Origin of the sequence: Pseudomonas chlororaphis, from assembly GCF_001921865.1 — a bacterium.
Taxonomy (GTDB): domain Bacteria; phylum Pseudomonadota; class Gammaproteobacteria; order Pseudomonadales; family Pseudomonadaceae; genus Aquipseudomonas; species Aquipseudomonas chlororaphis_D.
In genome coordinates, this window is record NZ_MSCT01000019.1 from 451,605 (window position 1) to 508,925 (window position 57,321).

The following is a 57,321-nucleotide window of genomic DNA, read 5'->3' on the forward strand; positions in this document are numbered from 1 at the left end:
TCCACCACCAGTTTGTCCATGATGTCGGTCAGCGACAGCTGCACCGCGCTCATGGTGCCGTAGGGCACGACAAAGGCCCCCGGCTTGATCCACTCGGTGCGCAGCAACGGCTCGGGCTGGTTCAGCCGCGACGCCTCGACCACGATGTCGGCGCCGCGCACCGCGCTCTCCCAGTCGTGGGTGACGACCACCGGCTTGCCGAGGTCGCGGCGCAGGCGCTCGGCGAAGGCCTCGCGGCTGTCCTCGCGGCGCGAGTGCACGCGGATTTCCTCGAAGTCGAACAGATGGTCCAAGAGCCGCACGTTCCAGTACGCCGTGCCGCGGGCGCCGATATGGGCCAGCACCTTGCTGTCGGGGCGGGCCAGGTACTTGGCGCCGAGGGCGGTGATCGCGCCGGTGCGCATGTCGGTGATCGCCGAAGCATCGAGGATCGCCTGGGGTACCCCGGTGGCCGGGTCCAGCAGGTTGAGGATCGCCAATTCCGACGGCAGGCCCAGTCGGTAGTTGTCGACGAAATCGCCCACCACCTTGACCCCGGCGCGGCCGATATCGCCGCCCAGCACGCCGCGCAGCACGTTGAAATGGCCGTTGATGGCGCCGCCGGGAATCAGGTGGGTGCGCGGTTCGATCACCGCCTCGCCCTGGCCCTGGATCGCCAGGCTGGCTTCGATGGCGGCGAGGATCTCGTCATTGTCCAGGGCCAGCTCGGCGATGTCCGGGCCGTTGAGAAAATCGATGTAGATCGGGCGCATGGCAGTCACTCGCTCTTGAACACGGCCTGGTCGATCCGCACCGCCTTGGGGATCAGCCGGTTGGCCAGGAACAGGTCGGCGGTGCGTTGCTGGCTGGCGACGACCCGGGCGTCGATGCCTTGCAGCGGCGCCTGGGAACGATGGCTGAAGTAGCGCTCCACCACCGGCCGTTGCAGACCGAGAATCCGCGTCATGCTGTCGATGCTGGCGTCGCGCTGGTCGAAGGACAGCTGCTGGGCCGCGCCGAACGCCTTGAGGATCGGCGCCACAGCGGCGCCGTGCTGGCGCACGAAAGCGCCGCTGGCGATATAGAAACTGCCGCCGGAATCCAGGCCCTGGCCGTCGCTGAGCAGGCGCGCGCTACCGTCGAGCAGGGCCGCCGAGTAGTACGGGTCCCAGATCACCCAGGCATCCAGCTTGCCTTGCTCGAACGCTGCGCGGGCGTCGGCCGGCGACAGGTACACCAGGTTCACGTCGGCGAGTTTCAGGCCGGCTCGCGCCAGGCTCTTGAGGAAGAAATTGTGCGCGCTGGAGCCCTTGAGCAGCGCCACCCGCTTGCCCTTGAGGTCGGCCAGCCCCTGCGCCTGGCTGGCGCCGGGCACCAGGATGGCCTCGGTCTTGCCATCGCTGGGCTCGACGCCGATGTATTGCAGGTCAATGCCCGCGGCCTGGGCGAAGATCGGCGGGATGTCGCCGATATTGCCCACGTCCACGCTGCCGCCGTTCAGCGCCTCGATCAACTGCGGGCCGCCGGGGAACTCGATCCATTGCACCTGGGTGCCGGGCAAGGCCTGCTCCAGCAACTGGTGCTCGCGGGCCAGGACCATGCTCACCGAGCTTTTCTGGTAGCCGATGCGCAACGTCCCGGGCTCCCCGGCCTGGGCCAGAGACGCGGCGAGCGTGAACAACAAAACAACAAGACCCTTGAACATCGATGACTCCCAAACGAATTGAAAACACACGGCCTCTGTAGGAGCGAGGCTTGCCCGCGATAGCGATTTGCCTGGCGCACTGCGTCGCCTGCATCGCCGGCAAGCCTGGCTCCTACCAAAGCCGAGCCACGCCGGTTGTGGAAGCCGGCCTGGCTGCTGGTTACAGGGCGGCGCTGACGCGGCTGGCGATATCGGCCGGCAGCCAGCCCTGCCACACCTGCGGCTGTTCGCGCAGGAACGCTTCGGCGACCTGGCGCGGCGGCTGGCGGGTTTCGCTCATCTGGCCCAGGGTGCGGTTCAGCAGGTCGATTGGCAGGTCGACTTTTTCAAAGAAACTCACCAGTTCCGGGTACTGCGCCTTGAACGGCGCGGACACGCCGATGGCCAAGTGCGCCGGCATCGAGCGAGTGCCTCGCGGCTGGGGGTTGCCGGCGTCGGCCAGGGTCTTCCAGGCCTCGGCATCGAAGGCCGGCTCTTCCAGCTTCACCAGCTTGAACTTGCCCAGCAGCGGGGTCGGCGACCAGTAGTAGAACAGCACCGGTTTGCCGCGGCGGATCGACGAGCTGACCTCGGCGTCCAGGGCCGCGCCGGAACCGGTGCGAAAGTTCACGAAGCTGTCGCTCAAGCCATACGCCTTGAGCTTCTGGCTGTTGACGATCTCCGAGGTCCAGCCGGTGGGGCTGTTGAGAAAACGCCCGCGGCCCGGGTCTTCCGGGTCGCGGAACACCTCCTTGTAGCGCGCCAGGTCGGCCACCGACTTCAGCTCGGGGGCCAGTGCCTTGATGCCGCGCTCGGGGTCGCCCTTGATCACGTACTCCGGCACCCACCAGCCCTCGGTGGCGCCCTTGACCGTGTCGCCCAGGCCGAACACCTTGCCCTCGGCTTCGGCCTTGACCCAGGCCGGACTGCGCCCGGCCCACTCTTCGCCGATCACCTGGATATCGTTCTTGGCCAGCGCCGCTTCCAGGCTCACGGTGCTGCCGGGCAAGGTCTCGGTCGGGTAGCCGTAACCTTTCTCGACGATCAGCCGCAGCACCTCGGTGATCAGGCTGCCGCTTTCCCAGGTGATGTCGCCGAACTGGATCGGCGCCGGTTTGTCTGCCGCCGGCGCCTGTTGGGCCAACAGGCTGAAGGTCAGCAACGAGGTGCCGAGCAGGTGTTTGATGATGTTCATGGTGAACCTCTTGCGGGTCGTTCAGGGGCGGCTGGCGCCGCTGCGCTCAAGGCAGCGGCGCCAGGGTCAGAAGTCGTAGGTGAGCTTGGTGTAGTAGAAGGCCCCCTCCGGTGCCGCCGGCGACAGGTAGCTGTACTGCTGGCCCGGGGTCTGGCGCAGGCGGCTGTTGAAATCGTCGGGCTTGCTGTCGAACAGGTTGTTGGCGCCCACCGACAGCCGCAGCTGGCGGTTGAAGGCGTAGTTGACGTCCAGGTCGGTGATCCACTGCGCGGCGAAGGTCTGGTCGTACTGCGCGTTGGCCGCCGAGGCCGCGTATTTGCGGTACTCGCCGTAGCGGGTCTCGGACAGCGCGACGGTCCAGGGCCCGTAGCGATGGATCGCCCCCAGCACCAGCTTGTCTTCGGGGTAGCCGTGTTCGAGGAAGCCCTGGGCCTCGCGGGTCAGCACGTCGAAGCCGAACGGGTTGGAATGGATCTTCTCGATGGTGGTGCGCGCCTTGGTGTAGCCGGCCGACAGGCTCAGGGCGCCAAAGCGCTGCAGGTCGAGGTTGTACTTGCCGACCACGTCGACGCCGCGGGTGCGGGTGTCGGCGGCGTTGGTCATGAACTGCGCCCAGGTGTACTGGCCGAACCCGGCCTCGCTGAGAATCCGCTCGGCGTCCGGCCCGGAAATGCCGCCGCTGTAGAGCAGCCGGTCGCGGATCGAGATCTGGTAGGCGTCGATGGTCAGCGACGCCTGCTCGCTCGGCCGCAGCACCAGGCCCAGGGAATAGTTGGTGGACTTCTCCGGTTTCAGCGGCTGCGCGCCCAGGGCCCGGGCCGCCGGGTGGTCGGCGGGGAGCATGCGGGTCAGCACCGGGTTGCCGTTGATATCGACGTTGGTGGTGGTGGTCCAGGAAGTGCCGATCTGCCCCAGGGTCGGCGCGCGGTAGGCGTTGTTGACCGTGGCCCGCAGGCCCACCTGCGGGGTGAAGTCGTAGCGCGCCGAGAGCTTGCCGGTGGTGGCCGAGCCGAAGTCGGAATAGTGCTCGGTGCGCCCGGCGAGGCCGAGCTGGAATTTGTCGGTGACCTGGTTTTCCAGGCCGAAATACAGCCCGCCGACATGCCGCTTGTAGGTCCCGGCGTCGTCCGGGGTCAGGCCGGACGCCTGCACCGCCCCCACTTGCACGCCGTCGATGCCGCCGAAGGAATAGGAGGCGTAGTCGCCCTCTTCCAGCCGGTACTGCTCGTCGCGGTAGGCCACCCCCGCCGAGACGGTGAGCGGGTGCGTCGACCAGGCGACGTCCAGGTCCTTGGCGTAATCCAGGGTCAGGTTGGTCTGTTCGTTGACCAGCGTGGCCACGTCGAACTTGGTCGGGCTGTTGGCGCCGTAGCTCGGGTTGACCGTGTTGAAAGCCAGCTCGTCGTGCTTATCGCGCCCGTAAGTGGCGCTGAGGTCGAAGCGCCCGATGCTCTCGTCCTCGTAGCGGCTGCCCACGGTCAGCGCGCCGTCCTCGTAGCGGTAGCGGTACTTGGGAATGGTGCCGTTGGGGTAGATCGCGGCGACGTTGTTGGGGTTGCTGGCCAGCAGCGGCGGCGTGTTGTTGACCGACTTGTCCTGGCCGAAGGTGGCGAAGCTGTAGAGCCGCCATTGATCGCTGAGGCCGACTTCGGCGTTGGCCGCCAGGTTGTATTTGTCGCGCCCGGCGCCGCCCCAGCGCGGGTCCTGCCACTGGCCGCCGGCTTCGTATTTATCGCCGATGTCCGTGGGTTTGTTGTTCAGGCCATTGAAGCTCAGGGTCAGGAAGCCGTCCCCCGGCAGGCCCAGGCCGTACCAGCCGTCGGCGCTCTTGCTGAAGCCGTCGCCCTGGGCGTACTGGCCCAGTTGGGTGTTGAGCTGGCCGCCGCTGTCGCGCTCCTTGAGCACGATATTCACCACCCCCGCCACCGCGTCGGAGCCGTACTGCGCCGAGGCGCCGTCGCGCAGCACTTCGACATGGTCGATGGCGCTGATGGGGATCATGTCCAGGTCCACCGGCTGCGCGCCAATGAACGGCACGCCGCCGGAGATGTTGACCACCGCCGAGGCATGCCGGCGCTTGCCGTTGATCAGCACCAGGGTCTGGTCCGGCGACAGGCCGCGCAGGGACGCGCCCTTGGGGTTCTGCCCGCGGGTGGCGCTCTGGTTCTGCGGAAAGTTGAACGACGGCAGCAACTGGAACAGCGCCTGGTTGAGGCTGGTGGCGCCGGTCTGCACCAGCTCCTGGCTGTTGATCACGTCCACCGGCGCGCTGCTGGTCAGGGCCGTGGCGTCGTTGCGCCGGGTGCCGATGGCCACCACCCGGTCGAGGGTCGGGACCGCGGCGTCGCTGAGCTGGGCCTTGGCCTTGCTGCCGGTCGCGCTCGACGCCGGCGGGCCTTCCTTGATGATGAAGGCGCCGTCCGGGCTGACCTGCACTTGCAGGCCAGTGCCGCGCAAGGCCGCCGTCACCGCCTGCTCGGCGGACAGCGAACCGTCGACCGTGGCCGACGAATAACGGCCCAGTTGCGGGGTAAAGGAAATCACCTGGCCGCTCTGGCGGCTGATGTTCAACAGCACCTCGTCCAGCGGGCCGGGCGCCAGATGGTACTGCTGGCGGGCTTCTTCGACCCCCTGGGCAACGCTGAAAAACACGGCGGCCAAGGGGCCGACGGCCAGGGCCAGGCGCGAACGCCGCTGCACGGTTGTGGATGTACGCAAAATGACTTCCCCCAGAGAAATCCAACGACGCTGCTCCCCGCAGCGTTTACGGGAGTGATGTGCAACGGCCGGGGGAAAACTTGCAGATCGTTTGGTTATGGTCTTAGAACCCACGAACACGCTCGCGATGGCGCCTTGCCGGATGCACCGCGGCGCCTGGATCGCCAGCAAGCTGGCTCCTGCAGGGGTTGTGTGGGGTCGCATGGTTCTCATGCGGCACTCAGGGTCACCCACAGCTCGGTGTGGCGGGTGATGCGGATCGGCAGGGTACGGGCCAGGCTGTCGAGGATCTGCTGCGGGTTGTCCAGGCGAAACAGGCCGCTGACCCGCAGCCCGGCGATGGCCGGGTCCAGGCGCAAAACCCCGCGCCGATACGGGCGCAACGCCTCGACCACCTCCGACAACGGCGTGTCGCGCAGTTCCAGCAAGCCCTCGACCCAGGCCGTGGCGCTGCTGCGGCTCGGACGCACCGGGCCGAAACGGAAAGCGTCGTAGGCCACCTCGTGGCCGCCGGGCAATTGCAGGCGCTCGCCGCCGCGCCGGACGATGTCCAACGGGCCGTCGAGCGCCACGGCCTGCCCCTGGCCGTCACGTTCGCGCAGCAGCAGGCGTTTGCCGCCAACCTGGATTCGCGCCTGTGCGGTGTGGATGAAAAACGGCCGGGACGGATCGCTGGCCAGGCTCAACAACAGCTCGCCATCCAGCAGTTGCAGGACCCGGCGCTGCCGATCGAAATCGATGTTCGCCGCGCTCTGGGCGTTCAGGCGCAGTTCGCTGCCGTCCGGCAGGGTCAGCGACTGGCGCTGGCCCGTGGTGGTGCGCAGGTCCGCGGTCAACTCGGCCAGAGGCACGCCGCGCTGGCTGACCAGCGCGCCGGCCCCCAACGCCACCCCGGCGCCGAGCAAGGCGCGCTGCAGCACTTTGCGTCGGCTGCTCGGCGCGTTCAGCGCCCGCTGCAAGAGTTCGCCGCCAACGCCCTGGGCAATCGGCACCTGGAACACCCCGAGGCGGGTTTCCAACTGCCGACACAGTTGTTCGTGCCGCGGGTCTTCGCCGCGCCAACGCTGGTAAGCCCGGCGCTCGGCCTCGCTGGCCTGCCCCGAATTCATCAGGACCCACCAGCCAGTGGCGGCGTCGATCAGGTGCTCCTGACTCGGTTCGCGGTTCATCTCAGTCCAGGCTCAGGCGCAGGCAACGTTGGGCGGCGCGGGTCATGTAGTCGCTGACCGAACGTTGCGAGATGCCCAGTTGTTCGGCGATCTGCGGGTAGGTCAGGCCGTTGACCTGGGACAGCAGGAAGGTGGCCTTGACCTTGGCCGGCAGGCCGTCGAGCAGGCGGTCGATGGCTTCCAGCGCCTCGAGCATCTGCGCCAGGTCCTGGGGCGACGGCAGCACGGCGTCGGCCTCGTGCTGCACGGCATCGAGGTAGGCCCGCTCCAGGTCGCGGCGGCGCCACAGCTGGTATGTCAGGCGTTGCGAAATGGTGGTCAGCAGCGCCCGCGGCTGGCGGATCGGCAACACCTGCGGCCGGCTCAGCAACTGGACGAAGGTATCGGCGGCAATGTCTTCGGCGCTGGCGCCAGCATCCGAGGAGTAATGCAGGTGGTAGCGAAGGCGGTTGCACAGCCAGTCGTAATGACTGCGGAACAGGCCGCCCACATAGTCGCTGTGAGTCGTGTCGGCGCCGGACATAGTGGCTCCAATGAAGAAGGTTGCGCGGTATGTCCGGTGTTCCGGTGCGGCGATCCTAGCAAGGAAGGCTTATTTCTTAATAATATTTAAAATTCATTTTTATAGAATTTTTAAGAATAAATGATCGGCAGCGCCGGATACATTTTTCGCGAGCAAGCCCGCTCCTACAAGGTATGGGCAGACCTGCAGGAGCGAGCGTGCTCGCGATGATCAACGCAGGCGGGCGTACCCCAGTTCCTCGGCCTCGCGCCGATAGTCGAGCAGAACCTGGTAGTCCGCTTCGGCCGCCGGCAACACCTCGCGCAGGCCCAGGGTCTGGGCCACCGCGGGCAAGGCCGCCAGCGCCTCGTTCATCGCCGCACGAATCCGTTCGCCCTGCTCATCGCCCAGGCCGGCCACGCCGATATAGGGCAGGGTCGGGCTAAAGGCGCTGCGGGCGACGATGCGCAAACCGGCCACCTCCTCTTCGGCGTAGCGGGCCAGGTAGGCGAAGGTCACGCTGTCGATGGCCGCGAGGTCGGCCTGCCCTTGTCGTAACCAGCGCAGGCTTTCCCGGTGGCTGCCGCTGATGCCGAGGCTGGCGAAAAACCGCCCGTCGCGCTGCAACGGCGCCAGGCGCTGGCGCAGCAGGTTCATGCCGCTGTTGGAGTCCTCGCCGTTGATCACCCCGCGGCTGCCTTGCAACGCCTGCAAGGTGCGGCGCGGGTCGTCGGCGCGGCTCAGGAGCAGACTGCAATGATTGCCCGCACTGCTGTCCGGCAATTCATAACGCGGCCGACCGATGACCCTAACTTTGCCGCGCAAGGCGGTCATCAGCGGGTAACCGCAGGTCTGGGTCAACAGCAGGCGCGGCGATAACCACAGCGCGGTCAGGTCCAGCGCCCGGGCGTCGAGCCGGGTCTGGCCGAGGCGTTGCAGGATTGCCGCCAGCCACTGCTCGTTGGCCTGGCGCACCGGCTCGGGGGCGACGTACATCAAGAGTTCGGCGTAACAAGCGGTCATGGTTCGGTGCTCTTCGGGCGCGGTTACAAGGCAAAGGGGTGCTCGGGGCTGTCGATCGGCTTGAGGCCGTGGCGTCGCAGCAACTCGCCGTAGCCCTGCACCACGAAACCGCCGCTGCGCGCCTGCCATTGTTCGCGGCGCTGGCGATAGGCCCGCGGCAGGTAATACCACGGTAACCCCGGCAAGTCATGGTGCACCAGGTGCAGATTGAGGTGCAGGAACAGCCAGCTCCAGGGCCACGCCGCTTCGTTGAGCACCGTACGTTGCTCCGCCCGGGCATGGGGACGGTGCTCGTAATAGGAACGCAGCATCGCCACCGACAGCGCCGGCACGCTCACCAGCAACAGGTAATGCCAGACCGGTAGCACGCTGTAGCGGGCAACGAACAGCAGCATCAGCAAGGTCAGCGCGCCGTGGGTCAACCACATCAACCACGCCTGGCGTTGCCCCTGGCGCAAGCGCAAGGCTTCTTCCCGTGCCAACGCCAGCAGGGCCAGGGGCGCGCCGAGCAACAGGCGCCCCAGCACGGTCTTGTTCAGCCAGTGCAGGCCCCGCGCGAACACCGAGCGGCTGCGCCATTGCCCCTGGCCCAGGTAACGGCTCTCCGGGTCGCGCCCGGGCAGGGTCAGATCTTCGTCGCGGTGATGCTGCAAATGGCTGTCGCGATACAGGGTGTAGGGGTACCAGACGGCGAACGGCGCATAGCCCAGCAACTTGTTCAGCCACAACCAGCGCGTGGGGTGGCCATGCAGCAACTCGTGTTGCACCGACAGCCACAGCACCAGGATCGGTATCAGCAGCAAGGTACTCGGCCACAGCCCCAGCAGCGGGCTGGCCAGCATCACGGCGAACCAGCCGGCGCTGGTGCCGACCAGCAACAGCCAGGTAGGCCATTCGGTGCGGGCGGTCAGGGTCTGGTGCAGGGTGGCGATTTCCTCGCGGTGCAGCGGGTCGAAATAATAGGCCATGGCGCGACTCGGAACAGGGGGCGGGCCGAGGGCGAACCCCGGCGTCTTGCTGTTCTGTGCAACGAGGCGCGGCAATCTTGCAGATCGATGGGTTATGAGGTTAGAAGCAAAAACAAGGAAGCCCGCGGGGCGGGCTTCGTGACAGGGTCAATGACCGAAAATATTGTGTTCGGCCTTCTTCGCGCGCTTCTCCGCACGCTTCTCGACAGCGGTTCGCGTCGGTTTCTTCTTCGCGGCTTTCTTCGACTCCACGCCTTTCATGATGCACGCTCCACACACAGGGGACGGTTCATCAGGTATACACCTATCCCGCGCCCTGCGTGCCTTTATCATTCACCGCCTTGAGCCTGGCCGCCAACCCCATGCCCGATACCGAATACCTGCTGCTTGCCGACAGCCTGCGACCGCTGCTGAACAAGTTCTACCGCGCTCACCATTCGCCGATGCGCGCCTCCGGCGAGGGGCATTCGTGGGTGGCCAGGCGCGGCGCGATCGTCGCCGGCCTGAGCCTCACCCCCGTAGCCCACGGGCATTGGCTGACCGGCCTGTTCGTCGACCCGACGCAGCGCGGCCAGGGGATTGCCGCCGGGCTGGTCGAACAGGCGCGGGGCCCCTTGACCGGGCCGGTGTGGCTGTTCTGTCACCCGGATTTGCAAGCCCTGTACGAACGCATGGGGTTCGCCGCGACCACCGCCCTGCCCCAGGCCCTGACGGATCGCCTGGCCCGCTACCGTCGCAGCAAGCGCCTGATCGCCATGGGCATAGATCCATTGGTTAGGTCGACCTTCGATAATGTGTGATCGCGGCCCCGGGGCTGCGTGCTAGGGTCGCACCCACACCGCCTCCCTTCAGGACGATCCATGAAACCGACCCTTCTGGCTTTACTCTTGGGCGCCCTGTCGCTGCCCGCCCTGGCCCCGGCCGCCGACGCGACGATTTCCCCCCGGCAATACGCCAAGGTCCTGACCGGCGACTGGCGAGCGCCGCAGAACAGCGCCCGCGACCGCTATCGCCATCCGCAGCAGACCTTGCAGTTCTTCGGCCTCAAGGCCGACCAGAAGCTGATCGAAATCACCCCCGGCGGCGGCTGGTACAGCGAGGTCCTGGCGCCGTTGCTCAAGGACCGCGGGCAGTACGTCGCCGCCCTCCAGGCCCCGGCCAGCGGCGAGTATTTCCAGAAATCGGCGGACAGCCTGAAACAGAAATTCAGCGCCGACCCGACCCGCTACGCCAAGGCCGGCTTCGTCGAGTTCGACCCCAAGACGCCGGTGCTCGGCCCGGCCGGTTCGGCGGACGCCGTGCTGACGTTTCGCAACGTGCACAACTGGGTGCTGGCCGACACCGCGCCCGCCATGTTCGAGGCGTTCTTCAAGGTGCTCAAACCGGGCGGCGTGCTGGGCGTGGTGGACCATCGCGCCAGGGACGGCGCGTCCCTGGAAGACATCAAGCACAGCGGCTACCTGACCACTGCCTATGTGGTGCAACTGGCGACCGACGCCGGGTTCGTGCTGGACGGGCAGAGCGAGATCAACGCCAACCCGAAAGACACCAAGGACTATGCGCAAGGCGTCTGGACCTTGCCGCCGGCGCTCAAGCTGGGCGAGCAGGACAAGGCGAAATACCTGGCGATCGGCGAGTCGGACCGGATGACGCTGCGCTTCGTCAAACCGGCGAAATGAATGCGCAGTGCCGTAGCCCGTACCCGGGCTGCGGCCCTTTTTCCATCAGTCGTCGGCGTTGGGATCGAGGTCGGGGAACATCACCTCGGTGAACCCGAACTTGCTGAAGTCGCTGATCCGCGACGGGTACAGGCGACCGATCAGGTGGTCGCATTCGTGCTGCACCACCCGCGCATGGAAGCCCGAGGCCACCCGCACGAGCGGCTCGCCCCTGGGGTCGACGCCTTCGTAGCGGATGTGCTGGTAACGCTCCACCGCGCCGCGCAAGCCCGGCACCGACAGGCAGCCTTCCCAGCCCTCTTCCAGCACCGGGCTCAAGGGGGTGATCAGCGGGTTGATCAGGATCGTCTGCGGCACGGCCTCGGCTTGCGGGTAACGCTCGCTGTGCTCGAAACCGAAAATCACCAGTTGCAGGTCGACGCCGATCTGCGGCGCGGCCAGGCCGACCCCGCCGACGCTTTCCATGGTCTGGAACATGTCGTCGATCAATTGCCACAGCTCGGGGCTGTCGAGCATGTCGGCCGGTACCGGCGGGGCGATGCGCAGCAGGCGCGGGTCGCCCATCTTGAGGATTTCACGGATCATCTTCAGGCTTCGTCAGTGGTCGGCTTGAGCGAGTGGTCCCGGCCCAGTCCCGACACGTGTTGTTTGGACTCGTCGTGCTCGCCGGCGACCCGCTCCCCCGGGTTCTTGCCTTCGCTCGACATGTGCTCGATCACCGCATTCATTTCCGCCCCCAGCAACAGCACCGCCGAGGAAATATAGAAGTACAGCAACAGGACGATGATCGCGCCGATACTGCCATACATGGCGTTGTAGTTGGCAAAGGTCTTCACATAGAAAGCGAAGCCCAGCGAGGCGACGATCCACACCACCACCGCTAGCACCGAACCCGGGGTGATGAAGCGGAACTCCTGTTTCACGTCGGGCATCACGTAGTAGATCAGGGCCACGGCGACCATCATCAAAATCACGATCACCGGCCAGCGCAGGATGGTCCAGACGGTGACGATGAAATCCTCCAGGCCGACCTGCGCCGCGATCCAGCCCATCACCTGCGGCCCGAGCACCATCAGCGCGGCCGCCGCCAGCAGCATGCCGGCGATGCCGATGGTGTAGAAAATCGACAGCGGGAAACGCTTCCACAGCGGGCGTTTTTCCACCACGTCGTAGGCGGCGTTCATTGCGCTCATCATCAGCCGCACGCCGGCCGAAGCGGTGTACAGCGCAATCACGATACCCACCGACAGCAGGCCGCCCTTGGACTGCTGCAACTGGTCGATCACCGGGTTGACCTGTTCCAGGGCCTGGGGCGGCAGCACCAGTTCCGATTGCAGGCGCAGCCAGGAGAAGAAGTCCGGCAGGTGCAGGAAACCGATCAGGGCGATCAGGAACAGGATGAAGGGGAACAGCGAGAACAGCATCTGATAGGCCAGCGCCGAGGCGTAGGTCGACATCTCGTCGTCGATGAATTCGGTGACGGTGCGCACCAGCACACGGTGCAGGGGCTGGCCTTTCAAATCGGGAAAAATCATAGCGTCTCCTTTCGCCGCAATGTTCGTAGTCGGTGGCGACTCAGGGGCCGTTTTCTACAACAAACTAGCCTAGTTTGGCGACTTTGAACCTTTTCGTCTCGTTTGGTGCCCTGACCGACATGAAAACGGCCATCCGCGGATGGCCGTCGTGCTGCGTTGCGAGCGAACGAATCAAGCCTTGTCGATGGTGTTCTTCACCGCGTCCTTGACCTTGCCGACGGCTTGCTGCGCTTCGCCTTTCTTTTCCTGGATCTTGCCTTCGGTTTCCAGGCGGGTGTTGTCGGTGGCCTTGCCGATCCCCTGCTTGATGTTGCCGATGGCCTCGTTGGCCAGGCCTTTTGCCTTGTCCGCTGTGCTGCCCATGGTATTTCTCCGTAGAACATTCGAGGGTTTGGGGTCTTACCCAGAAGTGGACCCAAGGCCCGCGCGCGGAGTTTCAATTATTTGCCGGGGGGCATTTCATCGCCTTATTTGCCCGGCGCACGCAGGTTGCGCTTTATGTTTGCCCGCCAACCCCTGAGAATACGCAACGTATTCAGGCCCCGCGCTGAAGATCCACACCCGTAGGAATGTTATGAAACTCGATAAAAAGCAGGCCATCGCCCGCCGCAACCAGGAACTGGGCGGCGCGGTGCTGGGCGTCAACAACTGCCACTTCGCAGAGCTGAGCCGCAGCCGGAATATCTGGTGGTTCGATCTGCCGGTCACCCGCCTGGCCATCGGTCAGTACGAATGGATCCACCTGCTGCTGCACACCCCGAGCACCGACCAGTTGCTGCACCTGAAGGTACCGACGGTGTTCCTGCGGGAAAAACTCGAAGGCCTGGTGGTACGCAACGAAGGCAAGCGCAAGGCCGCCCTGAGCCTGGAACTGAGCGCCGACAAGGACTCGTTCCTCAAGGACGTGCGCCCCGCCGGCACCGGCGTGAACTTCGCGCAGTTCCAGCAGTAAGCCGCCACCTGTATGTAGGAGCGAGCTTGCTCGCGATCGCGGTATAACCGTCAACGACCGGGCCGAATCCGGAAACGTATCGCGAGCGAGCTCGCTCCTACAGGGCAGCACACAGCCAGGATTGCAGTGCGAACACCCAATAAAAAGCCCCGCATGTGCGGGGCTTTTTGTTTGCCTGGCGTGTTACTTCTTCACGCCCAGCTTCTTCAGCTCTTCGTCGCGCAACTCGCGACGCAGGATCTTGCCGACGTTGGTGGTCGGCAGCGCATCGCGGAACTCGACGGCCTTGGGCACCTTGTAGCCGGTGACATTGGCGCGCATATGCTCCATCACCTGCTCCTTGGTCAGGGTCACCCCTGGCTTGGCGACGATGAAGATCTTGATCGACTCGCCCGACTTCTCGTCCGGCACGCCGATGGCCGCGCACTGCAATACGCCCGGCAGGGCCGCCAGCACGTCTTCCAGCTCGTTCGGGTACACGTTGAAACCGGAGACCAGGATCATGTCCTTCTTGCGGTCGACGATACGGATGTAGCCGTTGGGCTGGATCAGCGCGATATCGCCGGTCTTCAACCAGCCGTCGCTCATCACTTCGTCGGTGGCGTCCTGGCGCTGCCAGTAGCCCTTCATGACCTGAGGACCCTTGACGCACAGCTCGCCGATCTCGCCCAGCGGCAGCTCGACGCCCGCATCGTCGACGATCCGGCACAGGGTCGACGGCACCGGAATGCCGATAGTGCCGATCTGGATGTTCTGGATCGGGTTGACGGTGGCCACCGGGCTGGTTTCGGTCATGCCGTAACCTTCGCAGATCGGGCAACCGGTCACCTCTTTCCAGCGTTCGGCGGCCGCCAGTTGCAGCGCCATGCCGCCGGACAAGGTGACTTTCAGCGCCGAGAAATCCAGCTTGCGGAACGCTTCGTTGTTGCACAGGGCGACGAACAGGGTGTTGAGGCCGACGAAACCGCTGAACTTCCACTTCGACAGTTCCTTGACCATCGCCGGCAGGTCGCGCGGGTTGCTGATCAGGATGTTGTGGTTGCCGATCAGCATCATCGCCATGCAATGAAAGGTGAAGGCATAGATGTGGTACAGCGGCAGCGGCGTGATCAGGATCTCGCAACCTTCATTGAGGTTGGAGCCCATCAGCGCCTTGCACTGCAGCATGTTCGAGACCAGGTTGCGATGGGTCAGCATCGCGCCCTTGGCCACGCCGGTGGTGCCGCCGGTGTATTGCAGCACGGCCACGTCGCTGCCGGCCGGGCTCGCGTCCTTGACCGGCTGGCCGTGGCCCTTGCTCAGTACGTCGTTGAACTTGACGGCCTTGGGCAGGTGATAGGCCGGCACCATCTTCTTCACGTACTTGATGACGCTGTTGATCAGCAGGCGCTTGAGCGGCGGCAGCAGGTCCGCCACTTCGGTGACGATCACGTGCTTGACGCCGGTCTTGGGCACCACGGCTTCGGCCAGGTGCGCCATGTTGGCCAGGCAGACCAGCGCCTTGGCGCCGGAGTCGTTGAATTGGTGTTCCATCTCCCGCGCGGTGTACAGCGGGTTGGTGTTGACCACGATCAGCCCGGCGCGGATGGCGCCGAATACCGCGACCGGGTATTGCAGGACGTTGGGCAGTTGCACGGCGATTCGATCGCCGGGCTGCAAATCGGTATGCTGTTGCAGATACGCGGCGAAAGCACCGGACAATTCGTACAGCTCACCGTAGGTGAGTGTCTTGCCGAGGTTGCTAAAGGCCGGTTTGTTGGCAAAGCGTTGGCAGGACTGCTTCAACACCGCCTGAATGTTCGGATACTCGTCTGGATTGATGTCGGCAGCAATCCCAGCTGGGTACTTATCCTTCCAAAAGTCTTCGATCATGGAAGCCCACTCCTCAGCAACGCGAATTCGTCAGCGCATTTGATGCGATTATTATTGGTGTGTGTTTTTGTGGTGAGTCTGGCTGTTTAGATCGGCCGAGAAGTCACAAAGCGCGCCGAGAGTAGCAGCTTTGCAAAAGGCCGCCTAGGGCCAAAATCGGCCCAAACAGTCACTTCCGTGACTCAAGAATATTCAATGGTCATTTTTAGAGCAAAAATTCTATAACCTGGAATTACGCTCTGGAATAGGCCTTTCAAACCTTCCAAACGCATCGCGAGCAAGCTCGCTCCTACAGGGATGGTGCATTACCTGTAGGAGCGAGCTTGCTCGCGATAACCGCGCCACGGCGCGTCGTTGTTACAAACAGTGATACATCAGGCGATGTCGCGCAGCTCCCGACGCAGGATCTTGCCTACCGGTGTCATCGGCAACGACTCACGCAACACGATGTGTTTCGGCACCTTGTAGCCGGTAAAGTTTTCCTTGCAGTAGGCCTTCAGCTCTTCAAGGCTGACCCCCGACTCGCGAGCCACCACGAACAACTTCACCGCCTCCCCGGAACGCTCGTCCGGCACGCCGATCACCGCGCAGTTGGCGACCTTCGGATGAGCCATCACCACGTCCTCGATCTCGTTGGGGTACACGTTGAAACCCGAGACGATGATCATGTCTTTCTTGCGGTCGACGATCCGCACGAAACCGTCCGGGTCGATCACCGCGATATCGCCGGACTTGAACCAGCCCTCGGAGTCCAGCACCTCGTCGGTGGCCTCAGGCTTCTGCCAGTAGCCCTTCATGATCTGCGGGCCCTTGATGCACAGCTCGCCGCGCTCGCCCAACGGTTGCTCGACGCCCGCGTCATCGATGACCTTGAGGGTGGTGCCCGGCACCGGCAGCCCGACCGAGCCCAGCCGCGACTGATCGCCGTAGGGGTTGGTACAGGCCACGGGCGAGGTTTCGGTCAGGCCGTAGCCTTCAGTAATGCGGCAACCGGTCAGTTGCGTCCAGCGCTCGGCGGTGGCCTTGACCAGCGCCGTGCCCCCCGAGTTGGTGAGCTTGAGGTTGGAGAAATCCAGGGTCTTGAACTCGGCATGGTCCATCAGCGCGACGAACAGCGTGTTCAGCCCCAGCAGCGCCGAGAAGCGCCACTTCTTCAACTCCTTGATGAAACCGCCGATGTCCCGCGGGTTGGTGATCAGCACGTTGTGGTTGCCGGTGACCATCATGCACATGCAGTTCGCGGTGAAGGCATAGATGTGGTACAGCGGCAGCGGCGCGATCATCACTTCCTGGCCTTCGCGCAGCAGCGGATGGCCGTCCGGGCCCAACTGGCCGAGGCAGGCGCGGGCCTGCTGCATGTTGGCCACCAGATTACCGTGGGTCAGCATCGCGCCCTTGGCCAGCCCCGTGGTGCCGCCGGTGTATTGCAGCACGGCGATATCGCCCAGGCTGGCGTTCAGCGGCTTGATCGGCTGGCCGCGGCCCAGGCGCAGCACGCTCTTGAAGGAAATGGCCTGGGGCAGGCGATAGGCCGGCACCATCTTCTTGACCTTGTCGACCAGGGTGTTGACCAACCAACCCTTGGCGGACGGCATCAGGTCGCCCATCTTCGCCTCGATCAGGTACTGGATCCCGGTGTCGGGCAGCACTTCCTCGACCTTCTGCCCGAACAGGTTCATGTACACCAGGGCCCGCGCGCCGGAGTCCTTGAACTGGTGGCGCATTTCCCGGACGGTGTACAGCGGGTTGGTATTGACCACGATCAGCCCGGCGCGCAGGGCGCCGAATACGGCAATCGGGTAATGCAGGACGTTGGGCATCTGCACGGCAATGCGGTCGCCCGGCACCAGGTCGGTGCTGCTTTGCAGATAACCGGCGAAGGCGGCGCTGTAGCGCTCAAGTTCGGCATAGGTCATGGTCACGCCCATGTTGCTGAACGCCGGGCGGTCGGCGAATTTCTTGCAGGAACGCTCGAACACCTCGATCACCGATTTATAGGCGCTCAGGTCGATATCGACGGGCACTCCGGCCGGGCGTTTGTCATTCCAGAAATCAGGCTGCATTGTTCTTGTCCTCTTTACCTGAGCTGTCCGGGCCGCTTCTATGACGTTGCGAAAGCGGGGCTTTGCGGACGTTAGCAGCTATGGCGAATTGGGCAAATACGGGCGAGCGCGTCATTGATAGTGTGAATCTTGCCGCCATGGCGCGCACGGATCGGACGGGGCCGCGGTGATGAGCTATACAATGCAACGACCCCGTGCAAAGGAATCGCCATGATCCACCATTCTTTCTGGCTGACCGCGAGCGACCACAGCCAGCTCTACGTCAACCGGTGGCTCCCGGATACCACGCTCAAGGCGGTGGTCCTGCTGGCCCATGGCATGGCCGAGCACAGCGGCCGCTACGCCAGGCTGGCGACGGCGCTATGCGAAGACGGCTACGGCGTCTACGCGCTGGACCAGCGCGGTCACGGCAAGACCGCCGAGCGCGGCGTGCTCGGGCATTTCGCCGACGACGACGGCTGGTGCAAGGTGGTCGGCGACCTGGCCAGCCTCAACCAGCACATCGGCCAGCAGCACCCGGCAACGCCGATCGTGCTGCTGGGCCACAGCATGGGCAGCTACATCGCCCAGGCCTACCTGCTGCACCACAGCGCCAGCCTCGACGGGGCGATTCTCAGCGGCTCGAATTTCCAGCCGGTGGCGCTGTACCGCGCCGCTCGCCAGATCGCCCGTTTCGAACGCTGGCGCCAGGGCGCCCGGGGGCGCAGCGCGTTGATCGAATGGCTGTCCTTCGGCTCGTTCAACAAAGCCTTCAAGCCCACCCGCACGGCATTCGACTGGCTCAGCCGCGACCCCGAGGAAGTCGACAAGTACGTTCGCGACCCGCTCTGCGGCTTTCGCTGCAGCAACCAGCTGTGGATCGACCTGCTGGGCGGCCTGCAGCAAATCAGCAAAACCGCCAACCTGGCGCAGATCGATCCGGGCCTGCCGTTGCTGGTGATGGGCGGAGAATGTGATCCGGTGAGCCAGGGCGTGCGTCTCAAGGATCTGGCCGGCGCTCTGCGCGAGGCCGGCAGCCGCTGCCTGCAACTGACGATCTACCCGCAGGCGCGGCACGAATTGTTCAACGAAAGCAACCGCGACCAGGTGACGGCCGATGTACTGGCCTGGCTCGACCAGGCCTTGCAGCATCGCCGGCCGCCGAAAACCGAATGACCCTGCTCCCGCAGTATGTGCATCCACTTTCAGCTCAGGACTCAAGCGACATGACCCAGGTTACCAACACCCCGTACGAAGCCCTCGAAGTCGGTCAGACCGCCAGCTACAGCAAGCACGTGGAAGAGCGCGACATCCAGCTGTTCGCCGCCATGTCCGGCGACCACAACCCGGTGCACCTGGACGCCGAGTTCGCCGCCGCCAGCATGTTCAAGGAGCGCATCGCCCACGGCATGTTCAGCGGCGCGCTGATCAGCGCCGCGGTGGCCTGCGAACTGCCTGGCCCGGGCACCATCTACATCGGCCAGCAGATGAGCTTCCAGAAGCCGGTGAAGATCGGCGACACCCTGACCGTGCGCCTGGAAATCCTCGAGAAACTGCCGAAGTTCCGCGTGCGTATCGCCACCCGCGTGTTCAACCAGCGCGACGAACTGGTGGTGGACGGCGAAGCGGAAATCCTCGCCCCGCGCAAACAACAGACCGTGACCCTGCCGACCTTGCCGGCCATCAGCATCGGCTGAGGTTCTCTGTAATCCTGTAGCCGCTGCCGAGCTCTAGCGAGGCTGCGATAGGACCGCAGGTCCTCCTGCGGCCTCAAGACCCTGCGCCCCCTTCGGGGTCGATCGCAGCCTCGCAAGCTCGGCAGCGGCTACAGACGCCATCACTGGCTCCCCTCCTCCACCTGCACGCTCGCCGTCATCCCGGCGCTCAGGTTGACCCCTTCAGGCACCTTGTCGAGCTGGATCCGCACCGGAATCCGCTGCGCCAGGCGCACCCAGTTGAACGTCGGCTCGACCTCGGCCAGCAATTGCCCGTCCGGCGTGGCGTTGCGATCGGTGATGCCGCGGCTGATGCTTTGCACATGCCCCTGCAAGGCTTCGCCGGCGCTCATCAGCCAGACCTTGACCGGGTCGCCGACCTTGATCCGCGGCAGTTTGGTTTCTTCGAAATAGGCCTGCACGTAGAAGGTCGAATCGTCGATCAGCGCCATCACCGATTGCCCGGCATTCACGTAGTTGCCCTCGGCCAGGCGCAAGTTGGTGATGTGCCCGCTGCGCGGCGCAAGGACCTGGCTGCGCGCCAGGTTGAGTTCGGCGACCTTGGCGTCGGCCTGGGCCTGGCGCAGCTCGCCGCGGGCGACCCCGGCGTTGATCTGGGCATTCTCCCGCAGCTCGGCGCTGATCGCCTGCGGGCCGAGGCTGGCCCGGCGGCTGGCTTCGCGCTCCTTCAAGTTGAGTTGCTGCTGGCGGGTCTGCACCACCGCCTGGGCCTTTTCCAGGGCTGCCTCGAAACGGTCGCGGTCGATGCTCAGCAGCAGATCGCCGGCCTTCACCGCCTGGTTGTCCTGGGCCTTGAGCTCGCGCACCCAGCCCGACACATCGGGGGCGACTATCACCACGTCGGCGCGAATCCGCGCATCCCGGGTCCAGGGCGTGAGCATGTAGTACTGCCACAGATGAAAACCGGCGAACAATGCCGCAGCCACCAGGCACAGGGTAAAAGCGATACGTACGAAGGCACGCATGAACGACTCCTTATAAAGGTCCGAGTACGACAGTGACCAACGTCAGCACGCAGACGTACAAGGCCACATCGAACAGTGCTTCGTGCCAGATCCAGCGTCCCAGCGGCGTTGCCCGCAACAGCATGCGCAACGCCCCGGTCAACACCAGCGCCAGCACCACATAAATCAGAAACGGGCTGAGCAACACTCCGCCCAGCGACCACTCACGCAGCCCCATGGTTTTCCTCCTGCTGCCGGCACCAGGCGCGCCAGCTCTTGTGCAACTGCACCACCGCGCCGCGGGCCAGTTTCAAGGCGTCGCTGGGCGGATGGTGTTCCAGACTCTGGAGAAAGGCCGTGCTGGATTCGGCCAGCGCATCGTCGCGCCCCGCGCCCGGCCCGCGCTGCAACACCTTCTCCAACTGCTCCAGATAACGCCGCTGCGCGGCATCCGCCGGTATCTGCGCCACCGCCAGGCTCAGGCGCAGGTGCATCAGCTCGTCGCCGATATCCAGGCCCAGCAGGCCGTCGTCCCAGCGGCTGCGCGCCTGCTCCGGCAATTCCGGGTAATGCCGCGCCAGTTGCAGCAGGCGGTCGGCCATGCGCCCGCCGAACCAGCTTTCCGCGCCGCGCAGGTTGCGCCGGGTCAGGCGCACCAGATCCTGCAGGGTCGCCGCCAGCAGGCGCCGTCCGTGCCAGGCCGGGTCGCGCAGGATCAGCAGGTGGAACGCCAGCACCGCGGCGCCCACGCCCAGCACCATCGCCTGGGCGCTGTTGAAGAAGTTCGCCACGTCGAACGTCATCTGGTTCTGCGGCGAAATCAGCACCACGAAGTGCAGGCAGAACGAGGTAGCCGTGGCGCCGATCTGCGGCTTGGCCATGCCCAGCGCGCCAAAAAACAGCGGCACGCCCATGGCCATCGCCAGCAGGGCGAAGCTGCTCCACTGCGGCAACAGGATCTGCCCGACCACGAAGGCCACCGGGACCGCGAGAAAAATCCCGCGCAGGAAACTCATGCCGATCTGCGCACCGTTTTCCCGGCTGGCGAACAGGCCGCACACCACGCAGGTCAGCAGCATCGCCCCCGAAGCCGCCGGCCATGCCGTGGCCAACCAGAAACAGGCCACGGTGAGGAACGCCAGGGCACTGCGCGCGCCGAACAGCAGCGCCAGCGACAAGTCGCGATGGGGAGCCAGGGTCGCCGGTTGCTCGACCGACGCCTTGCCCTCCTCCACCGCCTGCAACGCCGCGGCGGCGGCCAGGGCGGTGTCCAGCAACAGGGCGAAACGGGCCAGGCAATAGCTTTGCGCGGAGCTGAAGGCCGGGTCGTGGGACGCCTCCAGCAATTGCGGCCGCAACGCCTGCAAGGTCGGCGTGTCCTGGGCCGCCAGCGCCTGCTGGACCTGCTCCATCCAGGGCGACAGTTGTTGCGCTTCCTCCGGGTCCAACTGCTTCCACTGCCGGCGTACCGAGCGGGAAACGCGCAGCAGCATCAGCAACTTCTGGCTCAGGCCGCTGATTGCCCGCGCCCGCTGCCGCCCCAGCGGCCCCTCGAACCAGGCATGTTCGCGCTGGGAGTCCACGGCGACGATGCGCCCGAGGATTTCCAGCAGGCCCTTGCGCGCCAGGGCATCGCCGGCCAGGGTCGCGCGCGCCGCCTGCATCCCGCTTTGCCAGGCGCTGCGGGCCTGCGCGGTCAACTGCCGCTCGACCCGCATCGGCCAGAGCAAGGCGCTGCTGGCGGTGGCGCAGATGATGCCGAGGGAAATCTCCGTACAGCGCGCCACGGCCTGGTCGAAGATCGACAACGGGTGGCTGATGGCCGGCAAGGCGATGATCGCCACGGTGTAGCCGGCCAGCACGAACGAATAGGACCAGGCGCTGCGCAACAGGGTCGAACTGGCGGTACACAGCCCCAGCCACGCCGCCAGGGCCAGCAGGAACAGCCACGGGGTCTGAGCGAACAGCCCCATGAACAGCACCGACATGCAGGTGCCCACCAGCGTCCCCACGAGGCGCGCCAGGCCCTTTTGCAGGACCATCCCGGACAACGGCTGGGCGACGATGATCGCCGTCATCAGCGCCCAGGCCGGCTGCTCCAACCCCCAGCGCATGGCCAGCCACAACGCCAGCCCGGCACCGAGCACGGTCTTGGTCGCGAACTGCACGGCGGCAAGATTGGGGGCGAACAGCGCCTGGAAGGTGATACGCACGGAAGGCAACCCTGGGAAGACAAAATAACGATAGATGCAATAGTGCAAGATTAGATCGGCAAATTATTAGCTAGCTAACTATCATTCGTCCAGCATTAAATTGCAGGCACAAAAAAACGCCAGGCAAGCTGGCGTCTTTTTTTAGCGGTCCGAGCCGTTACGAACGGGCACGAGCCTGGTTGCGCAGGGCTTTGACCTGATCGTGGTTGCGCTGCACGCCATGGTACTGGCGCTCCACCAGATCGCGGATGCCCACCAGGTTGTGCTTGCTGATTTTTTCCAGCGCGTCCCGGTAGGCCTTCAGCGCATGGTCTTCGCCGCGCTCGGCTTCGTTGAGCACCGCCTCTTCATCCTTGCCGGTCACCAACGACTTGAGGTCGACCCAACGGCGGTGCAGGTCGCCGCTGACACTGGTGGAGGTTTGCGGATCGCCACCCATTGAACGCACGCTGGCCTGCAATTCGGCCGCGGCCGTGGCGCAATCGGTGGAACGCTTGACGAACAACGCCTTGAGCTCCGGCTGCTGGATGTCTTGCGCGCAGGTCTTGAACCCCTCCTGACCGTCCTTGCTGGTTTCGATCAGGTCGTTGAGGACCGAAATGGCTTCTTTGTTGATGTCAGTCATTTTTCAATTCCTTCCAGGTTGAGGGAGTCGCTATAGGTGTTGCACCCCGCATGCCAGACCCGGATTGAAATTTTCATATTGATTTTCAACAAGTTAGCTTTTTGGCACGTTTCTGTATCCGCGTTATTTGCATGATCTGTCATTTGGCCTGCATGCAGAATGCCTGTATTTTCCAGGCTGTTCGTCCCCCTGGTAGACACCCCATGAATCCTGAAAAGCTCGAATTGCTGGTCACCCGCCAAATGCCTTACGGCAAGTACAAAGGGCGCATTCTCGCCGACCTGCCCGGGCCCTACCTGAACTGGTTCGCCCGCGAAGGTTTCCCCCATGGCGAGCTGGGCGGCCTGTTGGCGCTGATGCAAGAGATCGATCACAACGGCCTTGCCGACCTGCTCGACCCACTGCGCGCCAAGCACGGCAAACCCAAACCTCGTCATTGATCGATGTGGCGCTCGCCTCGTCATCGCCATCCCAAAAAATCGAACTGAGACGCCCCCATGCCACGGATTGCCCAACTCGCCCGCGACGAAGATTACTGGCGCGAAATTGCCCGACGCTATGACGTCGAACCCGGGCCGATCAACCTGGAAAACGGCTATTTCGGACGCATGAGCCGCGCAGTGGTCGATGAGTACCAGCGGCAGATCGCCTTCGTGAACCGCAGCAACTCGGTGCATGTGCGCCAGCATTTCGATCGCTCCGGCAGCTTGCAGATTCGCCAGCAATTGGCCGAGCTGCTCGGTGTCGACAGCCAGGCGCTCGCCCTCACCCGCAGCGCCGCGGAAGCCCTGCAATCGCTGATCCGTAACTACAACCGCCTCGAACCAGGCGACCAGGTGCTGTTCAGCGACCTGGATTACAGCAGCGTCCAGGGCGCCATGCGCTGGCTGGCTCGTTACCGCGGGGTCGAGGTGATAGAGATCGAGCATGCCCACCCGGCCAGCTTCGACAGCCTGCTGGCCAGCTATCGCCAGGCCTTCGCGCGCTACCCTCGCCTGAAGCTGATGGCCCTGACCCACGTCACCCATCGCACCGGGCTGGTGCTGCCGGTCCAGGCCATCGCCCGCGAGGCCCGCGAGCGCGGTATCGATGTCGTCCTCGACGGCGCCCACGCCCTGGCCCAGGTGGATTTCGACCTCAAGGAACTGGGCGTGGCGTTCGCCGGCTACAACCTGCAGAAATGGATGGGCGCGCCATTGAGCCTGGGGTTTGCCTACATCGACCCGCAACGCCTGGCCGATATCGACCCGGACATGGGCGAAGACCATTACCCCGCGGACGATATCCGCTCGCGGGCGCCCTACGGCACGCCGAATATCCCGGCCTGGCTGACCCTGCCCCGGGTGTTCGAGGAGCACCGTGAGATGGGGGGCGCGGCTCTCAAGGGCGCACGCCTGAATTACCTGCGCGACCTGTGGGTGAGCCAGGTGCGCGACCTGCCCGGCATCGAAGTGCTGACCCCGGACGATCCGCGGCTGTACTGCGGCATCACCTCGTTTCGCTTCACCCGCCACGCCGACCAGCAGACCATGGTCGAGCGGCTGCTCAGGGAGTACGACCTGTTCACCGTGGTGCGCAGCGGTTCGAGTTGCGGGCCCTGCATCCGCGTCACGCCGGGCTTCACCACCCCGGCCACGGATATCCAGCGGCTGGTCGAGGCGCTGAAACAGTTGAGCCGCTGAGAGCTTCCAACAGACCCTCCCATCGCGTCACCCGACCTGACGTCATCGCGAGCAAGCTCGCTCCTACAAAGGACCGCGCTGATCCTGTAGGAACGAGCGTGCTCGCGATAAGCCCTCCCAGAGCCCGTCCATTTTTCTCCAGGCAAAAAAAACGGTGCGCCGACCAAGCGCACCGTAAAGCCGTAGAACACACCAACGAATTTGCTAAAGAATCAGTCCAGCAGCGCCAGGGCCTCGGCCGTGCACTCCTGGATGCGCGCCCAGTCGCCGTTCTTCACCCACTCGGGGTCGAGCATCCAGCTGCCGCCCACGCACATCACGTTCTTCAACGCCATGTAGCTCTTGATATTGGCCGGGCCGACACCGCCGGTCGGGCAGAATTTAACTTCGCCGAACGGGCCGCCCAATGCCTTGATCGCGGCCACGCCACCGCTGACTTCCGCCGGGAACAGCTTGAAGCGGCGATAACCCAGGCTATAACCCTCCATGATCCCGGAGGCGTTGCTGATCCCCGGCAACAGCGGGATCGGGCTCTCGACGCTGGCTTCCAGCAAGTCGCGGGTAATCCCCGGGGTGACGATGAACTGCGAACCGGCGGCTTCGGCGGCGGCCAGCATCTGCCGGTCGAGCACGGTACCGGCGCCGGTCAGCAGCTCCGGGCGCTGCTCGCGCAGGATCTGGATGGCCTTGAGGCCGAACTGCGAGCGCAAGGTCACTTCAAGAGCGGTCAGGCCACCGGCGGCCAGGGCGTCCGCCAGGGGCAGCACATCCTGTTCGCGAGCGATGGTGATCACCGGCAGGATCCGCGCCTTGGCGCAGAGGCTGTCGATCAGGGCAACTTTATCCGCCATGGAAACGGTCGGTTGTGGGTTTGTCATAGCGGCTGATCCTTGGCTCATGGGCACCAGTAAATCTCTAACGGAGGTTGCAGGAAGGCACGAATCGGCATCGCGGCGACATCGTCACCGGCCAGTGCGGCACTTAGGGTGGTCAACTTGGATTGACCGGAAATCGACAGCACGCTGAACGCGGCCGAAGCCAGCAGCGCGCGGCTCATGCTCAGGCGCTGATGCGGTACGCTCGGCGCCAGCATCGGCCAGCAACGACGCTGGCCATCGGCTTGCAGGGCCTCGCTCAGGTTCGGGCTGTTGGGGAACAGCGACGCGGTATGCCCGTCGTCGCCCATGCCGAGGATCAGCACGTCGATGCCCGACAGCTCGGCCAACAGGCGGTCGGCCTGAAGCGCCGCCTCTTCGAGGTTCGCCGCGGCGCTGTAGAGGCTGAGGAACGTGGCCTTGGCCGCCGGGCCTTGCAGCAGGTAGCGCTTGAGCAGGCCAGCGTTGCTGTCAGCGTGTTCGACCGGCACCCAGCGCTCGTCCGCCAGGGTCACCAGGACCTTGGACCAGTCCAGTGGCTGCTTGGCCAGGTGCTGGAAAAACGCCACCGGGCTACGCCCGCCGGACACCACCAGGGTGGCCTCGCCGCGCGCCTGGAGCGCCTGGCTCAGTTGCCCCGCCACCTTCAGCGCCAGGCCTTCGGCCAGCAACGTCGGGCTGCGGAATTCGTGGGCGTGCACGCCCTCGGGCAGTTTCAATTCAGATATCGCCATACCATGACCTCCCGTCCCGCGTGATCAGTGCGATCGAACTCATCGGCCCCCACGACCCGGCCGCGTACGGCTTGGGCGCGTCGCCGGATTTCTTCCAGCCGGCAATCAGCTGGTCGCACCACTTCCACGCGGCTTCGATTTCATCTTTGCGGACAAACAGGTTCTGATTGCCGCGCATCACTTCCAGCAACAACCGCTCGTAGGCGTCGGGAATCCGCGCGCTGCGATAGGTATCGGAAAAATTCAGCTGCAACGGACCGCTGCGCAGTTGCATGCCCTTGTCCAGGCCCTGTTCCTTGGTCATCACGCGCAGGGAAATACCTTCGTCCGGTTGCAGGCGGATGATCAGCTTGTTGCTGATCTGCAAGCGCTGCTCGGGGGCGAAGATGTAGTGCGACGGTTCCTTGAAGTGGATGACGATCTGCGACAGCTTCTCCGGCATGCGCTTGCCGGTGCGCAGGTAGAACGGCACCCCGGCCCAGCGCCAGTTGCGGATGTCGGCACGCAGCGCGACGAAGGTCTCGGTGTCGCTCTGGGTGTTGGAATTCTCTTCCTCCAGGTACCCCGGCACCGCCTTGCCTTCGCTGTGCCCGGCGATGTACTGGCCGCGCACCACCTGGGTGGTCAGGCCTTCCGGGCTGATCGGCGCGAGGGCCTTGAGCACCTTGACCTTCTCGTCGCGGATGCTGTCGGCCGAAAGATCGGCCGGCGGGTCCATGGCGATCAGGCAGAGCAGTTGCAGCAGGTGGTTCTGGATCATGTCCCGCAGTTGGCCGGCCTTGTCGAAATAGCCCCAGCGACCTTCGATGCCGACCTTCTCGGCCACGGTGATTTCCACGTGGGAAATGTAGTTCTGGTTCCACTGGGTCTCGAACAGGCTGTTGGCGAAACGCAGGGCGATCAGGTTCTGCACCGTCTCCTTGCCCAGGTAGTGGTCGATGCGATAGATGCGGTTTTCCGGGAAGAACTGCGCCACCGCGTCGTTGACCTTGCGCGACGACTCCAGGTCCGAGCCGATGGGCTTTTCCAGGACCACACGGGTGTTGTCGGTCATGCCGGCCTTCGACAGGTTCTCGCAGATGGCGCCGTACACCGCCGCCGGCGTGGCGAAATAGGCGATCAGCCGTTGCTCGCGCCCGGCCAGTTCGGCCAGGGCCAGGTAATCGTCGGCCTTGAGGAAATCCACGTGCAGATAGAGCAGGCGCGCCAGGAAGCGCTCCAGCACCGCGGCATCGATGTCCTTGGCCCCTACATATTTGCGCAATTCGGCTTCAATGAACGCCAGGTGCTGCTGTTCGCTGCCCGGTTCGCGGGCCAGGGCGAGGATGCGCGTGTCGTCGTGCAGCAGGCCGGCGCCATCGAGTTGGTACAAGGCAGGGAACAATTTGCGAAGCGCCAGATCGCCCAGCGCGCCAAACAAGGCAAAGGTGCAGGGTTCAACCGTTATCGAAGGCATGATGTTTGTTCTTTTATCAAGTTAAGCTACAAATACCTTTTTTCAAGGCATCACTCAAGGGAAAATGTAGTAATAACTACAACATTTTTGCAAAATACAGATTCGAAGTGGTGGTCCGTCGGAGCCATCAGTAGGATAGGCCACCGCCAAAGACCGGTTAAGACCGGCTTCCTTTGCATTGTCGACCCAGGAAAACCTTAATGGACCGCGTGCGAAATCTTCTGGAACAGATCCAGAATCGCCTTGAAGAATTGAACAAGGCCGAACGTAAAGTCGCCGAAGTCATCCTGCTCAACCCGCAGCAGGCGACCCGCTTCAGCATCGCCGCGCTTGCCCAGGCCGCCTCGGTCAGCGAGCCGACGGTCAACCGTTTCTGCCGCTCGTTCGGCGTCAGCGGCTACCCGGAACTCAAACTGCAACTGGCCCAGAGCCTGGCCAGCGGCGCGGCCTACGTCAGCCGCGCGGTGGAAGCCGACGATAACCCCGAAGCCTACACCCAGAAGATCTTCGGCAGCGCCATCGCGTCCCTCGACAGCGCCTGCCAGGCGCTGGACCCGAACCTGATCAGCCGCGCCGTCGACCTGTTGATCCAGGCCCGGCAGATCCACTTCTTCGGCCTTGGCGCCTCGGCCCCGGTGGCCCTCGACGCCCAGCACAAGTTCTTCCGCTTCAACCTGGCGGTCACCGCCCACGCCGATGTGCTGATGCAACGGATGATCGCCTCGGTGGCCCATACCGGCGAGCTGTTCGTGATCATTTCCTATACCGGGCGCACCCGCGAGCTGGTGGAAGTGGCGCGCATCGCCCGGGAAAACGGTGCCTCGGTGCTCGGCCTGACCGCCGCCGGTTCGCCACTGGCCAAGGCCAGCACCCTGAGCCTGAACATCCCGCTGCCGGAAGACACCGACATCTACATGCCGATGACCTCGCGGATCATCCAGCTCACCGTGCTCGACGTCCTCGCCACCGGCATGACCCTGCGCCGCGGCGTGGACTTCCAGCCGCACCTGCGCAAGATCAAGGAAAGCCTCAACGCCAGCCGCTACCCGGTGGGCGACGAGTTCAACTGAATCGCGAGCAAGCTCGCTCCTACAGTCCCCCATTGAACCTGTAGGAGCGCGCTTGCTCGCGATGGGCCCTCAAGCCCGAACGCCGACCTCGTTCCCCGCCCGCGCCTGCAAGCTCAAGTGCGCCCGCTCCCCCGGCGCCAGGCACAGGCTGTCGGTACCGCCCGCCGCCGCCTCGACGCAGACGAACCCGCACACCTCGCTCCAGCTCACCCCCAGCAACGGCCGGCTGCCCGGATGCCAGACCACGGTGTCGGCGGTGTCGCCGGTATCGATGCGCAACTCGCGCTGCCAGGCGTGGTCCTTGAGCTGCAATTCGCCCTCGTGCTGGAACACCCGCTGGCAGCCGCCATCGACCCGCAACTCGCCTGTCTGCCGGCACGCCTGGCGGTTCAACTGGTCGTAACCCTCGGCGCCGTCGAGCCCAGACAGCGCTACCTCACCAACGTCGCCAATACGCCAGTAAGCGTGCAAAGCCTGGCTCAGCTGGCACGGCAGGCTGTCCTGATGTTCGGTGCTCAGGCGCAGGTCCATGTGTTCGCCAAGGTGCGCATGCAGGTCGACCTGCCAGTCGCACAACTGCAATTGCCAGTGCAGGTAGACACCGTCGTCGTCGCTGCGGCTGTCGAGCAGCTTCCAGTCGATCAGCCGCGCCCAGCCATGAGACGGCCAGGCGTTTTCGCTCGGGTGACGGCCATACCAGGGCCAGCACACCGGTACCCCGCCACGGATCGCCCCGACTTGCGGCCACTTCGCCGCGCACCACAGCCAGGGCTTCTGCCCGGTCGGCTGGAAATGCAGCAACTGCGCGCCCTGGCGACTGAACACCGCCTGGCACAGCGGGTGGTCGATCACCAACACATCGCGCATCTGATACCGCTCCCAGGCGAAGGTCGGGCGCTCGCGCAAGGATCTGAAAAAGCGTTGCAGCGGCTGCTCATGCATGGGCCACGGTCCTGAAAATCATTGCTGTCTCGATATTCGTCATGCGGCCACAAGGAACGAATTCGCCCCCTGCAAAAAAAAGCGGATAGCCAGGGCCATCCGCGAAAATGCGCACACAGAAGGAGGAGCTTATAGCAACAGCGTTAGAACACCGACTGAATTTTCAGGCCGGCCACCAGGGCGTTGTCGACTTCATCCACACCGCCTGGATGGGTGATGTATTGCAGGTTGGGGCGCACGGTCAGCCAGTTGGTGACATGGAAGCCGTAGTTGATTTCGTAGTTGTACTCGGTCTCGCGGATCGGCGAGAAACTCACATCGTCGTAGTTGCTGACGCCGTTGGCCTGGTTGAGCAACTCGGCGTTTTTCTTCACGTCGTCGTTGACATGGATACGGGCGAAACCGATGCCCACGTCGTCCTTGGGACGGGCGTCGAACGGCCCCTTGTACACCAGCATCAGCGACTGATAGTTGTCGATGAAGTTGGTGTCCTTGTCGTGGAACGTGGCGTTGGCCGCAATATTCAGGCCGCGCGAGGCATCGCCGTTGTGAGTGGTCAACTGCTGCTGCGCGACGAACCAGTAGCCGTGCTTGCTGCTGTGCTCGCGGTAGGCGTCGCCGGTGAGGGCGGCGTCCTGGCCATTGACGTCTTCGCGCACGTCGCTGGCATCGGCGGTGCTCTTGTAGTAACCGACGCGGTATTCGCCCGGCAGGTTGTTGACCTTCGGCGACCAGACCAGTTCGACCGGCAACACGGTGCCCTTGGTGCCGCTGCCGCTGAGCTTGAAGCCGTTGCCCATCTCGGTTTGCGACGGGTTCTGGTTGTAGGCGCCGATCTGCGCGTACAACTCAGGCGTGATGTGGTACTTCACCCGCAACGCGGCCTGGCTGACGGGCCAGTTGTACCAGATGTTGGTCGCCCAGTTGCCCACCTGGGAGCCGCAGAACGCCAGGTTCTGGAAGTCGCAGGGGAAGGTGTTGAAGTCTTCGCCTTCGCCGAAGTAACCGGCCTTGACGTCCAGCTTGCCGTCGAGGAACTGGTGCTGGATCCACAGTTGGGTCAGACGCACCATGTGGCCACGGCCGTAGACTTCCTGGGACGAACTCAGGGTGCCTGCACGCGGGTCGCCGATGCGGTCGTTGGAGATGTTTTCGCCGTTACGGTTGGTCAGCTGGATCTTGGCCTGGGTGTTGTCCCAGCCCCAGAGTTTTTCCAGGTCCAGCGCCACGCCCAGGCCGAACTGGTCGCTGTAGCGTCCGGTCTTGTCGTCGTTGTAGCCGCCGTGCAGGTTGGCGCCCATCTCGCCGACGTAGTCGGCCTTGATGTCGATACCCTGCTCGATCAGCTTGGTCCGCTCGCCACCCCAGTCGCCGGTCATCCATTTCGAGTCGGCGCCGAATGCCTCGTCGGCGTGCGCGCTACCGGCCAGGGTCATTGCCGCAATCGCAGACAACTGGCAGATCAAGCGTGCGTTGGTGCTGTTCTTTTTCATCCCTACATCCTCGTCTTTATTGTTATTAACTGTTTTTCTCTAACGCGGTTTACACCCTTTGCGACGGATGACAGGCCATCCGCCACGCACTCAGTGATTCAACGCCCCTTGAACTGCGCCACGTTGTCGGCGCGGGCCTCGGCTTGCGCAGGGGCCGCAACACCCAGGCGCTCGCCACTCTTGGCATCGAACAGCAAGACCTTGGCCGGATCGAATTGCAGGGTCAGGGTTTCGCCGCCCTGCGGCGCCACATCCGGCGCCAGGCGGCAGCAGACCTTGGTGCCATTGAGTTCGACGAACACCAAGGTGTCGGGACCGGTCGGCTCGGTGACCTGGACCTCGGCGCGCAGGGTCGGCAGGCCGTTGCTTTCGCCGGTCGCCAGGGCAATCTGTTCCGGACGGATGCCGAGGATCACTTCGCGGTCCTCAAGGCCCGCTTCCTGGGTGCCCAGGGGCAGCTCGCAACGCGCCTGGCCGCTGTCCAGCAGGGCCAGCAAACGGCCGTCCTTGCGCTGCAGACGCAGGGGGATGAAGTTCATCGGCGGCGAACCGATGAAGCTCGCCACGAACAGGTTGGCCGGGTCGTTGTAGATCTGCTTCGGGGTGCCGAACTGCTGGATGATGCCGTCCTTCATCACCGCCACCTTGTCGCCCAGGGTCATGGCTTCGATCTGGTCGTGGGTGACGTAGACCGTGGTGGTCTTCAGGCGCTGGTGCATCAGTTTCATTTCGGTGCGCATCTCGACCCGCAGCTTGGCGTCGAGGTTCGACAACGGCTCGTCGAACAGGTAGATCTTCGGCCGCCGCGCCAGGGCCCGGCCCATGGCCACGCGCTGTTGCTGGCCGCCGGAGAGCTGGCCGGGCTTGCGGCCGAGCAAATGCTCGATCTGCAGCAGCTTGGCGACGCGCGCCACTTCCTCGTCGATCTCGGCGGCCGGCATCTTGCGGATCTTCAGGCCGAAGGCGATGTTGTCGCGCACGCTCATGGTCGGGTACAGCGCGTAGGACTGGAACACCATGGCGATGTCACGATCCTTGGGGCTCATGCCGCTGATGTCGGCGTCGTCCACCAGGATCGCCCCGCCGCTGATGTTCTCAAGGCCCGCGATGCAGTTCATCAGGGTGGATTTGCCGCAGCCCGAGGGCCCCACGAGAATCAGGAACTCGCCGTCGTCGATCTTCAGCTCGATGTTCTTCAGGGTGTCCGGCAAGCCGCTGCCGTAGGTCTTGTTGACGTTGCGTAATTCGAGAGTTGCCATCTGTTACCCCTTGACCGCGCCGGACGTCAGCCCACGCAGGAAATACTTGCCAGCGAATATGTAGACCAGCAGTGTCGGCAGCCCGGCGATCATCGCCGCCGCCATATCAACGTTGTATTCCTTGGCCCCGGTGCTGGTGTTGACCAGGTTGTTCAGGGCCACGGTGATCGGCTGCGCGTCGCCGCTGGCGAACACCACGCCGAACAGGAAATCGTTCCAGATCTGGGTGAACTGCCAGATCAGGCAGACCATGATGATCGGCACCGACATCGGCAGCAGGATCTTGCCGAAGATGGTGAAGAAGCCCGCGCCGTCCAGGCGCGCGGCCTTGACCAGGGCGTCCGGGATGCTCACGTAGTAGTTGCGGAAGAACAGCGTGGTGAACGCCAGGCCGTAGACCACGTGCACCAGCACCAGGCCGCTGGTGGTGTTGGCCAGGCCGAACTTGCCGAGGGTGAAGGACGCCGGCAGCAGTACGGTCTGGAACGGCAGGAAGCAGCCGAACAGCAACAGGCCGAAGAACAGCTGCGAGCCGCGAAAGCGCCACATCGACAACACGTAGCCGTTCATGGCGCCGACGAAGGTCGAGATGATCACCGCCGGCACGGTGATCTTCACCGAGTTCCAGAAGTAGCCGCCCACGGTGTCCCAGGCCTTGATCCAGCCGATGCCGTCGATCACGGTCGGCCAGCTCAGCAGGTTGCCGGTACGGATGTCTTCCGGGGTCTTGAAGCTGGTCAGCAGCATCACCACCAGCGGTACCAGGTACACCGCCGCGGCCAGCAGTAGGGTGGCGTAGATGGCGATACGGCTGAAGTTCAGCGCCGGTTTTCCGAGCGGGTTAGTCATGGCGCTTGCCTCGCAGTTCCGAGTACAGGTACGGCACCAGGATGGTCAATACCGCCCCCAGCATCAGCATGGCGCTGGCCGAGCCGATGCCCATCTGCCCGCGGCTGAAGGTGAAGGAATACATGAACATCGCCGGCAGGTCGGAGGAGTAGCCTGGGCCACCGGCGGTCATCGCCGCCACCAGGTCGAAGCTCTTGATGGCGATGTGCGCGAGGATCATGAAGGCGCTGAAGAACACCGGGCGCAGGCTCGGCAGGACGATCTTCAGGTAGATGGTCGGCAGGCTCGCGCCGTCGACCTGGGCGGCGCGGATGATCGACTGGTCGACGCCGCGCAAGCCCGCGAGGAACATCGCCATGACAAAGCCCGAGGCCTGCCACACGGCGGCGATCACCAGGCAGTACACCACCCGGTCCTGATCCACCAGCCAGTCCAGGCGAAAGCCTTCCCAGCCCCAGTCGCGGAGCATCTTGTCCAGGCCCAGGCCGGGGTTGAGCAGCCATTTCCAGGCGGTGCCGGTGACGATCATCGACAGCGCCATGGGGTACAGGTACACGGTGCGGATAAAGCCTTCCTTGCGGATGCGCTGGTCCAGCAGTACCGCGAGGAACACCCCGAGCACCAGGCTGATGCCGATGAACATGCCGCCGAACAGCGCCAGGTTCTTGCTCGCCACCCACCAGCGATCGTTGTCCATCAGGCGCAGGTATTGCTGCAGGCCGACCCACTTGTAGCTCGGCATGAAGCTGGAATTGGTGAAGGACAGAATGAACGTCCAGATGATGTAACCGTAAAAACCGACCAGGACGATCAGCATGCTTGGCGCCAGGACCAACTTGGGGAGCCAGCGCTGCAGCGCGTCGAACGGTGAGGCTTTGCTGAAAACCGCCACAGAGCTCATCGGGATAATCCAATTCGAAGAAATGAGTAACTGTAGGAGCGAGGCTTGCCCGCGATTGCGGACTGACATTCAACACTCATGTCGACTGGTGCACCGCCTTCGCGGGCAAGCCTCGCTCCTACAGGGGAGATCGGGAACGGCCGCGGGCAAGCCCGCGGCGTTCTGACTTACTGGGCAGCCTTGACGGCCGATGCCAGCTGCGCACTGGCCTTGGCCGGGTCCGCGTCCTTGTCGTTCATGAAGTTGGTCACCACATCGAAGATCGCGCCCTGCACGGCCAGGGACGTGGCCATGTTGTGCGCCATGCTCGGTTGCAGGCCGCCGGTCTTGTCGTCAGCCAGGAAGTCCTTGGCCGCCGCCTGGGCGCAGGAATCGAAGCCTTGCGCGGCCATGTCGTTGAGCATGTCGGTACGCACCGGGATCGAACCCTTGTTGATGCTGAAGACCTTCTGGAAGTCCTTGCCCAGGGCGACCTTGGCCAGGTCCTGCTGCGCGGCGATATCGCCTTTGCGATCGGCCTTGAGCTTGAACACCGCCAGGGAGTCGATGTTGTAGGTGAAGGCCTTGTCGGTGCCCGGGAAAGCCACGCACTGGTAGTCCTGGCCGGCGACTTTCTTCGCCGCGGTCCACTCGCTCTTGGCCCAGTCGCCCATCATCTGCATCCCGGCCTTGCCGTTGATGACGTCGGCGGCGGCGATGTTCCAGTCGCGCCCGGCGCGGTTCGGGTCCATGTAGCCGGTGATCTTCTTCAGCTCGGTGAAGGCCTTGGTCATCTCCGGGCCGGCGAGGGTTTTCTGGTCCAGGTCGACCAGGGCTTTCTTGTAGCCGTCGGCGCCCATGACCGAGAGCACCACGTCTTCGAACACGGTGCTGTCCTGCCATGGCTGGCCGCCGTGGGCCAGGGCGATGAAACCGGCGGCCTTGAGCTTGTCGCCGGCGGCATAGAACTCTTCGAGGGTGGTCGGGGCCTTGTCGATCCCGGCTTTCTTGAACACTTGCGGGTTGATCCACAGCCAGTTGACGCGGTGGATGTTCACCGGCACGGCGACATAGTCGCCTTCATACTTCACGGTGTCGGAGACTTTCTTGGACAGCAGGCCGTCCCAGTTTTCCGCCTTGGCCACGTCTTTCAGGGTATCGGTGCTGAGCAGGCCGGTGCTGCCCCACTCCTGGATGTCCGGGCCCTTGATCTGCGCAACGCCCGGCGGGTTGCCGGACACCGCGCGGCTTTTCAGCACGGTCATGGCCGTGGCACCGCCACCGCCGGCGACGGCGCCGTCTTTCCAGGTGAAACCGTCTTTTTCGACTTGGGCCTTGAGCACATCGACCGCAGCCTTTTCGCCGCCGGAAGTCCACCAGTGGACGACTTCCACGGAGCCCTTGGCGTCGGCGGCAACGGAAACGAGAGGGAATGCACTGAGGGGGAACAACGAGGCAACGGAAATGACAGCAGCGAGACGAGAAATCGCATTCATCGAAGATGTACCTTTCTTGTTGTTATGCATGCAAGTCTGGAGCTTGCGCTGCATAGGATTTTAAACAGAGGCTCTACCCGCGCAGGTAACGAACAGCCGCGCGAATGTCACCGCATGGTTACATAACCTGCAGTCTAGAGGGCCTGCTGACCTTTGGTGACGGCCGCCACCAAAGGTCAACAGACCCTCGACACCTGCGCCAAGGCCGAAGCCATGCTCGGCGCCAGCGGCAAGCGCGGAATCAGCACGGCCTGCCAGGCGTGATACAGGTCCGGCTTGCCGGCCCAGATCTCGGCGCCGGGTTTGTTGGCGCTGTCCAGTTCGTGGTGCCAGCTGCCGTGCACGGGGTCGATGAAGTGCTCGGCGATGAACTCCCAGAAGCGTCGATACCAGGTTTCGTATTGCTCATCGCCAGTGCGTTGCAGCAGGGCGCTGGCCGTCGCGCTGGCTTCAGCGTGGGTCCAGTGCAGGCGCTGGCGCACCACGGGGCGCTGCTGCCAGTCCAGGGTGTAGACGATGCCCGGCGCGCCATCGACGTCCCAGGCATCGCGGCAGGCGTTGTCGAAGAGTTTCTGCGCGTCCGTCAGCAGCCAGCCGGGCGTGAGCATGCCGGCCTGGCAGCGCGCGGCTTCCAGGTGCAACAACAGCCGCGCCCACTCGAAGGCGTGCCCGGGGGTGGTGCCGTAGGGGCGGAAACCGTCGGCCGGGTGCTCGCGGTTGTAGTCCGGCAGCGGCTGCCACTGACGGTCGAAATGCTCGACCACCCGGTACTCGCCAGCGGCGGCCTGCTGATGGATGACCCGCTCGACGATATGCAGGGCGCGGCTGAGCCAGCGCGGGTCCTGGGTGACGTCGGCCAGGGCGAGGAAGGCCTCGGTGGCGTGCATGTTGCTGTTGGCGCCGCGATAGGCCTCTTCCTCGCTCCAGTCGCGGTTGAAGGACTCACGCATGGCGCCCTCCTCCTCGCTCCAGAAATACGTGTCGATGACCCGGATCGCCTCCGCCAGCAACGCCTCGGCGCCGGGGCGCTGCGCCACCACCGCGGAACTCGCCGCCAGGGCAACGAAGGCATGCAGGTAGGCCGCCTTGCCGCTGTTGCCGTCGCCATGCTCGGGGGCGGCGAACCAGCCGCCGTACTCGGCATCGCGCAGCGCGCCGTTGAGCGCGGCAATGCCGTGGTCCACCAGCGCGGCGTAACCGGGCAAACCCTGGATATGGGCCATGGCGAAACTGTGGGTCATGCGCGCGGTGTTCATGGTGCCGGCCCGGGCGTCGGCCGGCAGGCGTCCGCGCTCGTCGAGGTCGCCGAAGCCCTCGGGCAGCTTCGATGCGCGGGCGAAGGCCAGCAGGCGCTGGCCTTCGCTGGCCAGCCATTGCTGATGGGCAGGCGCATTCAGCCAACTGCTGAACGTCAGGGGAATAAGGTTCATGGCGGACCTGTTGTTGTTTTTATCAAGGGCTTGAGTCTAAACAACGGGTTCGCCCGGGCAGGTAACGAAACTCACAGGAAATGTCACCAACCCGTGACAAAACACCGGGCTTCTGTAGGAGCGAAGCTTGCTCGCGAAAAACGTCAACGATGACACGGTGTGGTTGAACGAGCGCCGCTGCGCGGCTATCGCGGGCAAGCCTCGCTCCTACAGGAGATCTGTTCAATCCATGGAACGCGGCAGGTACAGGGTCACGCGCAGGCCGCCTTCGCGCAGGTTTTGCAGGCTGACTTCGCCGCCGTGGCTGTGGGCGATGTTGCGCGCGATGCCCAGGCCCAGGCCGTAGCCCTGCTGCTGGCCGGACAAGCGAAAGTGCGGCTCGAACACCTGTTCCAGGCGTTGCTCCGGCACGCCCGGGCCTTCGTCGTCGACGTGCAGGATGAAGGCGCTGGCGTCGTCCTCGATATGCAGGTGGGCGTTCTGCCCGTACTTCAGCGCGTTGTCGATCAGGTTGCCCATGCAGCGCTTGAGCGCCAGGGGCTTGCCCGGATACGGCGCCAGCGCCCGCCCCTGCTGGGTCACCCGGCCGTTGCCGTTGGGCGCCACATAAGGCTCCACCAGGCAGTCGAGCACCTGGTTGAGGTCCACCGGTTCGATGTTCTCGTGAATGTCGGTGTCCTTGACGCATTGCAGCGCGCCCTTGACCAGCAACTCCAGCTCGTCGAGGTCGCGGCCGAACTTGGCCTGCAATTGCTCGTCTTCCAGCAGCTCGACCCGCAACCGCAAGCGGGTGATCGGCGTGCGCAGGTCGTGGGAAATGGCGCTGAACAACTGGCTGCGTTCGGTCAGGTAACGGCTGATGCGCTCGCGCATGGCGTTGAAGGCGCGACCGACTTCCACCACCTCGCTGCCGCCGCCCTCGGCCACCGGCTGCACGTCGGCGCCCAGGGACATGTCCCGCGCGGCCCGCGCCAGGCGCTTGAGCGGCCGGCTCTGCCAATGCACCAGCAGGCCGATGAACAACAGCAGGAAGCTACTGGTGAGCACGATGAACCACACCTGCTGCGCCGGCAGCCCCTGCTCTTCGAGGCTGGTGTAGGGCTCGGGCAACAGCGAGGCGATGTACAGCCACTCGCCCGGCGCCATCTGGATCTGCGTGACCAGCACCGGCGGGTTCACCGGTTCCAGGGTCAGCGCGTAGTGCGCCCAGGAACGCGGCAGTTCGTCGAGCTTCAGGCCGCCGTTGAAGATCCGCAGGTCGCCGGGGCTGACGAACGTCACCGAGATGTAGGCGTCGTTACCCAGGGATTGGCGCAACACTTCCTCCACCGCCTTGAGCACCGCCTGCTTGCGCGGGGTGATGGGCAGCACTTCCATGCCCAGCGGCTTGTCGTTGAGGGTCACCACAAAACGCGTGCCGCCCATGCTGCGCAACTGGTCGAGCACCAGCGGCCGGTAAGCCACCGGCAGCGAACGAAAGTAACTGACGCTGGCGGTCATCGAATGGGCCAGGCTGCGGGCGCTGGTGACCAGGCCTTCGAGCTGGGTGGCGCGCAATTGCGAAACCCAGATCACGCTGGACAGGGCCTGGGCGAACAACACCGCCAGCAGCGTCAGCAGCAGCATCCGCCCCAGCAGCGAACGCGGCACCGGTACCCGCGCCAGCCACGGTCGCAGGAACTCAGAGCGCATTGCCGGCAACCACGTTGGCCGCCAACTGGTAACCGCTGCCGCGTACGGTGCGGATCAACCGCGGCGGCTTGTCGGTGTCGCGCAGACGCTGGCGCAGGCGGCTGACCGCCATGTCGACGATGCGGTCCAGGGGCATCAGGTCGCGCCCGCGGGTGGCATTGCCGATGGTGTCGCGGTCGAGGATTTCCTGGGGATGATCGAGGAACAGCTTGAGCAGGGCGAAGTCGGCGCCGGAGAGGATCACTTCCTCGCCGTCGTTGTGGAACAGCCGGTGGCTGACCATGTCCAGGCGCCACTCGTCGAAGCACAGCACCTCGCCGCCGGCACGCTCCTGGCCGAATTGCGCGCGGCGCAACAGGGCCTTGATCCGCGCCTGCAATTCGCGGGGGCTGAAGGGTTTGCCCAGGTAGTCGTCGGCGCCGAGTTCAAGGCCGATGACCCGGTCGGCTTCGTCGGAACTGGCGGTGAGCATGATGATCGGCACCTGGCCCACCCGCGGGTGCTGGCGAATCCAGCGGCACAGGCTGAAGCCGTCTTCGTCCGGCAGCATCACGTCGAGGATCACCAGGTCGCTGGGCGCCTCGTTCAGCGCCTGGCGAAAGCCGGCGCCGTCGGGCGTGCTGCGCACCTGGAAGCCGGCCCGGCTGAGGTAGGTCTCCAGCAGCTCGCGTATTTCCTGATCGTCATCCACCAACAAGATCGACTTACTGACTGAACTCACGCGGGCCGTCCTTTGTTGTTATGAATGGGGCCGGAATTATGCCTTACGGATCAGCAAAACGTGGTGTTCCACAGGCCCACGCAATCAGGCAAGCGCCTGCTCCAGCGCCACCCCGGCGCCGGTCAGGCCCGAATACGGCGCGGTCACCAGCCACACCGGAATGCCCTTGAAGTAATCGCTCATGCAGCCCTTGTCGGCAAAACAACGGGCGAAACCGCTCTCGACGAAAAAGTCGGCGAACCGCGGAATCACGCCGCCGACGATGTACACGCCGCCGCGCCCGCCGGTGGTCAGCACGTTGTTGCCTGCCACCCGGCCCAGCCAGCAGCAGAACTGCTCCAGCACTTCCAGGGCGATGGGGTCGCCGGCCAGCCCGGCGGCGGTGATCGCTTCCGGGGTATCGAGCAGCGGCGCATGCCCGTCCACCGCGCAGATCGCCCGGTACAGGCGCGGCAGGCCGCCGCCGCTGAGGGCCGTCTCGGCGCTGACATGGCCGATCTCGCTGTAGAGGTGTTGCCACAGCTGGGTTTCCCGCGGGCTGCTCAGCGGCAGGTCGACATGCCCGCCCTCGCCCGGCAGCGCGGCCCAGCGGCCTTCGCCCAGATCCAGCAAGGTGCCGACACCCAGGCCCGTGCCCGGGCCGATCACCACCGCCGGGCGCAACGGCTCGGCGGCGCCTTCGCAGACCACCCGGAACTCGCCCGGCTGCAACCGGGTCATGCCCAGGGCCATGGCCGAGAAATCGTTGACCAGCAGCAGCTCGTCGACCTGCAAGGTCTTGCAGAACGCCGCGCGGCTCAGGCGCCAGTGATTATTGGTAAAACGGAATTCGTCGCCGCCGACCGGGCCGGCCACCGACAGGCACACCGCGCCGATCGCCCCCGGCGCCAGGCCCAGCCCGCCCAGGTAGACGCCGATGGCTTCTTCCGGGCTGGCGTGGTCCGCCGTCGCCAGCACCTGGATCGACTCCAGGCGCTGGTCTTTCCACAACGCAAAACGCGCATTGGTTCCACCAATGTCACCGACCAGCGCTAACTTCACTTAAGGTTCTCCAGGGCAGAGGTAAAGGCGCTGGCGCCCTGCTCCGCCGAGCTGAAAGCCATACGCATGAAACCGAACAATTCGCGGCCGCTGCCGACATTGTTGCCCAACAGGCCCTGGGCCGGTTCGCGGGCGGCGAATTCGTCGGCGTCTACCTTAAGCTCCAGCACGCCCTTTACGCCATCCACTCGAATGATGTCGCCGTCGCGCACCCGCGCCAGCGCGCCGCCGACCTGGGCTTCGGGGCTGACGTGGATCGCCGCCGGGATCTTGCCCGAGGCCCCGGACATGCGCCCGTCGGTGACCAGCGCGACCTTGAAGCCGCGATCCTGCAACACGCCGAGGAACGGCGTCATCTTGTGCAGCTCCGGCATGCCGTTGGAACGCGGGCCCTGGAAGCGCATCACCGCGACGAAATCCTTCTCCAGCTCGCCGGCCTTGAACGCGTCGGCCAGGTCTTGCTGGTCCTGGAACACCACGGCCGGCGCTTCGACGATCTGATGCTGCAAGGCCACGGCCGAGACTTTCATCACCCCGCGCCCGAGGTTGCCTTCCATCACCCGCAAGCCGCCTTCCGGCGAGAAGGCCCGGGCCACCGGGCGCAGGATGTTTTCGTCGAGGCTTTCGATCGGGCCGTCGCGCCACACCAGCTTGCCGTTGTCCAGGAAAGGTTCCTGGGTGTAGCGGCTCAGGCCGCGGCCGGCCACGGTGTTGACGTCTTCGTGGAGCAGGCCGGCCTCGAGCAGTTCGCGGATCAGGAACGCCATGCCGCCGGCGGCCTGGAAGTGGTTGATGTCGGCCTTGCCGTTCGGATAGACGTGGGACAGGGTCGGCACCACCTCGGAGAGGTCGGCCATGTCCTGCCAGGTCAACTGGATGCCCGCGGCCTGGGCGATCGCCGGCATGTGCAGGGTGTGGTTGGTCGAGCCGCCGGTGGCGTGCAGGGCAACGATGGAGTTGACCAGCGAACGTTCGTCGACGATCTCGCCGATCGGCGTGAAGTTGCCGCTCTGCTTGGTCAGGCGGGTGACCTGCTGCGCCGCCTCATGGGTCAGCGCGTCGCGCAACGGCGTGTAGGGGTTGACGAAGGAAGCGCCCGGCAAGTGCAGGCCCATGACTTCCATCAGCAACTGGTTGGTGTTGGCGGTGCCGTAGAAGGTACAGGTGCCGGGGCTGTGGTAGGACTTCATCTCCGACTCCAGCAGCTCTTCGCGGCTCGCCTTGCCTTCGGCGTAACGCTGGCGCACGTCGGCCTTTTCCTTGTTGGAAATGCCCGACGGCATCGGCCCGCCCGGGACGAAGATGGTCGGCAGGTGGCCGAAGCGCAGCGCGCCCATCATCAGGCCCGGGACGATCTTGTCGCAGATGCCGAGCATCAGCGCGGCGTCGAACATGTTGTGGGACAACGCCACCGCGGTGGACAGCGCGATCACCTCGCGGCTCGGCAGGCTCAGCTCCATGCCGGCTTCGCCTTGGGTCACGCCGTCGCACATGGCGGGCGTGCCGCCGGCGAACTGGCCGACCGAGCCCATTTCGCGCAGGGCCTTCTTGATCTGTTCCGGAAAGTGCTCGTACGGCTGGTGCGCCGACAGCATGTCGTTATATGACGAAACAATTGCCACGTTGGCGGCGTTCATCATGCGCAGGCTGTGCTTGTCTTCGGAACCGCAGCCGGCGACGCCGTGGGCGAAGTTCGCGCATTGCAGCTTGCCCCGCTGCGGGCCGTCGCTGGCCGCGCCGCGGATCAGGGCGAGATAAGCCTCGCGAGTGGCGCGGCTGCGCACGACAAGCCGTTCGGTGACCTCAAGAACGCGGGGATGCATGGGTAGAACTCCAGGCTAACGGATGTGGCGACCTGTTTGTCTATGCTGATCAAAACGCCCGCCGCACAGGGGATGGCAGTGGGTTTCTTGACCATGTGGACCAGTTGATTCAGGTCACTCGTTGTAGATAAAACAAAATATTGCCACCAAAAAGTCTTGTTTTCTATTTTTTTGCGAATAATCTTGTAATTCCAACAACAAAACTACGGCAGGCGCTTTTCTAATGACTCTACGAATCGCAATCAATGGTTTTGGCCGCATCGGCCGCAACGTCCTGCGCGCACTTTATACCCAAGGCTATCGTCAGGATCTGCAGATCGTCGCCATCAACGATCTGGGTGACAGCTCGATCAATGCCCACCTGCTCAAATACGACACCGTCCACGGCACCTTCGACGCCGACGTCCAGCACGACCAGGAAAGCCTGACCGTCAACGGCGACCGGATCGCCGTCAGCGCCATCCGCAACCCGGCCGAACTGCCCTGGGCCGCCGAGAAGATCGACGTGGTGTTCGAATGCACCGGCCTGTTCACCGACCGCGCCAAGGCCGCCGCCCATCTCAGCGCCGGCGCGCGCAAGGTGATTATCTCCGCCCCGGCCAAGGGCGCCGACGCCACCGTGGTGTACGGCGTCAACCACGACATCCTGCGCCAGTCGCACCAGATCATTTCCAACGCCTCGTGCACCACCAACTGCCTGGCGCCGGTGGCCCAGGTGCTGAACCGCGAGCTGGGCATCGAAAGCGGGCTGATGACCACCATCCACGCCTACACCAACGACCAGAACCTGACCGACGTCTATCACAGCGACCCGTACCGCGCGCGCTCGGCCACCCAGAACATGATCCCGAGCAAGACCGGCGCGGCCGAAGCCGTGGGCCTGGTGCTGCCGGAACTGGCGGGCAAGCTGACCGGCATGGCGGTACGGGTGCCGGTGATCAACGTCTCGCTGGTGGACCTGACCGTGCAGCTCAAGCGCGACACCACCAGCGAAGAGGTCAACGCCCTGCTCAAGAGCGCCAGCCAGCACTCGAAGATCCTCGGCTACAACACCCTGCCGCTGGTCTCCAGCGACTTCAACCACAACCCGTTGTCGTCGATCTTCGACGCCAACCACACCAAGGTCAGCGGCGGCAAGCTGCTCAAGGTCCTGGCCTGGTACGACAACGAGTGGGGCTTCTCCAACCGCATGCTGGATAACTGCCTGGCCTTGTGCAACGCCGAATAAGAAGGCGACCGGCGACGCAGGAGCGGCCGCAGGCTGCGATCTTTTGAACTTCAACCTGGAGCTTCAAGCGCACAAAGATCGCAGCCTCGGCTGCTCCTGCTGGTTCTATCGGTGCAGGAGCGGCAACCCATGATCGGTATCAGCTTCACCCAGGCCACCATGCCCGCGCGCAAGCGCATCGCCCTGGTGGCCCACGACCACTGCAAAAGCTTCTTGCTCGACTGGGCCGAACGGCAACAGGAGCGGCTCGCCCGGCACGAACTGCTGGCCACCGGCACCACCGGCCTGCTGCTGCACAAGCGCCTGGGCCTGCCGGTGGAAAGCATGATCAGCGGCCCGCTGGGCGGCGACCAGCAGCTCGGCGCGCGGATCGCCGAGCAGCGGGTGGACATGCTGGTGTTCTTCTGGGACCCCTTCGAGCCCCAGCCCCACGATCCCGATATCAAGGCCCTGCTGCGGGTCGCGGCGGTGTGGAATATCCCGGTGGCCTGCAACGAATGCAGCGCCGACTACCTGCTTGCCAGCCCGCTGATGGACCAGGCGCACACCTACCGGATCCCGGACTACCCGGCCTACCTCGGCGCGCGGCAATAATTCACGAAGGACTTGACCAAGCACGTAGATGATAAGCATTATCATCTGCTGAAAAAATCAGCCAGGTCCCGCTGTGAGCCAATCGCACTTCAATCATGTCTTTCTCGCCCAGCGGGTTTCGCTGCTGCGTACCCTGGAGCGGATGGTCAACAACCACAGCACCGCCGAGGACCTGTTGCAGGAAACCTACCTGCGGGTGACCCGCGCGCTGAGCGAACGGGCCATCGACCACCTTGAACCCTTCGTGTTCCAGACCGCCCGCAACCTGGCGCTCGACCACCTGCGCTCACGGCGCATCCAGGCCCGCACCGTGCTCGAGGACGTGCCCCTGGACGTGGTCGAAAGCGTTGCCGCGCCCCTGAGCAGCGCCGAGGATGCCGCCCATGCCGAACAGTTGCTGGAACGCCTGAACATGAGCCTTGCCCAACTCAGCCCGCGCCAACAGCAGATCTTCATCCTCAGCCGCCTGCACGGCCACAGCTACCTGGAGATCGCCGAGAAACTCGACGTCTCCCAGAGCACCGTGCAAAAGGAACTGAAGCTGATCATGGCCATCTGCATCGGCGTCGCCGAGCGTTTGAACGGTCATTGAGAGCACGCCGGGCGGGCGTCAGCCGCGGCCCTTTGTTACCCTTGACCGCCCTGCGCTCTCCATCTAAAAAAACAGCCGTGCACAGACACAGCCGAGGAACACCCGTGACGGACACCCACAGCAACCGGCCGACCGCCCAGGACGGGGAAACGCCCGCTGGCACTCTGGCCCAAGCCATGGACCAGGCCCTGGACTGGCTGATCCTGCTGGAGAACCCGAGCCCCGAACAGACCCGGCAATTTCACCTCTGGCTGAACGCCTCGCCCCTGCACGCCGAAGCGTTCGACAAGGCGCAGGCGATCTGGAACGGCCCGCAGATTGCCCGCTGCGCGCAAAGCCTGAGCGCGAAAAAGGCCAAGGTCGGCGTCCTCGCGCGCCTGCGCCCGCACTGGCGGCCGCTGGCCACTGCCGCGGTGCTGATCCTCGGTCTGTTCAGTTTCAGCAACCTGCCGCTGCGCTTGCAGGCCGACCACCTGACCGTGGTCGGCGAACGCCAGCGCCTGCAACTGGAAGACGGCTCGAAAGTCCTGCTCAATACCAATTCGGCGTTCTCCAGCACCATCGACGAACGCCAGCGCGTGGCCCGCCTGTACCAGGGCGAAGCCTTCTTCGAGATTCCCGCCAGCCGCAGCCAGCCGCTGGAACTGGACGCCGGCCCGGTGCGCGCCAGCGTGCGCGATACCGCCTTCGCCGTGCGTTACCTGGACGGCGTGGCCCAGGTGCGGGTGCAGCGCGGCGACGTCGACCTGCGCGCCACCCATGACGATGCCCGGGTGCGCCTGTCGGCCGGCGAGAGCATCCGCATCGGCCCCAACGGTTTCGACCTTCCGGCCCGGCTCGACCCGGCCAAGGACCTGGCCTGGGTCCAGGGCCGGCTGGTGTTCGAGAACTGCCCGCTGAACCAGGTGCTGGCCGAACTGCGCCGTTATTACCCGGGCTGGATCATCAACACCAACGAGCGCCTGGCCGACGTCGCCGTCACCGGCAACTACCGCCTCGACCAGCCGCTGGACGTGGTGCGTTCGCTGGCTCACATCACCTCGGCGCGGCTGCAGGAATTTCCCGCCCTGGTGATTCTCAACTAGAACGCATTTATTTTTACGCGATCGCTACCGGTCGTACGTCTCGTTATAGCCAATGCAATTGATTCGCATTAAAGATGGCGAATCAGCACCTATAAAAGATTCGTGCGACACGGAGCACTATCGATGTCCTCTCGCCTCAACAGCCGGTCCGCTTCACCTTCCCGCCAGGCTCGCCTGCAGAACTGCACGCTGTCGCTGCTGACCGCCGCCATCCTGCTGGCCGGCGCCCAGGCCGCGCCGGTCATGGCCGCCACCGCCGGGGCCCAGCCGACGCGCAACATGGGCGACTACAGCTTCGCCATCGAGCAGCAGCCGCTGGTCTCGGCGCTGAATGCCTTTACCGCCGTCACCGGCTGGCAGGTCGGCCTGCCGGCGGAACTCGGCGAAGGCATCGCGTCGCCGGGCGTACGCGGCTCGCTGCCAGCGGAGAAAGCCCTGGACCGCCTGCTGATGGGCACCAACCTGAGCTACCGCAAGCTGGGCAACAACAATATCGTCCTGGAAAAGCGCGCCAGCGGCGGCGCCCTGAACCTGCAACAGGTGACCATCAGCGCCACGCGCCAGGAACAGGACATCAATAGCGTCCCGAGCACCGTGACCGTCCACGACCGCCAGGACCTGGACCGCAACAACGTCAACACCATCAAGGAACTGGTGCGCTACGAGCCCGGTGTTTCGGTCGGCGGCGCCGGCCAGCGCGGCGGCATCAGCGGCTACAACATCCGCGGCATCGACGGCGACCGCATCCTGACCCAGGTCGACGGCGTCGAGATTCCCAACAGCTTCTTCAACGGCCCCTACGCCAAGACCCAGCGCAACTACGTCGACCCGGAAATCATCAAGCGCGTGGAAATCCTCCGCGGTCCGGCCTCGGTGCTGTACGGCAGCAACGCCATCGGCGGCGCGGTCAGCTACTTCACCCTCGACCCGGACGACATCATCAAGCCTGGCCAGGACGTCGGCGCCCGCCTGAAGACCGGCTACAGCTCGGCGGACGACAGCTGGCTGAAATCCGCCACCGTGGCCGGGCGCAGCGGCGAGTTCGACGGCTTGCTGCACTTCAGCCAGCGCGACGGCCACGAAACCGAATCCTACGGCAGCAACAACGGCACCGGGCTGGCCCGCACCGCCGCCAACCCGGAAGACGTGCGCACCACCAACGTGCTGGCCAAGGCCGGCTGGAACTATGCCGACGACGCACGCCTGGGCCTGACCTACGAGAAGTACAAGGACGACCGCGACACCAACCAGAAAAGCGCCGTGGGCGGCCCGTTCAACGCCGGCCAGCCGCTGGGCATGTACCGTTCGCGCACCGGTAACGACACCATCACCCGCGAGCGCTTCGGCCTGGAAAACAACTTCGCGCTCGACAGCCTGGTGGCCGACCACGTCAAGTGGAGCCTGAACTACCAGATCGCCAAGACCGACCAGAGCACCCTGGAAAATTACTTCCCGTTCACCCGTAACGTCATGCGCAGCCGCGAAACCCTCTACGAAGAGAAGCAGTGGGTCTTCGACGCCCAGGCCGACAAGGCCTTCGCTATCGGTGAAACCGAGCACCTGCTGACCTACGGCACCACTATCAAGCAGGAAAAGGTCACCGGCTCGCGCAGCGGCAGCGGCACGTGCCTGGCCGTCGGCCGCGGTTGCACGGCGGTCGGCGCCATCAGCCCGGCCGACGTGCTGAAGAAGTCCAGCGACTTCCCGGACCCGACCATCAACACCTACAGCCTGTTCGCCCAGGACCAGATCAGCTGGAACAAGTGGACCTTCCTCCCCGGCCTGCGCTACGACTACACCCAGCTCAAGCCGCACGTGACCCAGGAGTTCCTCAACACCGTGGCCGCGGACGGCCGGGGTACCGTGAGCGACGAGAACAAGACCTGGCACCGGGTCTCGCCCAAGTTCGGCCTGACCTACGCCCTGAGCGACCAGTACACCTGGTACGGCCAGTACGCCGAAGGCTTCCGTACCCCGACCGCCAAGGCGCTGTACGGCCGCTTCGAGAACAACACCACCGGTTACCGCGTGGAGCCGAACTCGAACCTCAAGCCGGAGAAAAGCCAGAGCTACGAGACCGGCCTGCGCGGCAACTTCGAGTCGGGCAACTTCGACGTGGCGGTGTTCTATAACAAGTACCGCGACTTCATCAACGAAGACGCCGTGACCCCGGGCTACGACGAGCTGACGTTCCAGAGCAACAACATCAAGCACGCCACCATCAAGGGCGTGGAACTCAAGGGCCGGCTCAACCTCGACACCTTCGGCGCGCCGCAGGGCCTGTACACCCAGGGTTCGGTGGCCTATGCCTACGGTCGCAACAACGACACCGGCGAGCCGCTGAACGCGGTCAACCCGCTGACCGGCGTGTTCGGCCTGGGCTACGACCAGGACAACTACGGCGCCTTGCTGAGCTGGACCCTGGTGAAGAAGAAGGACCGCGTCGACGACAGCACCTTCAAGACCCCGGACGGCACCAGCAGCCAGTTCAAGACCCCAGGCTACGGCGTGCTCGACCTGACCGGTTTCTACAAGGTCACCGACGACGTCACCGTCAGCGCCGGCGTCTACAACCTGGCCGACAAGAAGTACTGGCTGTGGGATGACGTGCGCGGCTACGACAGCGTCGGCGAAGCCGCCGTGCTCAGCCCGGCCAACCTCGACCGCCTGACCCAGCCGGGTCGCAACTTCGCGGTCAACCTGATCTGGGATATCTGATCGTGCCCGCCTCACTGCGCTTTTTCCGCGGCGCAGTGAGGATTTTTTACTGTGCCGCGTCTACTTGTTCGTCTAGTTAGCAAATGACTCTCATTTAAGTAGCCCCATTTTCATTTTCCCAAGGACATCGTCATGACCGCCCAGGATTCCACCCAGCGCCCGAGCCTGCGCTCCCAGCGTCTGAACCAGATCACCCACGAACCCCATGCCAAGCTCGACGCCCTGGTCAAGGCCCACGCGCCGTTCGAGAGCGCCAGCAGCTTTGCCCGCTTCGTCGTCGCCCAGTACCTGTTCCAGTCCGAGCTGGTGGCGCTGTACAACGACCCGGCGCTGATCGCCATCGTCCCGGACCTGGCCGAGCGCTGCCGCGCCGACGCGGCCAAGGCCGACCTCGCTGACCTGGACACCGAAGTCCCGGCCCCGGTGGCCGGCGCCGTCAGCCACCCAAGCAAGGCCGAAGCCCTGGGCTGGATCTTCGTTTCCGAAGGTTCCAAGCTCGGCGCCGCGTTCCTGATCAAGCGCGCCGTAGGCCTGGGCCTCAGCGAAACCTTCGGTGCCCGCCACCTGGGCGAGCCGGCCGGCGGTCGCGCCGAGGGTTGGAAAACCTTCACCCGCATCCTCGACGGCATGGAATTCAGCGCCGAAGAAGAAGCCGCGGCGGAAAAAGGCGCGCTGGATGCCTTCAACCGGTTTACCGTATTGCTGGAAAAGGCCTACGACACCGCACCCGAGCTGGCCTGACATTTTGATCGCGAGCCAGCTCGCTCCTACACAGGGATCGCCTTGAACCTGTAGGAGCGAGCTGGCTCGCGATAGCCGTCCCACCGTCCTGAAGCCCGCCACCATCGAACCCATGACCGGTACAACCCGCTCTCCGTCCAAAGCCTCCCGCCTGTTCTTCGGTTGCCTGGCGTACGTCAGCCTGGCCATCGGCCTGATCGCTATCGTCGTACCGGGTCTGCCAACCACCGAATTCGTGCTCCTGGCCGCCTGGGCCGCGACCAAAAGCTCGCCGCGCCTGAGCGCCTGGATGGAAAACCACCGCCTGTTCGGCCCGATCCTGAGCAACTGGCGCAACGGCCGGATCATCAGCCGTCGGGCCAAGGTCAGCGCCACGGTGAGCATGCTGCTGTGCGCCACCCTGATGCTGAGCCTGCTCAACCATCACTGGAGCCTGTACCTGGCGCTGGCCGGCATGGGCCTGGGCAATCTGTGGATCTGGTCGCGCCCGGAGGCTCTGGCCCAGGCCTCCTGAGCGCAATCACGCTGCCGGCGCCCGCTGGCCGGCACTCGGGGCGTCCTCCCGTGTATGTCAAACAGATGACCGTTCATCAGATTTTTCTCAGGCAAATGCAGACCAAGCCGATGTTCCGGGCATGGCGCTGAATGGACTTGGCGACTCGAGTCAATCGACTCACTGCTCATCACCTACCCATTCGCGAGATCGCCCCATGTTCGACTCTCTGTCCATTCGCCTGAAAATCGTGCTGCTGTCCGGACTGTGCCTGCTCGGCGTGGTGGGTCTGATCGTCGGGATGAACATCTACCAGACCAACCAGAACGATCGGTTGGTCAGCAGCTCCAGTACGCGAATGCTCACCGACAGCGTGCAGAACCTGCTGCAGGCCCGGGCCGCCGAACAGGCGGTGCGCGTGCAGAAAACCTTTGGCGAAAGCCTGCTGGTGATCACTGCCCTCGCCGATCAGGTCAGCGACCTGCGGGCCATGGCCGGCAAGCGCTCGCTGGACGCCGCGACGCTGCGCGAAGAACTCAACCACAGCCTGAAAACCGCCTTCGAGCGCAACACCAAGGTGCTGGGCATCTGGCTCGCCTACGAACCCAACGCCCTCGACGGCAAGGACAGCGAGTTCGCCAACGACGCCGGCCGCGCCTCCAACGAGGCCGGGCGCTTCGCCAGCTACTGGAGCCGCGCCGGCGGCACCGGGCTGAATACGATGATGGTCGAAGAGGACATGAACAAGACCACCCTGAGCCTCAGCGGCACGCCGTACAACAGCTGGTACACCTGCCCGCGCGACAACAAGCGCAGCTGCCTGCTGGACCCCTACGCCGACACCGTGGGCGGCAAGCTGATGCTGATGACCACCATTTCCCTGCCGCTGATCGTCGACGGCAAAGTCATCGGCGTGGTCGGCGTGGACATCGCCCTGGACTCCCTGCAAGCCGCGGCCGTCGATTCCCAGCGCGGGCTGTTCGACAGCGCCGGGCACATGCTGATCGTCGCCGGCAGCGGCGTCCTCGCTGCCTACAGCAACGACCCGGCCAAGGTTGGCAAGAACATCGCCGACACCCTCGGCGCTGAAGGCAAGGAGGTCCTGCAACAGCTGGGCGGCGCGGCGCCGAAAGTGCTCAAGCAGGGCGACCTGATCCGCGCCGTGTACCCGGTCAGCCCGATTGCCGATGCCCGCCCCTGGGGCGTGGTGATCGACCTGCCGGAACAGGTGTTGCTGGCCGACTCGGTGAAGCTCCAGGCGGTCCTCGACGACGCCCAGACCCAAGGCACCCTGGTGTCCCTGCTGGTGGCCGCGATCGCTGGTGTGGTTGGCCTGCTGCTGATCTGGCTGACCGCCTCCGGCGTGACCCGGCCGATCAACAGCGTCGCGCAGATGCTCAAGGCTATCGCCAGCGGCGACGGCGACCTGACCCAGCGCCTGAACTACACGAAGAAAGACGAACTGGGCGAACTGGTGAGCTGGTTCAACCGCTTCCTCGACAAGCTGCAACCGACCATCGCACAGATCAAGCAGAGCATCGTCGACGCCCGCGGCACCGCCGACCAGTCCTCGGAAATCGCCCGCCAGACCAGCGAAGGCATGCAGGTGCAGTTCCGCGAAATCGACCAGGTGGCCACCGCCTCCAACGAAATGAGCGCCACCGCCCACGACGTCGCCAACAGCGCCTCGAACGCTGCCAATGCCGCCCGCGGCGCCGACCAGTCGGCCAAGGATGGCATGACCATCATCGAGCGCAGCACCCGCGACATCAGCACCCTGGCCGATGAAGTCAGCAAGGCGGTGACCGAGGTCGAGGCCCTGGCGGTCAACAGCGAGCAGATCGGCTCGGTGCTGGAAGTGATCCGCAGCATTGCCGAGCAGACCAACCTGCTGGCCCTCAACGCCGCCATCGAAGCGGCGCGGGCCGGGGAAAGCGGCCGCGGCTTCGCCGTGGTCGCCGACGAAGTGCGCAACCTGGCCAAGCGCACCCAGGACTCGGTGGAAGAGATTCGCCAGGTGATCGAACGCATCCAGAGCGGCACCCGCGGCGTGGTGGCGACCATGCATTCGAGCCAGGCCCAGGCCCAGAGCAACGCCGGGCAGATCCAGCAAGCGGTGCAGGCCCTGGGCAAGATCAGCGACGCGGTCACCGTGATCAGCGACATGAACCTGCAGATCGCCAGCGCCGCCGAACAGCAGAGCGCGGTGGCCGAAGAGGTCAACCGCAACGTCTCGGCGATCCGCAGCGTGACCGAATCCCTGACCGAGCAGGCCACCGAATCGGCCCAGGTCAGCAGCCAGCTCAATACCCTGACCACCCAGCAGATGAAACTGATGGACCAGTTCCGCGTCTGACCCGCATCACCCCCTGTAGGAGCGAGCTTGCTCGCGATGAACCCGAAAGCGCCGCATTCAGCCAGTGAGTGCGCATCATCGTTGACGAGCATCGCGAGCAAGCTTCGCTCCTACAAATAGTCCGTGCGCCGTGGCAAGGCTGCGGCGCCTCGCCTTTTTGCTCTATGCTGCCCCCTCTCTTGCGGAGGGCCAGCAATGACCGATGTTCTGTCGTCTATCCAAGCCGCGCTTGGCTTGCCTCGTACCCCGATCCTGTTTACCTCGAGCGGCGCCCTGCCCTCGGCCTTCGCCGTGACCGAACTGGCCAGCGCCAGCATCGCCGCGGCCGGCCAGGCCACGGCCGAACTGCTGCTCGGCCAGACCGGGCGCCTACCGGCGCTCTGCGTCGACCGCCGCCTTGCCTCCTTCTGGTTCGCCACCTCGCTGCGCCCGCTTGGCTGGAGCGTGCCGCCGTTGTGGGACCCGGTCGCCGGCGACTACGCCACCCGCGACGGCTGGATTCGCCTGCACACCAACGCGCCCCATCATCGCCAGGCGGCCGAACAGGTGCTGGGGCCGGTCGCGGATCGTCCGGCGATGGCCGCCAGGGTCGCCCAGTGGCACAGCGGCGAACTGGAGCAGGCGGTGGTCGCGGCCGGCGGCTGCGCGGCCGAGATGCGCAGCTGGGGCGACTGGCAGGCCCACCCCCAGGGGCAGGCGGTGAATGCCGAGCCGCTGGTGCATTTCACTGCGCCCGCTAACGGCCCGGTGCGGCAATGGAGCGGGACCCTGGCGCAACCTTTGGCCGGCATCAAAGTGCTGGACCTGACTCGGGTCCTGGCCGGCCCCATCGCCAGCCGCTTCCTCGCCGGGCTGGGCGCCGACGTGCTGCGCATCGACCCGCCGCACTGGAACGAGCCGGGCGTGGTCCCGGAAGTCACCCTGGGCAAACGCTGCGCCCGCCTGAACCTGCACGACGCCGCCGATCGCCAGGTATTCGACGCCCTGCTGGGCGAAGCCGACCTGCTGCTGCACGGCTACCGTGGCGATGCCCTGGAACGCCTCGGCTACGGCGCCGCCGAGCGCCTGCGCCTTGCCCCGGGGCTGATCGATGTGAGCCTGAATGCCTACGGCTGGAGCGGGCCCTGGCAGAACCGCCGCGGCTTCGACAGCCTGGTGCAGATGAGCTGCGGCATCGCCGAGGCCGGCCAGCGCTGGCAACAGGCCGATAAACCGGTACCGCTGCCGGTCCAGGCCCTGGACCACGCCACCGGTTACCTGATGGCCGCCGCCGCGCTCCAGGCCCTCAACGCCCAGCTGCAAACCGGGGCCACCGGCAGCGCGCGGCTCTCCCTGGCACGGACCGCGAAGCTGTTGACCGAGCACTCCAGCGGCGCCGCCGAAGAGGCCCTGCGGGGCGAAGACCAGGCCGATCAGGGGTTGCTGGTGGAACAGACGCCCTGGGGCCCGGCCCATCGCCTGCACGTGCCGTTGCAGATCAGCGGCACGCCGTTGCAATGGGCGCGCCCGGCCAGCGAACTGGGCGCCCACCGCGCGCAATGGTAGCCCTCGCCGCCTGCCGTAGCCCTGTAACCCTGTAGCCGCTGCCGAGCGTAGCGAGGCTGCGTACGACTGCGCAGCAGGCGCAAAACCAGAACACTCGGTTTCCCTGAATTTCCGTGTGGCCCATTTTGCGGCCGCTGCGCGACCGTACGCAGCCTCGCAGGCTCGGCAGCAGCTACAGGGCATGGGTTCAAGGGGCCGCGAACGCGGTCCATAAATGCTGCGCCGCATAACCGCGCCAGGGGCGCCAGGCTTCGGCGCGGGCCAGCAACTGACGAGCCGTGACCGGCCCGCCTTCCAGCGCCGCCAGGGCATTGAGCAGGCCGACGTCGGCCGCGGGAAACGCATCCGCTTCGCGGAATTGGCGCAGGGCCACGTAATGCGCGGTCCAGTCGCCAACGCCCCACAGCGCCAGCAAGGCCGACAGGCTGTGCTCGAGATCGGCCTTGGGCGCAAACAGCTGCGGGTCGTCGAGCACCGCCTGGGCCACGCCGGACAAGGTTCGCCCACGACTGCGCGGCATGCCCAGGCTCGCCAGGTCGGCGCCGGCCATCCGCGCCGGCTCGGGGAACACATGGCTCAAGCCCGCCGGCGCCGCCACGCAACGCAGCGGCTGGCCGTACTGCGCCACCAGCTTGCCCGCCAGGCGAATGGCCGCGCCCACCGTGATCTGCTGCCCCAATACCGCGCGCACCGCCAGCTCGAAGCCGTCCCAGGCGCCGGGCACGCGCAGCCCCGGACGGGCAGCGATCAAACGCGCCAGCAGCGGGTCGGCGCACAAGTGCCGATGGATCGGTGCCAAGTCAGCGTCCAGGTCCAGCAGACGACGAATGCGCGCCACGATCTGCGCCTTGGCCAGGGGGTCGGGAAAATCCAGGGTCAGGACCAGCGCCTCGCTGTCGCCCGGGGCCACGCTGAACCAGCCGTGCCCGCCGTCGAAGCTGATGCTGCGCGAATAACGGTCGCCGCTGACTGTCTCCAGCCCTTCGATGGCCCGCATCCGGAGAAAGTCCAGCATCGCCGGCCAATCGTAAGGTGGCCGATAAACCAGCCTCACAGCGACAGCACGCCGCTGTACAGGCCATAGGCGGCCAGCGTCGCGCCGACCACCACACAGGCGAAAATGCCTTTTTCGATGCCGGTGAACAGCGGCTCGCCCTGCTCGCGCTTGGCCTTGGCGAAGAGGATGACCCCCGGAGCGTAGAGCAAGGCCGACAACAGCAAGTACTTGACCCCGCCGGCGTACAACAGCCAGACCGCGTAGCACAGCGCGACCCCGCCGATGCACAGGTCTTTCATGCGCTCGGCCGACGCGTGTTCGTAGGTCTCGCCCCGCCCGCTGAGCAATACCGCATAGGCCGCCGACCACAGGTAAGGCACCAGGATCATCGACGACGCAAGGTAGATCAGGCTGGTGTAGGTCCCGGCGGAAAACAGGGTGATCAGCAGGAACACCTGGATCATGCAGTTGGTCAGCCACAGGGCGTTGACCGGCACATGGTTGGCGTTCTCGCGGCGCAGGAACTCCGGCATGGTCCGGTCGCGGGCGGTGGCGAACAGGATCTCGGCGCACAGCAGCGCCCACGACAACAAGGCACCGATCAGGGAAACCGCCAGGCCGACGCTGATCAGCAACGCGCCCCAGGGCCCGACGATGTGCTCCAGCACCGCTGCCAGCGACGGATTCTGCAAGGTCGCCAGTTCCGGCTGGCTCATGATCCCCAGCGACAGCACGTTGACCAGCACCAGCAGGGCCAGCACGCCGACGAAGCCGATCACCGTGGCCCGGCCGACGTCCGCGCGCTTCTCGGCCCGGGCCGAATAGACGCTGGCGCCCTCGATGCCGATGAACACAAAGACCGTGACCAGCATCATGTTGCGCACCTGGTCCATCACCCCACCGAAGCTCGGGTTGCTGCGCCCCCAGATGTCGCGGGTGAAAATGTCCGCCTTGAACGCCACGGCGGCAATCACGATGAACATCACCAGCGGCACGATCTTGGCCACGGTGGTCAGCAGGTTGATGAACGCCGCTTCCTTGATCCCACGCAGCACCAAAAAGTGCACGGCCCACAGCAACACCGAGGCGCAGGCGATGGCGACCGGCGTGTTGCCCTGGCCGAAGATCGGGAAGAAATAGCCCAGGGTGCTGAACAACAACACGAAGTAGCCGACATTGCCCAGCCAGGCACTGATCCAGTAACCCCAGGCCGACGAAAACCCCATGTAGTCGCCGAACCCCGCCTTGGCATAGGCGTACACCCCCGAGTCGAGTTCGGGCTTGCGGTTGGCCAGGGTCTGGAACACGAAGGCCAGGGTCAACATGCCCACCGCGGTGATTGCCCAGCCGATCAGGATCGCCCCGGCATCCGCGCGGGCCGCCATGTTCTGGGGCAAGGAAAAGATCCCGCCGCCGATCATCGAGCCCACCACCAGGGCGATCAGGGCACCGAGCCGCAGTTTTTGCGTGGTTTGTGGCATGCCTACCTCTGCGTCCAGTCAAATTGTCCGACAACAAACTATATGCAATTAAATACTTTCCACAGCGTGGCAACGAACTAAAAGAGTCAATTATTTATCTTTTGCGACCCCGTCGACATGACACCGATCACAACATGCTGAATGCATGTGAATTTCAATATGGATAAAGTCCAAGTGCCATCAGCGCTCGACTGCCCTTATAACTTTTTAACCAGTTGCACATTCTAGAAAGCGAACTAGCTTCAATCTGGCGTCAATGAGAAGACCTGTCATCCAGGCTCATAAAGCCCTCTGGAATGGTGTTTTCAGGCTCACCTCCCGTTACTGCAAAGACTGCTTAAGTCATTCATTCACAATGGAATGTCGCAATGACCTGATCTAAGTCAGCTGTTTGAACAGTGCGCAGATTTACTCTGACATCTCTCTTCTCCTGCAATGGAGTCACGCAATGTCTGACACTCCCGGAAAACTACGACTTGGTGCGTTAGTCGCCTTGGTAGTCGGCTCGATGATCGGTGGCGGGATCTTTTCGTTGCCACAAAACATGGCAGCAAGTGCCGATGTAGGCGCTGTTCTTATTGGTTGGGCCATTACCGCTGTCGGTATGTTGACGCTGGCCTTCGTGTTCCAGACCCTGGCCAACCGCAAACCCGATCTGGACGGCGGCGTTTACGCCTACGCCAAGGCAGGGTTCGGTGACTACATGGGCTTCTCGTCGGCCTGGGGCTACTGGATCAGTGCCTGGCTGGGCAACGTGGGGTACTTCGTACTCTTGTTCAGCACCCTGGGCTACTTCTTCCCGATCTTCGGCGAGGGGAACACGCCTGCCGCGGTGATCGGCGCCTCGGTGCTGCTGTGGGCCGTGCACTTTTTGGTGCTGCGCGGCATCAAGGAAGCAGCGTTCATCAACCTGGTGACCACGGTCGCCAAGGTGGTGCCTCTGCTGCTGTTCGTGCTGATCGCGCTGTTCGCCTTCAAGCTGGACATCTTCACCGCGGATATCTGGGGCATGAAGAACCCTGACCTGGGCAGCGTGATGAACCAGGTGCGCAACATGATGCTGGTCACCGTCTGGGTGTTCATCGGCATCGAAGGCGCGAGCATCTTCTCTTCCCGCGCGGAAAAACGCTCCGACGTGGGCAAGGCCACCGTGATCGGCTTCATCACCGTGCTGCTGTTCCTGGTGCTGGTGAACGTGCTGTCGCTGGGCAT

General features: G+C 64.7%; 51 protein-coding genes (2 of these 51 running past the window's edge). 18 read left to right on the top strand and 33 right to left on the bottom strand.

The window, feature by feature from the left end:
- The 8 genes from BTN82_RS22300 to BTN82_RS22335 form a co-directional block, all read right to left on the bottom strand.
- Positions 1 to 752, bottom strand: partial view of an ornithine cyclodeaminase family protein gene (locus BTN82_RS22300; RefSeq protein ID WP_075121248.1) — the 5' portion only. The gene continues 253 nt to the left of window position 1, outside the view; 752 of the gene's 1,005 nt are visible here — the first part of the coding sequence; it begins with the start codon at positions 750 to 752; its stop codon lies off the left edge, out of view.
- A gap of 5 nt (positions 753 to 757) precedes the next feature.
- Positions 758 to 1,684 (bottom strand): aliphatic sulfonate ABC transporter substrate-binding protein, encoded by a 927-nt coding sequence (locus tag BTN82_RS22305; protein WP_075121249.1) that lies wholly within the window; start codon positions 1,682 to 1,684, stop codon positions 758 to 760.
- Positions 1,685 to 1,844: 160 nt separating this feature from the next.
- Entirely contained in the window at positions 1,845 to 2,858 is a 1,014-nt protein-coding gene (locus BTN82_RS22310) for an ABC transporter substrate-binding protein (RefSeq protein ID WP_075121250.1), read from the bottom strand.
- Between the two features lie 66 nt (positions 2,859 to 2,924).
- Positions 2,925 to 5,579, bottom strand: a complete 2,655-nt coding sequence (locus BTN82_RS22315) for a TonB-dependent receptor (RefSeq protein ID WP_261793013.1) — start codon at positions 5,577 to 5,579, stop codon at positions 2,925 to 2,927.
- Positions 5,580 to 5,785: 206 nt separating this feature from the next.
- On the bottom strand, positions 5,786 to 6,745 hold the full coding sequence (locus BTN82_RS22320; RefSeq protein ID WP_075121252.1) for a FecR domain-containing protein: 960 nt from the start codon (positions 6,743 to 6,745) through the stop codon (positions 5,786 to 5,788).
- Position 6,746: 1 nt separating this feature from the next.
- The gene (locus tag BTN82_RS22325) at positions 6,747 to 7,268 is read right to left on the bottom strand and encodes a sigma-70 family RNA polymerase sigma factor (protein ID WP_075121253.1); all 522 of its coding nucleotides are present in this window, start codon (positions 7,266 to 7,268) and stop codon (positions 6,747 to 6,749) included.
- A 210-nt stretch (positions 7,269 to 7,478) separates the two neighbouring features.
- Positions 7,479 to 8,270, bottom strand: coding sequence for a phosphate/phosphite/phosphonate ABC transporter substrate-binding protein (locus BTN82_RS22330; RefSeq protein WP_075121254.1), 792 nt, complete (start codon positions 8,268 to 8,270; stop codon positions 7,479 to 7,481).
- Between the two features lie 23 nt (positions 8,271 to 8,293).
- A complete protein-coding gene (locus tag BTN82_RS22335; protein ID WP_075121255.1) occupies positions 8,294 to 9,238 on the bottom strand; it encodes a fatty acid desaturase in 945 nt (314 codons plus the stop codon).
- 362 nt (positions 9,239 to 9,600) lie between these two features.
- On the opposite strand from BTN82_RS22335, the gene BTN82_RS22340 reads away from it, so the two are divergent.
- Entirely contained in the window at positions 9,601 to 10,038 is a 438-nt protein-coding gene (locus BTN82_RS22340; protein WP_075121256.1) for a GNAT family N-acetyltransferase, read from the top strand.
- Between the two features lie 60 nt (positions 10,039 to 10,098).
- The gene (locus tag BTN82_RS22345; RefSeq protein WP_075121257.1) at positions 10,099 to 10,917 is read left to right on the top strand and encodes a class I SAM-dependent methyltransferase; all 819 of its coding nucleotides are present in this window, start codon (positions 10,099 to 10,101) and stop codon (positions 10,915 to 10,917) included.
- A gap of 45 nt (positions 10,918 to 10,962) precedes the next feature.
- Here BTN82_RS22345 and def read toward each other — a convergent pair whose 3' ends face one another.
- The 3 genes from def to BTN82_RS22360 form a co-directional block, all read right to left on the bottom strand.
- Positions 10,963 to 11,502, bottom strand: a complete 540-nt coding sequence (gene def / locus BTN82_RS22350; RefSeq protein ID WP_075121258.1) for a peptide deformylase — start codon at positions 11,500 to 11,502, stop codon at positions 10,963 to 10,965.
- Between the two features lie 2 nt (positions 11,503 to 11,504).
- Positions 11,505 to 12,452 carry a YihY/virulence factor BrkB family protein gene (locus BTN82_RS22355; RefSeq protein ID WP_075121259.1) on the bottom strand — a complete coding sequence of 316 codons (948 nt, stop codon included), beginning with the start codon at positions 12,450 to 12,452 and terminating at the stop codon, positions 11,505 to 11,507.
- Between the two features lie 171 nt (positions 12,453 to 12,623).
- Positions 12,624 to 12,815 (bottom strand): CsbD family protein, encoded by a 192-nt coding sequence (locus tag BTN82_RS22360; protein ID WP_075121260.1) that lies wholly within the window; start codon positions 12,813 to 12,815, stop codon positions 12,624 to 12,626.
- 211 nt (positions 12,816 to 13,026) lie between these two features.
- Between BTN82_RS22360 and BTN82_RS22365 the strand changes: the two genes are divergently transcribed.
- Positions 13,027 to 13,404: a hypothetical protein gene (locus BTN82_RS22365; RefSeq protein ID WP_075121261.1), complete on the top strand. Its 378-nt coding sequence runs from the start codon at positions 13,027 to 13,029 to the stop codon at positions 13,402 to 13,404.
- 183 nt (positions 13,405 to 13,587) lie between these two features.
- Here the strand turns inward: BTN82_RS22365 and fadD1 are convergent, their stop codons facing one another.
- Together fadD1 and fadD2 are read right to left on the bottom strand one after the other, a co-directional pair.
- On the bottom strand, positions 13,588 to 15,276 hold the full coding sequence (fadD1, locus tag BTN82_RS22370) for a long-chain-fatty-acid--CoA ligase FadD1 (RefSeq protein WP_075121262.1): 1,689 nt from the start codon (positions 15,274 to 15,276) through the stop codon (positions 13,588 to 13,590).
- Positions 15,277 to 15,650: 374 nt separating this feature from the next.
- The gene (gene fadD2 / locus BTN82_RS22375; protein WP_075121263.1) at positions 15,651 to 17,339 is read right to left on the bottom strand and encodes a long-chain-fatty-acid--CoA ligase FadD2; all 1,689 of its coding nucleotides are present in this window, start codon (positions 17,337 to 17,339) and stop codon (positions 15,651 to 15,653) included.
- Between the two features lie 210 nt (positions 17,340 to 17,549).
- On the opposite strand from fadD2, the gene BTN82_RS22380 reads away from it, so the two are divergent.
- Both BTN82_RS22380 and BTN82_RS22385 read left to right on the top strand, forming a co-directional pair.
- A complete protein-coding gene (locus tag BTN82_RS22380; protein ID WP_075121264.1) occupies positions 17,550 to 18,494 on the top strand; it encodes an alpha/beta hydrolase in 945 nt (314 codons plus the stop codon).
- Between the two features lie 50 nt (positions 18,495 to 18,544).
- Positions 18,545 to 19,015, top strand: coding sequence for a MaoC family dehydratase (locus BTN82_RS22385; RefSeq protein ID WP_044464608.1), 471 nt, complete (start codon positions 18,545 to 18,547; stop codon positions 19,013 to 19,015).
- A gap of 140 nt (positions 19,016 to 19,155) precedes the next feature.
- Here BTN82_RS22385 and BTN82_RS22390 read toward each other — a convergent pair whose 3' ends face one another.
- The 4 genes from BTN82_RS22390 to BTN82_RS22405 form a co-directional block, all read right to left on the bottom strand.
- Positions 19,156 to 20,019 (bottom strand): HlyD family secretion protein, encoded by an 864-nt coding sequence (locus BTN82_RS22390; protein ID WP_075121265.1) that lies wholly within the window; start codon positions 20,017 to 20,019, stop codon positions 19,156 to 19,158.
- Between the two features lie 10 nt (positions 20,020 to 20,029).
- Positions 20,030 to 20,236, bottom strand: a complete 207-nt coding sequence (locus BTN82_RS22395; protein ID WP_023966774.1) for a DUF1656 domain-containing protein — start codon at positions 20,234 to 20,236, stop codon at positions 20,030 to 20,032.
- The gene (locus BTN82_RS22400; protein ID WP_075121381.1) at positions 20,223 to 22,211 is read right to left on the bottom strand and encodes an FUSC family protein; all 1,989 of its coding nucleotides are present in this window, start codon (positions 22,209 to 22,211) and stop codon (positions 20,223 to 20,225) included. Before BTN82_RS22400 ends, BTN82_RS22395 begins: the two co-directional genes overlap by 14 nt.
- 157 nt (positions 22,212 to 22,368) lie before the next feature.
- Positions 22,369 to 22,836 carry a ferritin-like domain-containing protein gene (locus BTN82_RS22405; protein ID WP_075121266.1) on the bottom strand — a complete coding sequence of 156 codons (468 nt, stop codon included), beginning with the start codon at positions 22,834 to 22,836 and terminating at the stop codon, positions 22,369 to 22,371.
- Positions 22,837 to 23,039: 203 nt separating this feature from the next.
- Between BTN82_RS22405 and BTN82_RS22410 the strand changes: the two genes are divergently transcribed.
- Positions 23,040 to 23,276, top strand: a complete 237-nt coding sequence (locus BTN82_RS22410; protein ID WP_075121267.1) for a DUF3820 family protein — start codon at positions 23,040 to 23,042, stop codon at positions 23,274 to 23,276.
- 57 nt (positions 23,277 to 23,333) lie between these two features.
- Positions 23,334 to 24,518, top strand: coding sequence for an aminotransferase class V-fold PLP-dependent enzyme (locus BTN82_RS22415; protein ID WP_075121268.1), 1,185 nt, complete (start codon positions 23,334 to 23,336; stop codon positions 24,516 to 24,518).
- Between the two features lie 212 nt (positions 24,519 to 24,730).
- Here the strand turns inward: BTN82_RS22415 and BTN82_RS22420 are convergent, their stop codons facing one another.
- Genes BTN82_RS22420 through zwf form a run of 3 tightly spaced genes read right to left on the bottom strand, consistent with a single transcriptional unit; the run spans position 24,731 to position 27,583 of the window.
- Positions 24,731 to 25,396, bottom strand: a complete 666-nt coding sequence (locus BTN82_RS22420) for a bifunctional 4-hydroxy-2-oxoglutarate aldolase/2-dehydro-3-deoxy-phosphogluconate aldolase (RefSeq protein WP_075121269.1) — start codon at positions 25,394 to 25,396, stop codon at positions 24,731 to 24,733.
- Between the two features lie 17 nt (positions 25,397 to 25,413).
- On the bottom strand, positions 25,414 to 26,127 hold the full coding sequence (gene pgl / locus BTN82_RS22425; protein ID WP_075121270.1) for a 6-phosphogluconolactonase: 714 nt from the start codon (positions 26,125 to 26,127) through the stop codon (positions 25,414 to 25,416).
- On the bottom strand, positions 26,114 to 27,583 hold the full coding sequence (gene zwf / locus BTN82_RS22430; protein WP_075121271.1) for a glucose-6-phosphate dehydrogenase: 1,470 nt from the start codon (positions 27,581 to 27,583) through the stop codon (positions 26,114 to 26,116). Before zwf ends, pgl begins: the two co-directional genes overlap by 14 nt.
- A 209-nt stretch (positions 27,584 to 27,792) precedes the next feature.
- On the opposite strand from zwf, the gene BTN82_RS22435 reads away from it, so the two are divergent.
- Entirely contained in the window at positions 27,793 to 28,653 is an 861-nt protein-coding gene (locus tag BTN82_RS22435) for a MurR/RpiR family transcriptional regulator (protein ID WP_186828436.1), read from the top strand.
- Between the two features lie 69 nt (positions 28,654 to 28,722).
- On the opposite strand, the gene BTN82_RS22440 is transcribed toward BTN82_RS22435, so the two are convergent.
- The 11 genes from BTN82_RS22440 to edd all read right to left on the bottom strand — a co-directional run bounded on the left by BTN82_RS22440 (position 28,723) and on the right by edd (position 42,279).
- Positions 28,723 to 29,595, bottom strand: coding sequence for a D-hexose-6-phosphate mutarotase (locus tag BTN82_RS22440; protein ID WP_075121273.1), 873 nt, complete (start codon positions 29,593 to 29,595; stop codon positions 28,723 to 28,725).
- Between the two features lie 143 nt (positions 29,596 to 29,738).
- Complete coding sequence (locus BTN82_RS22445) at positions 29,739 to 31,088, bottom strand: carbohydrate porin (RefSeq protein ID WP_075121274.1); 1,350 nt, start codon at positions 31,086 to 31,088, stop codon at positions 29,739 to 29,741.
- Between the two features lie 98 nt (positions 31,089 to 31,186).
- The gene (locus tag BTN82_RS22450) at positions 31,187 to 32,347 is read right to left on the bottom strand and encodes an ABC transporter ATP-binding protein (RefSeq protein ID WP_075121275.1); all 1,161 of its coding nucleotides are present in this window, start codon (positions 32,345 to 32,347) and stop codon (positions 31,187 to 31,189) included.
- 3 nt (positions 32,348 to 32,350) lie between these two features.
- Positions 32,351 to 33,196, bottom strand: coding sequence for a carbohydrate ABC transporter permease (locus BTN82_RS22455; RefSeq protein ID WP_075121276.1), 846 nt, complete (start codon positions 33,194 to 33,196; stop codon positions 32,351 to 32,353).
- Positions 33,189 to 34,097, bottom strand: coding sequence for a carbohydrate ABC transporter permease (locus tag BTN82_RS22460; RefSeq protein WP_075121277.1), 909 nt, complete (start codon positions 34,095 to 34,097; stop codon positions 33,189 to 33,191). Before BTN82_RS22460 ends, BTN82_RS22455 begins: the two co-directional genes overlap by 8 nt.
- Positions 34,098 to 34,264: 167 nt before the next feature.
- Complete coding sequence (locus BTN82_RS22465; protein WP_075121278.1) at positions 34,265 to 35,572, bottom strand: ABC transporter substrate-binding protein; 1,308 nt, start codon at positions 35,570 to 35,572, stop codon at positions 34,265 to 34,267.
- A 176-nt stretch (positions 35,573 to 35,748) separates the two neighbouring features.
- Complete coding sequence (locus BTN82_RS22470; protein WP_075121279.1) at positions 35,749 to 37,002, bottom strand: AGE family epimerase/isomerase; 1,254 nt, start codon at positions 37,000 to 37,002, stop codon at positions 35,749 to 35,751.
- Positions 37,003 to 37,224: 222 nt separating this feature from the next.
- On the bottom strand, positions 37,225 to 38,652 hold the full coding sequence (locus BTN82_RS22475) for an ATP-binding protein (protein WP_222610226.1): 1,428 nt from the start codon (positions 38,650 to 38,652) through the stop codon (positions 37,225 to 37,227).
- A 31-nt stretch (positions 38,653 to 38,683) separates the two neighbouring features.
- Positions 38,684 to 39,415, bottom strand: a complete 732-nt coding sequence (locus BTN82_RS22480) for a response regulator (RefSeq protein ID WP_075121281.1) — start codon at positions 39,413 to 39,415, stop codon at positions 38,684 to 38,686.
- An 84-nt stretch (positions 39,416 to 39,499) separates the two neighbouring features.
- Positions 39,500 to 40,456 (bottom strand): glucokinase, encoded by a 957-nt coding sequence (locus BTN82_RS22485; RefSeq protein WP_075121282.1) that lies wholly within the window; start codon positions 40,454 to 40,456, stop codon positions 39,500 to 39,502.
- Positions 40,453 to 42,279, bottom strand: coding sequence for a phosphogluconate dehydratase (gene edd / locus BTN82_RS22490; RefSeq protein WP_075121283.1), 1,827 nt, complete (start codon positions 42,277 to 42,279; stop codon positions 40,453 to 40,455). Before edd ends, BTN82_RS22485 begins: the two co-directional genes overlap by 4 nt.
- Positions 42,280 to 42,502: 223 nt before the next feature.
- On the opposite strand from edd, the gene gap reads away from it, so the two are divergent.
- The 9 genes from gap (at position 42,503) to BTN82_RS22535 (ending at position 53,631) form a co-directional block, all read left to right on the top strand.
- Positions 42,503 to 43,507 (top strand): type I glyceraldehyde-3-phosphate dehydrogenase, encoded by a 1,005-nt coding sequence (gene gap / locus BTN82_RS22495; RefSeq protein WP_075121284.1) that lies wholly within the window; start codon positions 42,503 to 42,505, stop codon positions 43,505 to 43,507.
- A gap of 129 nt (positions 43,508 to 43,636) precedes the next feature.
- On the top strand, positions 43,637 to 44,101 hold the full coding sequence (locus BTN82_RS22500; protein WP_075121285.1) for a methylglyoxal synthase: 465 nt from the start codon (positions 43,637 to 43,639) through the stop codon (positions 44,099 to 44,101).
- Positions 44,102 to 44,174: 73 nt separating this feature from the next.
- Positions 44,175 to 44,693 (top strand): RNA polymerase sigma factor, encoded by a 519-nt coding sequence (locus BTN82_RS22505; protein ID WP_075121286.1) that lies wholly within the window; start codon positions 44,175 to 44,177, stop codon positions 44,691 to 44,693.
- 104 nt (positions 44,694 to 44,797) lie between these two features.
- On the top strand, positions 44,798 to 45,778 hold the full coding sequence (locus BTN82_RS22510; protein ID WP_075121287.1) for a FecR family protein: 981 nt from the start codon (positions 44,798 to 44,800) through the stop codon (positions 45,776 to 45,778).
- Positions 45,779 to 45,901: 123 nt separating this feature from the next.
- Positions 45,902 to 48,496, top strand: coding sequence for a TonB-dependent receptor (locus tag BTN82_RS22515; protein WP_075121288.1), 2,595 nt, complete (start codon positions 45,902 to 45,904; stop codon positions 48,494 to 48,496).
- Positions 48,497 to 48,628: 132 nt separating this feature from the next.
- Complete coding sequence (locus tag BTN82_RS22520) at positions 48,629 to 49,237, top strand: biliverdin-producing heme oxygenase (protein ID WP_075121289.1); 609 nt, start codon at positions 48,629 to 48,631, stop codon at positions 49,235 to 49,237.
- Between the two features lie 112 nt (positions 49,238 to 49,349).
- Positions 49,350 to 49,751 carry a YbaN family protein gene (locus BTN82_RS22525; RefSeq protein WP_075121290.1) on the top strand — a complete coding sequence of 134 codons (402 nt, stop codon included), beginning with the start codon at positions 49,350 to 49,352 and terminating at the stop codon, positions 49,749 to 49,751.
- A 196-nt stretch (positions 49,752 to 49,947) separates the two neighbouring features.
- Positions 49,948 to 52,086 (top strand): methyl-accepting chemotaxis protein, encoded by a 2,139-nt coding sequence (locus BTN82_RS22530; RefSeq protein WP_075121291.1) that lies wholly within the window; start codon positions 49,948 to 49,950, stop codon positions 52,084 to 52,086.
- Positions 52,087 to 52,281: 195 nt separating this feature from the next.
- Positions 52,282 to 53,631, top strand: a complete 1,350-nt coding sequence (locus BTN82_RS22535; RefSeq protein ID WP_075121292.1) for a CoA transferase — start codon at positions 52,282 to 52,284, stop codon at positions 53,629 to 53,631.
- Between the two features lie 187 nt (positions 53,632 to 53,818).
- Here BTN82_RS22535 and BTN82_RS22540 read toward each other — a convergent pair whose 3' ends face one another.
- On the bottom strand, positions 53,819 to 54,646 hold the full coding sequence (locus tag BTN82_RS22540) for a DNA-3-methyladenine glycosylase family protein (protein WP_261793010.1): 828 nt from the start codon (positions 54,644 to 54,646) through the stop codon (positions 53,819 to 53,821).
- A gap of 35 nt (positions 54,647 to 54,681) precedes the next feature.
- Positions 54,682 to 56,109 (bottom strand): arginine-ornithine antiporter, encoded by a 1,428-nt coding sequence (gene arcD / locus BTN82_RS22545; protein ID WP_075121294.1) that lies wholly within the window; start codon positions 56,107 to 56,109, stop codon positions 54,682 to 54,684.
- A gap of 448 nt (positions 56,110 to 56,557) precedes the next feature.
- Here arcD (BTN82_RS22545) and arcD (BTN82_RS22550) point away from each other — a divergent pair, with 448 nt between their 5' ends.
- On the top strand, positions 56,558 to 57,321 hold the 5' portion of the coding sequence (arcD, locus tag BTN82_RS22550; protein ID WP_075121295.1) for an arginine-ornithine antiporter. 664 nt of this gene lie beyond the right edge of the window; only the first 764 of its 1,428 coding nucleotides appear in the window; its start codon is at positions 56,558 to 56,560; its stop codon lies off the right edge, out of view.

Bases quoted from the DNA above. Each gene is read 5' to 3' on its own strand.
- BTN82_RS22305 (WP_075121249.1), bottom strand. From the start codon at position 1,684: ATGTTCAAGGGTCTTGTTGTTTTGTTGTTCACGCTCGCCGCGTCTCTG.
- BTN82_RS22310 (WP_075121250.1), bottom strand. From the start codon at position 2,858: ATGAACATCATCAAACACCTGCTCGGCACCTCGTTGCTGACCTTCAGC.
- BTN82_RS22320 (WP_075121252.1), bottom strand. From the start codon at position 6,745: ATGAACCGCGAACCGAGTCAGGAGCACCTGATCGACGCCGCCACTGGC.
- BTN82_RS22325 (WP_075121253.1), bottom strand. From the start codon at position 7,268: ATGTCCGGCGCCGACACGACTCACAGCGACTATGTGGGCGGCCTGTTC.
- BTN82_RS22330 (WP_075121254.1), bottom strand. From the start codon at position 8,270: ATGACCGCTTGTTACGCCGAACTCTTGATGTACGTCGCCCCCGAGCCG.
- BTN82_RS22335 (WP_075121255.1), bottom strand. From the start codon at position 9,238: ATGGCCTATTATTTCGACCCGCTGCACCGCGAGGAAATCGCCACCCTG.
- BTN82_RS22340 (WP_075121256.1), top strand. From the start codon at position 9,601: ATGCCCGATACCGAATACCTGCTGCTTGCCGACAGCCTGCGACCGCTG.
- BTN82_RS22345 (WP_075121257.1), top strand. From the start codon at position 10,099: ATGAAACCGACCCTTCTGGCTTTACTCTTGGGCGCCCTGTCGCTGCCC.
- def (WP_075121258.1), bottom strand. From the start codon at position 11,502: ATGATCCGTGAAATCCTCAAGATGGGCGACCCGCGCCTGCTGCGCATC.
- BTN82_RS22355 (WP_075121259.1), bottom strand. From the start codon at position 12,452: ATGATTTTTCCCGATTTGAAAGGCCAGCCCCTGCACCGTGTGCTGGTG.
- BTN82_RS22360 (WP_075121260.1), bottom strand. From the start codon at position 12,815: ATGGGCAGCACAGCGGACAAGGCAAAAGGCCTGGCCAACGAGGCCATC.
- BTN82_RS22365 (WP_075121261.1), top strand. From the start codon at position 13,027: ATGAAACTCGATAAAAAGCAGGCCATCGCCCGCCGCAACCAGGAACTG.
- fadD1 (WP_075121262.1), bottom strand. From the start codon at position 15,276: ATGATCGAAGACTTTTGGAAGGATAAGTACCCAGCTGGGATTGCTGCC.
- fadD2 (WP_075121263.1), bottom strand. From the start codon at position 17,339: ATGCAGCCTGATTTCTGGAATGACAAACGCCCGGCCGGAGTGCCCGTC.
- BTN82_RS22380 (WP_075121264.1), top strand. From the start codon at position 17,550: ATGATCCACCATTCTTTCTGGCTGACCGCGAGCGACCACAGCCAGCTC.
- BTN82_RS22385 (WP_044464608.1), top strand. From the start codon at position 18,545: ATGACCCAGGTTACCAACACCCCGTACGAAGCCCTCGAAGTCGGTCAG.
- BTN82_RS22390 (WP_075121265.1), bottom strand. From the start codon at position 20,019: ATGCGTGCCTTCGTACGTATCGCTTTTACCCTGTGCCTGGTGGCTGCG.
- BTN82_RS22395 (WP_023966774.1), bottom strand. From the start codon at position 20,236: ATGGGGCTGCGTGAGTGGTCGCTGGGCGGAGTGTTGCTCAGCCCGTTT.
- BTN82_RS22405 (WP_075121266.1), bottom strand. From the start codon at position 22,836: ATGACTGACATCAACAAAGAAGCCATTTCGGTCCTCAACGACCTGATC.
- BTN82_RS22410 (WP_075121267.1), top strand. From the start codon at position 23,040: ATGAATCCTGAAAAGCTCGAATTGCTGGTCACCCGCCAAATGCCTTAC.
- BTN82_RS22415 (WP_075121268.1), top strand. From the start codon at position 23,334: ATGCCACGGATTGCCCAACTCGCCCGCGACGAAGATTACTGGCGCGAA.
- BTN82_RS22420 (WP_075121269.1), bottom strand. From the start codon at position 25,396: ATGACAAACCCACAACCGACCGTTTCCATGGCGGATAAAGTTGCCCTG.
- pgl (WP_075121270.1), bottom strand. From the start codon at position 26,127: ATGGCGATATCTGAATTGAAACTGCCCGAGGGCGTGCACGCCCACGAA.
- zwf (WP_075121271.1), bottom strand. From the start codon at position 27,583: ATGCCTTCGATAACGGTTGAACCCTGCACCTTTGCCTTGTTTGGCGCG.
- BTN82_RS22440 (WP_075121273.1), bottom strand. From the start codon at position 29,595: ATGCATGAGCAGCCGCTGCAACGCTTTTTCAGATCCTTGCGCGAGCGC.
- BTN82_RS22445 (WP_075121274.1), bottom strand. From the start codon at position 31,088: ATGAAAAAGAACAGCACCAACGCACGCTTGATCTGCCAGTTGTCTGCG.
- BTN82_RS22450 (WP_075121275.1), bottom strand. From the start codon at position 32,347: ATGGCAACTCTCGAATTACGCAACGTCAACAAGACCTACGGCAGCGGC.
- BTN82_RS22455 (WP_075121276.1), bottom strand. From the start codon at position 33,196: ATGACTAACCCGCTCGGAAAACCGGCGCTGAACTTCAGCCGTATCGCC.
- BTN82_RS22460 (WP_075121277.1), bottom strand. From the start codon at position 34,097: ATGAGCTCTGTGGCGGTTTTCAGCAAAGCCTCACCGTTCGACGCGCTG.
- BTN82_RS22465 (WP_075121278.1), bottom strand. From the start codon at position 35,572: ATGAATGCGATTTCTCGTCTCGCTGCTGTCATTTCCGTTGCCTCGTTG.
- BTN82_RS22470 (WP_075121279.1), bottom strand. From the start codon at position 37,002: ATGAACCTTATTCCCCTGACGTTCAGCAGTTGGCTGAATGCGCCTGCC.
- edd (WP_075121283.1), bottom strand. From the start codon at position 42,279: ATGCATCCCCGCGTTCTTGAGGTCACCGAACGGCTTGTCGTGCGCAGC.
- gap (WP_075121284.1), top strand. From the start codon at position 42,503: ATGACTCTACGAATCGCAATCAATGGTTTTGGCCGCATCGGCCGCAAC.
- BTN82_RS22500 (WP_075121285.1), top strand. From the start codon at position 43,637: ATGATCGGTATCAGCTTCACCCAGGCCACCATGCCCGCGCGCAAGCGC.
- BTN82_RS22515 (WP_075121288.1), top strand. From the start codon at position 45,902: ATGTCCTCTCGCCTCAACAGCCGGTCCGCTTCACCTTCCCGCCAGGCT.
- BTN82_RS22520 (WP_075121289.1), top strand. From the start codon at position 48,629: ATGACCGCCCAGGATTCCACCCAGCGCCCGAGCCTGCGCTCCCAGCGT.
- BTN82_RS22525 (WP_075121290.1), top strand. From the start codon at position 49,350: ATGACCGGTACAACCCGCTCTCCGTCCAAAGCCTCCCGCCTGTTCTTC.
- BTN82_RS22530 (WP_075121291.1), top strand. From the start codon at position 49,948: ATGTTCGACTCTCTGTCCATTCGCCTGAAAATCGTGCTGCTGTCCGGA.
- BTN82_RS22535 (WP_075121292.1), top strand. From the start codon at position 52,282: ATGACCGATGTTCTGTCGTCTATCCAAGCCGCGCTTGGCTTGCCTCGT.
- BTN82_RS22540 (WP_261793010.1), bottom strand. From the start codon at position 54,646: ATGCTGGACTTTCTCCGGATGCGGGCCATCGAAGGGCTGGAGACAGTC.
- arcD (WP_075121294.1), bottom strand. From the start codon at position 56,109: ATGCCACAAACCACGCAAAAACTGCGGCTCGGTGCCCTGATCGCCCTG.